This window comes from Geobacter sulfurreducens PCA (assembly GCF_000007985.2).
In the GTDB taxonomy this organism is placed as follows: domain Bacteria; phylum Desulfobacterota; class Desulfuromonadia; order Geobacterales; family Geobacteraceae; genus Geobacter; species Geobacter sulfurreducens.
The window spans coordinates 745,172-802,640 of sequence record NC_002939.5 but is presented as its reverse complement, the minus strand read 5'-3'; the positions used below and the strand labels follow the sequence as shown (position 1 = coordinate 802,640).

At 65.1% G+C, this 57,469-nt stretch carries 50 protein-coding genes (1 of these 50 only partly in view); 28 read left to right on the top strand and 22 right to left on the bottom strand.

Going from position 1 to position 57,469, the window contains the following annotated elements; all coding sequences use genetic code 11:
* The 3 genes from GS_RS17685 to GS_RS03740 form a co-directional block, all read left to right on the top strand.
* Positions 1-4,250 carry the 3' portion of a fibronectin type III domain-containing protein gene (locus tag GS_RS17685; protein WP_010941413.1) on the top strand. It extends 2,329 nt beyond the left edge of the window, so only the last 4,250 of its 6,579 coding nucleotides appear in the window; its start codon lies off the left edge, out of view; it ends in the stop codon at positions 4,248-4,250.
* A 34-nt stretch (positions 4,251-4,284) separates the two neighbouring features.
* Positions 4,285-4,830 (top strand): lipoprotein, encoded by a 546-nt coding sequence (locus tag GS_RS03745; protein WP_010941412.1) that lies wholly within the window; start codon positions 4,285-4,287, stop codon positions 4,828-4,830.
* Positions 4,831-5,103: 273 nt separating this feature from the next.
* Complete coding sequence (locus GS_RS03740; protein ID WP_010941411.1) at positions 5,104-6,444, top strand: MFS transporter; 1,341 nt, start codon at positions 5,104-5,106, stop codon at positions 6,442-6,444.
* Positions 6,445-6,492: 48 nt separating this feature from the next.
* Here the strand turns inward: GS_RS03740 and GS_RS03735 are convergent, their stop codons facing one another.
* Positions 6,493-6,801 carry a hypothetical protein gene (locus GS_RS03735; RefSeq protein WP_010941410.1) on the bottom strand — a complete coding sequence of 103 codons (309 nt, stop codon included), beginning with the start codon at positions 6,799-6,801 and terminating at the stop codon, positions 6,493-6,495.
* Between the two features lie 18 nt (positions 6,802-6,819).
* Entirely contained in the window at positions 6,820-7,359 is a 540-nt protein-coding gene (locus tag GS_RS03730; protein WP_010941409.1) for a DUF2284 domain-containing protein, read from the bottom strand.
* A 410-nt stretch (positions 7,360-7,769) separates the two neighbouring features.
* Between GS_RS03730 and GS_RS03725 the strand changes: the two genes are divergently transcribed.
* The 4 genes from GS_RS03725 to GS_RS03710 all read left to right on the top strand — a co-directional run bounded on the left by GS_RS03725 (position 7,770) and on the right by GS_RS03710 (position 11,036).
* The gene (locus tag GS_RS03725) at positions 7,770-9,389 is read left to right on the top strand and encodes a methyl-accepting chemotaxis protein (protein WP_010941408.1); all 1,620 of its coding nucleotides are present in this window, start codon (positions 7,770-7,772) and stop codon (positions 9,387-9,389) included.
* 312 nt (positions 9,390-9,701) lie between these two features.
* On the top strand, positions 9,702-10,040 hold the full coding sequence (locus tag GS_RS03720; protein WP_010941407.1) for a hypothetical protein: 339 nt from the start codon (positions 9,702-9,704) through the stop codon (positions 10,038-10,040).
* A gap of 149 nt (positions 10,041-10,189) precedes the next feature.
* Complete coding sequence (locus GS_RS03715; RefSeq protein WP_010941406.1) at positions 10,190-10,450, top strand: YdeI/OmpD-associated family protein; 261 nt, start codon at positions 10,190-10,192, stop codon at positions 10,448-10,450.
* 91 nt (positions 10,451-10,541) lie between these two features.
* Positions 10,542-11,036, top strand: a complete 495-nt coding sequence (locus GS_RS03710) for a cytochrome P460 family protein (RefSeq protein ID WP_010941405.1) — start codon at positions 10,542-10,544, stop codon at positions 11,034-11,036.
* A gap of 68 nt (positions 11,037-11,104) precedes the next feature.
* Here the strand turns inward: GS_RS03710 and GS_RS03705 are convergent, their stop codons facing one another.
* The 6 genes from GS_RS03705 to GS_RS03680 form a co-directional block, all read right to left on the bottom strand.
* Entirely contained in the window at positions 11,105-11,860 is a 756-nt protein-coding gene (locus GS_RS03705; protein ID WP_010941404.1) for a hydrogenase, read from the bottom strand.
* 241 nt (positions 11,861-12,101) lie between these two features.
* Positions 12,102-13,619, bottom strand: a complete 1,518-nt coding sequence (locus tag GS_RS03700) for an NADH-quinone oxidoreductase subunit C (protein WP_010941403.1) — start codon at positions 13,617-13,619, stop codon at positions 12,102-12,104.
* Positions 13,616-15,052 carry a proton-conducting transporter membrane subunit gene (locus GS_RS03695; RefSeq protein ID WP_010941402.1) on the bottom strand — a complete coding sequence of 479 codons (1,437 nt, stop codon included), beginning with the start codon at positions 15,050-15,052 and terminating at the stop codon, positions 13,616-13,618. Before GS_RS03695 ends, GS_RS03700 begins: the two co-directional genes overlap by 4 nt.
* Positions 15,053-15,056: 4 nt before the next feature.
* The gene (locus tag GS_RS03690) at positions 15,057-15,698 is read right to left on the bottom strand and encodes a hydrogenase (protein WP_010941401.1); all 642 of its coding nucleotides are present in this window, start codon (positions 15,696-15,698) and stop codon (positions 15,057-15,059) included.
* 3 nt (positions 15,699-15,701) lie between these two features.
* The gene (locus GS_RS03685) at positions 15,702-16,610 is read right to left on the bottom strand and encodes a respiratory chain complex I subunit 1 family protein (RefSeq protein ID WP_010941400.1); all 909 of its coding nucleotides are present in this window, start codon (positions 16,608-16,610) and stop codon (positions 15,702-15,704) included.
* Positions 16,611-16,625: 15 nt separating this feature from the next.
* On the bottom strand, positions 16,626-18,611 hold the full coding sequence (locus GS_RS03680) for a proton-conducting transporter membrane subunit (RefSeq protein WP_010941399.1): 1,986 nt from the start codon (positions 18,609-18,611) through the stop codon (positions 16,626-16,628).
* 143 nt (positions 18,612-18,754) lie between these two features.
* On the opposite strand from GS_RS03680, the gene GS_RS03675 reads away from it, so the two are divergent.
* From GS_RS03675 to GS_RS03660, 4 genes are all read left to right on the top strand, one after another.
* Positions 18,755-18,991 (top strand): antitoxin, encoded by a 237-nt coding sequence (locus tag GS_RS03675; RefSeq protein ID WP_010941398.1) that lies wholly within the window; start codon positions 18,755-18,757, stop codon positions 18,989-18,991.
* On the top strand, positions 18,984-19,322 hold the full coding sequence (locus GS_RS03670; RefSeq protein ID WP_010941397.1) for a type II toxin-antitoxin system PemK/MazF family toxin: 339 nt from the start codon (positions 18,984-18,986) through the stop codon (positions 19,320-19,322). Before GS_RS03675 ends, GS_RS03670 begins: the two co-directional genes overlap by 8 nt.
* Before the next feature lie 100 nt (positions 19,323-19,422).
* Complete coding sequence (locus GS_RS03665) at positions 19,423-20,100, top strand: PTS sugar transporter subunit IIA (RefSeq protein WP_010941396.1); 678 nt, start codon at positions 19,423-19,425, stop codon at positions 20,098-20,100.
* Positions 20,101-20,104: 4 nt separating this feature from the next.
* Positions 20,105-22,111 carry a proton-conducting transporter membrane subunit gene (locus GS_RS03660; RefSeq protein ID WP_010941395.1) on the top strand — a complete coding sequence of 669 codons (2,007 nt, stop codon included), beginning with the start codon at positions 20,105-20,107 and terminating at the stop codon, positions 22,109-22,111.
* Between the two features lie 8 nt (positions 22,112-22,119).
* Here GS_RS03660 and GS_RS03655 read toward each other — a convergent pair whose 3' ends face one another.
* Positions 22,120-23,157 (bottom strand): rod shape-determining protein, encoded by a 1,038-nt coding sequence (locus tag GS_RS03655; protein ID WP_010941394.1) that lies wholly within the window; start codon positions 23,155-23,157, stop codon positions 22,120-22,122.
* A 197-nt stretch (positions 23,158-23,354) separates the two neighbouring features.
* Between GS_RS03655 and rnk the strand changes: the two genes are divergently transcribed.
* Positions 23,355-23,783 (top strand): nucleoside diphosphate kinase regulator, encoded by a 429-nt coding sequence (gene rnk, locus GS_RS03650; protein WP_010941393.1) that lies wholly within the window; start codon positions 23,355-23,357, stop codon positions 23,781-23,783.
* Between the two features lie 83 nt (positions 23,784-23,866).
* Here rnk and lpxC read toward each other — a convergent pair whose 3' ends face one another.
* Positions 23,867-24,694 carry a UDP-3-O-acyl-N-acetylglucosamine deacetylase gene (lpxC, locus tag GS_RS03645; RefSeq protein ID WP_010941392.1) on the bottom strand — a complete coding sequence of 276 codons (828 nt, stop codon included), beginning with the start codon at positions 24,692-24,694 and terminating at the stop codon, positions 23,867-23,869.
* Positions 24,695-24,861: 167 nt separating this feature from the next.
* Here lpxC and GS_RS03640 point away from each other — a divergent pair, with 167 nt between their 5' ends.
* Positions 24,862-25,536 (top strand): 4Fe-4S binding protein, encoded by a 675-nt coding sequence (locus GS_RS03640; protein WP_010941391.1) that lies wholly within the window; start codon positions 24,862-24,864, stop codon positions 25,534-25,536.
* 14 nt (positions 25,537-25,550) lie between these two features.
* On the opposite strand, the gene pap is transcribed toward GS_RS03640, so the two are convergent.
* Positions 25,551-27,029: a polyphosphate:AMP phosphotransferase gene (gene pap, locus GS_RS03635; protein WP_010941390.1), complete on the bottom strand. Its 1,479-nt coding sequence runs from the start codon at positions 27,027-27,029 to the stop codon at positions 25,551-25,553.
* A 224-nt stretch (positions 27,030-27,253) separates the two neighbouring features.
* On the opposite strand from pap, the gene GS_RS03630 reads away from it, so the two are divergent.
* A complete protein-coding gene (locus GS_RS03630) occupies positions 27,254-27,685 on the top strand; it encodes a lipoprotein (protein ID WP_010941389.1) in 432 nt (143 codons plus the stop codon).
* A gap of 9 nt (positions 27,686-27,694) precedes the next feature.
* Here GS_RS03630 and GS_RS03625 read toward each other — a convergent pair whose 3' ends face one another.
* On the bottom strand, positions 27,695-28,300 hold the full coding sequence (locus GS_RS03625; protein ID WP_010941388.1) for a chemotaxis protein CheD: 606 nt from the start codon (positions 28,298-28,300) through the stop codon (positions 27,695-27,697).
* Between the two features lie 57 nt (positions 28,301-28,357).
* The gene (locus tag GS_RS03620) at positions 28,358-28,591 is read right to left on the bottom strand and encodes a hypothetical protein (protein ID WP_010941387.1); all 234 of its coding nucleotides are present in this window, start codon (positions 28,589-28,591) and stop codon (positions 28,358-28,360) included.
* Positions 28,592-28,836: 245 nt separating this feature from the next.
* Here GS_RS03620 and GS_RS03615 point away from each other — a divergent pair, with 245 nt between their 5' ends.
* Positions 28,837-29,532, top strand: a complete 696-nt coding sequence (locus GS_RS03615; protein WP_010941386.1) for a YkgJ family cysteine cluster protein — start codon at positions 28,837-28,839, stop codon at positions 29,530-29,532.
* Between the two features lie 371 nt (positions 29,533-29,903).
* On the opposite strand, the gene GS_RS03610 is transcribed toward GS_RS03615, so the two are convergent.
* Genes GS_RS03610 through GS_RS03600 form a run of 3 tightly spaced genes read right to left on the bottom strand, consistent with a single transcriptional unit; the run spans position 29,904 to position 31,365 of the window.
* Positions 29,904-30,422 (bottom strand): DUF3106 domain-containing protein, encoded by a 519-nt coding sequence (locus tag GS_RS03610; protein ID WP_235044963.1) that lies wholly within the window; start codon positions 30,420-30,422, stop codon positions 29,904-29,906.
* 35 nt (positions 30,423-30,457) lie between these two features.
* On the bottom strand, positions 30,458-30,823 hold the full coding sequence (locus GS_RS03605) for a DUF3619 family protein (RefSeq protein ID WP_010941383.1): 366 nt from the start codon (positions 30,821-30,823) through the stop codon (positions 30,458-30,460).
* Positions 30,820-31,365, bottom strand: a complete 546-nt coding sequence (locus GS_RS03600; protein WP_010941382.1) for an RNA polymerase sigma factor — start codon at positions 31,363-31,365, stop codon at positions 30,820-30,822. The genes GS_RS03605 and GS_RS03600 overlap by 4 nt, the downstream gene beginning before the upstream one ends.
* Before the next feature lie 176 nt (positions 31,366-31,541).
* Between GS_RS03600 and GS_RS03595 the strand changes: the two genes are divergently transcribed.
* Positions 31,542-32,024 (top strand): class II SORL domain-containing protein, encoded by a 483-nt coding sequence (locus tag GS_RS03595; protein WP_010941381.1) that lies wholly within the window; start codon positions 31,542-31,544, stop codon positions 32,022-32,024.
* An 11-nt stretch (positions 32,025-32,035) separates the two neighbouring features.
* The gene (locus tag GS_RS03590) at positions 32,036-33,148 is read left to right on the top strand and encodes an alpha/beta hydrolase (RefSeq protein WP_010941380.1); all 1,113 of its coding nucleotides are present in this window, start codon (positions 32,036-32,038) and stop codon (positions 33,146-33,148) included.
* Between the two features lie 9 nt (positions 33,149-33,157).
* Here the strand turns inward: GS_RS03590 and GS_RS03585 are convergent, their stop codons facing one another.
* Both GS_RS03585 and GS_RS03580 read right to left on the bottom strand, forming a co-directional pair.
* The gene (locus GS_RS03585; RefSeq protein ID WP_010941379.1) at positions 33,158-34,927 is read right to left on the bottom strand and encodes a PAS domain-containing hybrid sensor histidine kinase/response regulator; all 1,770 of its coding nucleotides are present in this window, start codon (positions 34,925-34,927) and stop codon (positions 33,158-33,160) included.
* Between the two features lie 75 nt (positions 34,928-35,002).
* A complete protein-coding gene (locus GS_RS03580) occupies positions 35,003-35,272 on the bottom strand; it encodes a hypothetical protein (RefSeq protein WP_010941378.1) in 270 nt (89 codons plus the stop codon).
* 466 nt (positions 35,273-35,738) lie between these two features.
* Here GS_RS03580 and GS_RS03575 point away from each other — a divergent pair, with 466 nt between their 5' ends.
* From GS_RS03575 to GS_RS03525, 11 genes are all read left to right on the top strand, one after another.
* A complete protein-coding gene (locus GS_RS03575; protein WP_010941377.1) occupies positions 35,739-36,572 on the top strand; it encodes a caspase family protein in 834 nt (277 codons plus the stop codon).
* 15 nt (positions 36,573-36,587) lie between these two features.
* The gene (locus tag GS_RS03570; protein WP_010941376.1) at positions 36,588-37,397 is read left to right on the top strand and encodes an amidase; all 810 of its coding nucleotides are present in this window, start codon (positions 36,588-36,590) and stop codon (positions 37,395-37,397) included.
* Between the two features lie 53 nt (positions 37,398-37,450).
* Complete coding sequence (locus GS_RS03565) at positions 37,451-39,727, top strand: hypothetical protein (protein ID WP_010941375.1); 2,277 nt, start codon at positions 37,451-37,453, stop codon at positions 39,725-39,727.
* Between the two features lie 67 nt (positions 39,728-39,794).
* The gene (locus GS_RS03560; RefSeq protein ID WP_010941374.1) at positions 39,795-41,390 is read left to right on the top strand and encodes a hypothetical protein; all 1,596 of its coding nucleotides are present in this window, start codon (positions 39,795-39,797) and stop codon (positions 41,388-41,390) included.
* 15 nt (positions 41,391-41,405) lie between these two features.
* The gene (locus GS_RS03555) at positions 41,406-41,909 is read left to right on the top strand and encodes a hypothetical protein (RefSeq protein WP_010941373.1); all 504 of its coding nucleotides are present in this window, start codon (positions 41,406-41,408) and stop codon (positions 41,907-41,909) included.
* A 73-nt stretch (positions 41,910-41,982) separates the two neighbouring features.
* Positions 41,983-42,990: an endonuclease/exonuclease/phosphatase family protein gene (locus GS_RS03550; RefSeq protein WP_010941372.1), complete on the top strand. Its 1,008-nt coding sequence runs from the start codon at positions 41,983-41,985 to the stop codon at positions 42,988-42,990.
* Positions 42,991-43,006: 16 nt separating this feature from the next.
* Positions 43,007-43,393 carry a hypothetical protein gene (locus tag GS_RS03545; RefSeq protein ID WP_010941371.1) on the top strand — a complete coding sequence of 129 codons (387 nt, stop codon included), beginning with the start codon at positions 43,007-43,009 and terminating at the stop codon, positions 43,391-43,393.
* 27 nt (positions 43,394-43,420) lie between these two features.
* Entirely contained in the window at positions 43,421-46,615 is a 3,195-nt protein-coding gene (locus GS_RS03540) for a P-loop NTPase fold protein (protein WP_010941370.1), read from the top strand.
* Positions 46,616-46,858: 243 nt separating this feature from the next.
* A complete protein-coding gene (locus GS_RS03535; RefSeq protein WP_010941369.1) occupies positions 46,859-47,191 on the top strand; it encodes a DMT family transporter in 333 nt (110 codons plus the stop codon).
* A gap of 75 nt (positions 47,192-47,266) precedes the next feature.
* Positions 47,267-47,587, top strand: a complete 321-nt coding sequence (sugE, locus tag GS_RS03530) for a quaternary ammonium compound efflux SMR transporter SugE (RefSeq protein WP_010941368.1) — start codon at positions 47,267-47,269, stop codon at positions 47,585-47,587.
* An 8-nt stretch (positions 47,588-47,595) separates the two neighbouring features.
* A complete protein-coding gene (locus tag GS_RS03525) occupies positions 47,596-48,882 on the top strand; it encodes a YbfB/YjiJ family MFS transporter (protein WP_010941367.1) in 1,287 nt (428 codons plus the stop codon).
* 64 nt (positions 48,883-48,946) lie between these two features.
* Here GS_RS03525 and GS_RS03520 read toward each other — a convergent pair whose 3' ends face one another.
* From GS_RS03520 to GS_RS03505, 4 genes are read right to left on the bottom strand one after another with little or no spacing between them, the layout of a single operon-like run.
* Positions 48,947-49,777: a cytochrome c biogenesis protein gene (locus GS_RS03520; protein ID WP_010941366.1), complete on the bottom strand. Its 831-nt coding sequence runs from the start codon at positions 49,775-49,777 to the stop codon at positions 48,947-48,949.
* The gene (locus GS_RS03515) at positions 49,770-51,098 is read right to left on the bottom strand and encodes a cytochrome c biogenesis protein ResB (RefSeq protein ID WP_010941365.1); all 1,329 of its coding nucleotides are present in this window, start codon (positions 51,096-51,098) and stop codon (positions 49,770-49,772) included. The genes GS_RS03520 and GS_RS03515 overlap by 8 nt, the downstream gene beginning before the upstream one ends.
* A 2-nt stretch (positions 51,099-51,100) precedes the next feature.
* The gene (locus tag GS_RS03510; RefSeq protein ID WP_235044962.1) at positions 51,101-51,715 is read right to left on the bottom strand and encodes a hypothetical protein; all 615 of its coding nucleotides are present in this window, start codon (positions 51,713-51,715) and stop codon (positions 51,101-51,103) included.
* Positions 51,715-57,396, bottom strand: coding sequence for a CxxxxCH/CxxCH domain c-type cytochrome (locus GS_RS03505; RefSeq protein ID WP_235044961.1), 5,682 nt, complete (start codon positions 57,394-57,396; stop codon positions 51,715-51,717). Before GS_RS03505 ends, GS_RS03510 begins: the two co-directional genes overlap by 1 nt.
* Positions 57,397-57,469 lie beyond the last annotated feature (73 nt).

Sequence of the window (57,469 nt, the reverse complement as noted above, 5' to 3'; positions counted from 1 at the left end):
TCACCGGTCTGACCAACGGCACCGCCTACACCTTCACCGTCACCGCCACCAACAGCGCCGGGACGAGTTCCGCCTCCGCCGCCTCCAACAGCGTTACCCCAACCCCTGGACCGGCGGTGATCAGCGTCGCCGTGCCGGCAAACGGCAGCTACGGCACCGGCAGCAGCCTCGACTTCACCGTCACCTGGGACAGCACCGCCACCATCACCGGCACGCCGCGCATTGCCCTGACAATCGGGGGCACCACCGTCTACGCCGATTACGCCAGCAGCCCCACCGCCACCACCAGCCTGTTCCGCTATGTTGTCACGGCAGGGAAAAACGACACCGACGGCATCACCATCGGTGCCCTCACCCTCAACGGCGGCTCGATCCGGAACAGCAGCGGCGTCGATGCCACCCTGACCCTCAACAGCGTCGCCTCGACAACCGGCGTCCTGGTCGATACCACCATACCCACGGTCAGTTCGGTCACCGTCCCCGGCAACGGCACCTACACCGCCGGCCAGAATCTGGACTTCACTGTCAGCTTCAGTGAGAACGTCACGGTCACCGGCACCGACTCCACCCTCGGGCTGACCGTCGGCGCTGCCGCGCGGACGGCCACCTACCTGGCGAAGACCGCCACCGCCATCACCTACCGCTACCCGGTGCAAAGCGGCGATCTCGACAGCGATGGCATCACCGTCGGCGGCCTGGCCTTGAACGGCAGCACGATCATCGATGTCGCCGGCAATGGCGCCAACCTGACCCTCAATGGCGTCGGCGCCACGGCCGGCGTGTTGGTGGATGCCGAGGCACCGGCTGTCACCGCTTTCACCGTTGCCGCCCGTGCCGCCGGTCTCACCGTGCCAATCGCATCGTTTACCGCTGCCGACGGCAGCGGCTCCGGGGTCGCCGGCTACCTGATCACCACCTCCGACACCCCTCCGCCGGCCGGAGATCCGGGCTGGTCCGCTCTCGCGCCGACAACCTATGCCGTCGCCACGGTCGGTACCTACACCCTCTATCCCTGGGTCAAGGACGCTGCGGGGAATGTGTCGGCCGTCCATGGCGCACCGGCAACAGTGGGGGTCTACCCGGTGCTGTACGCGGTGCCGGGCGGCCGGGAGAGCGGCTTCTGCGAAAGCTGGGCAAACGCCTGCGAACTGCGCTACGCCCTGGCCAACGCGGTGAACGGGCAGGATATCTGGGCGGCGGCCGGCACCTATACGCCAACCGCCGGCACCGACCGCAGCGCTACCTTCCAACTCGTATCGGGGGTGGCGCTGTATGGCGGCTTTGCCGGAACGGAAACCGCCCGTGCAGAACGTAATTTCAGGGCCAACGTAACGATCCTGAGCGGTGACCTGGGCGCCCAGGGCACCGCCGGCGACAACTCCTACCATGTGGTCACCGGCGCGGACAGCGCTACCCTGGACGGCTTTACCATCAGCGGCGGCAACGCCAGCGGGAATTTGCAGGACGGCTACGGTGGCGGAATGTACAACGACTACATCAACAGCCCGGCCGTCGCCAACTGCATCTTCACCGGAAACTATGCCAGCCTGGGCGGCGCGATGTTCAATCTCGGCTCCAGCCCGACCGTCACCAACTGTTCATTCAGCGGCAACACCGCCAGCTCCTACGGGGGCGGGATGTACAATACCGACGCCAACCCGGTGCTGACCAACTGCACCTTCAGCAACAATCTCTCCTACGGCTATGGTGGCGGGATGGTAAACGGCGCCCTCAGCAATCCGACGCTGACCAACTGCACCTTCAGCGGCAATGCAGCGAATATTTCGGGTGGCGGGATGTACAATACCCACGGGAACCCGTCAGTGAAGAACTGCACCTTCAGCGGCAATTCCGCCGGCACCTCGGGCGGCGGGATGTACAACGCCAACAATAGTCCGGTTGTTCGCAACAGTATTTTCTGGGGCAACAGCAACGGCGAAATCTCCGACAATGCCAGCACCCCCACCGTCTCGGACACTGTGGTGCAGGGCGGATATCCGGGTGGCAGCAACATCATGACCGCTGACCCGCTGCTCGCCCCGTTGGCCGACAATGGCGGTGTCACCCGGACCATGGCGCTTCTGTCCGGGAGTCCGGCCATTGATGCCGGCGATTGCAGCACCGGCCCGGCTGCCGACCAGCGCGGCATGAGCCGGCCCCAGGATGCCACCTGCGACATGGGTGCCTTTGAGCGGGGAGTGCCGGACGCCGTTGCCGTTGAGGGCGGAGCCGGCCAGTCAGCCGCGGTCAACGCCGCCTTTGCCGCGCCATTGCGGCTCAAGGTTACCGACTCCCTCGGCGCGGTCCTTGACGGGATCAACGTCGCTTTTGCCGGCCCGGGTTCCGGCGCCGGCATTGCGGCCGGCGGCCCGGCCACGACCGACTCCGCGGGAATCGCCTCCTTCACTGCCACGGCTAACGGCACCGTCGGTTCCTACTCGGTAACCGCCACGGTCGACAGTCTTAGCGCCGGTTTCCCGCTGACCAACATCAAGGGCGACCAGGCCATTTCCTTCAATCCCCCCGCCACTGCCACCTTCGGTGATGCGCCCATTACCCTCTCCGCCACCGGGGGGGCCTCGGGCAATCCGGTCACGTTCACCGTCGCCAGCGGCCCGGGCAGCCTCGCCGGCACCACCCTGACCATCACCGGCACCGGCAGCATTGTCGTCACCGCCTCCCAGGCGGGAAATGCCAACTACAACGCTGCCCCCGACGTCCAGCGGACCATCACCGTCGGCCAAGCCGGCCAGACCGTCGCCTTCGGCGCCGCGCCTACGGTCGTGGTTAACGGCAGCGGCACGGTCAGCGCCAGTGCCACCTCCGGCCTGACCGTGGCCTTCAGCTCCACCACCCCGGCGGTCTGCTCGGTCAGCGGCACGACCGTCACCGGCCTCACCGCCGGCAGCTGCACCATCGCCGCCAACCAGGCGGGCAACGCCAACTACAACGCGGCGCCCCAAATCACTCAGACCTTTGCCGTCGGCAAGGGAAGCCAGACCGTCTCCTTCGGTGCCGCGCCGTCCCTCACGGTCGGCGGCACCGCAACGCTCAGCGCCACCGCCACCTCTGGCCTGGCCGTAACCTTCGCCTCCGCCACCCCGACGGTCTGCTCGGTAGCAGGCTCCACCGTCACCGGCAAGGCTCTCGGTACCTGCTCCATCACCGCCAGCCAGCCGGGCAACGCCGACTACAACGCGGCGCCCCAGGCCATCCAGGGCATCACCGTGGTCTACGGCACCACCCCGCCGATGATGGCTCTTTCGATCCTGTCCGACAACGCCGTGACCACCGATACCACCCAGAATATCTGCGGCATAGCCACCGATCCGGCCGGCATCCGCTCGGTCACGGTCAATGACGAAGATGTCAGCGTCAATCCCGACGGCAGCTTCAGCTATCCGGTGCAACTGGTTGCCATGGCCAACTCGATCAGGATCGTGGTCACCAACAACGCCGGCATCAGCAGCGCAGTCACCAGGACCATCAACCTCGATGCCTCGGCACCTAGACTGACGGTCGCCTCCCCCGACGACAACGCCGTTATCTGGCAGCAACATATCACCGTGAGCGGCTCCGTCACCCCCCTCGACCCGACCACGGTCGTCAGCTGGTCGGTCAACGGTTCGGCGCCCCAGGTCGCCGCGCTCTCCGGCGTGGACTACTCCTTCACCACCAACCTGCAGGAGGGCATGAACACCATCCTGATCACCGCCTCCAATGCCGCCGGACAGACGGTCGAGACCAAGCGGACCGTCACCCGCGCCACGGTATTCTCCCTGGCCGTCACCGACCCGGCCGCAGACATCCGCACCGCGCTCGGCACCTATACCCTGACCGGAGAGGTGGCCGACAACACCAGCCCGGTTGCCGTCACCGTCGCCATGGACGGCCGGGTCTACACCCCGACGGTAGTCAATGGCGCCTTCCGGCAGCAGCTCACCTTCAGCGAGGCCAAGGTCTACCAGGTGGCGGTCACCGGGGTCGACCAGAACAGCAACACCCTGACCGTGCAACGCAACATCATCTACGCCCAGCCGTCGGCAACCGGGACCACCGGCGCCGGGGTCACCATCGTCGACGCCCTTCAGGCACTACGGATGACGGTGGGCATCATCAGACCGGACAGCAGCCAGATCGCCCGGCTGGACGTGGCGCCGATGGTCAACGGCGCCTCCGTGGGCGATGGCAGGATCGACATCACGGACGTCATCGTCATCCTGCGAATGGCTCTGGGCATGATTCACTGACACGCGATACGGCACACCACCGAAGGAGGATAGCATGAAGAGAACACGGTACCTGGTTGGCATAATCCTGACCGCAATCGCCCTGGCCGGCTGCGGCGACGACAAGAATGACACCGGCACGGCCGGCAGCGAGTACGTTTTCCCGGCCGGAACGGCGACCCTGGCCTTCACTGCCATGAGTACGGCCCAGCTTTCGGTCCCCGTCAGCGGCATTGAGCTTACCCTGGCCCTGCCGGCCGGCATGGGCGTCACCACGACCACCGGCGGCACGGGCCAGATCGTCAACTCCACGTTGACGCCGGGCAGCGCCCTGAGCGGGACCAACCTGGCCTACGGCAACTACTCGGCCTCCACGCGGAAGGCCTACCTCTCCATGGCCACCACCAGCTCCAGCTATCGTTCGGGCGAATTCCTGCGGCTGGCCTGCACCGTGGACACGGGGACAAGCATCACCCTGAGCGGGCTGCGGGCCCTCAACACGCCGGTAACCCTGGTCAGGGCGGTGGGCTACGATGCGCTCACCAACAGCACGGTGGACCTGACCGGCAAGCTCGCAGTGACCCTCGATGCCGTGAGGTAAGAGGCGGGAACCAGAGGGGCGCCCGCCGCCAGACAAAAAACGCCGCCTGCACGATGTTCGGCAGACGGCGTTTTTTTTTGCGCGGCTGATCTCGGCAGAGGTGAAAGCGGCGTGAAGTCCCGGCGCCGCTACGGCTCGATCTTCGTCCCCGGCAGTTTCAGGAAGCCCGCCCGCCGTACCGTCGTGGAAACGGGATGGTGACAGGCGGTCGTGCTGCTGCTAGCATAGAAGGGTACGGGTGCCGGGAGTGACCGGTAAAGGGGCGGGATGGCGATGGGAGCCAGTGCTCAGATGGAAAAGGTCGGGACGCGGCTACGGCTGATGCTGCGGGCGCTGAATTCGCGGAATTACCGGCTGTTTTTCGCCGGACAGAGCGTGTCGCTGGTGGGCACCTGGATGCAGCAGGTTGCCATGAGCTGGCTCGTCTACCGGCTGACCGGCTCGGCACTGTTGCTCGGGGTGGTCGGCTTCGTCAGCCAGATCCCGACCTTCCTCCTGGCGCCGGTGGCCGGGGTGCTGGCCGACCGCTGGAAACGCCGGCCGCTCCTCCTTGCCACCCAGACCCTGGCCATGGTCCAGGCGGCGGTGCTGGCGGTCTTCGTACTGACCGGGACCACCCCGGTCTGGCTCATCGTCGCGCTGAGCGCCCTGCTCGGGGTGGTCAACGCCTTCGACATCCCGATCCGCCAATCGTTCGTGGTGGAGCTGGTGGAGAAAAAAGAAGACCTGGGAAACGCCATCGCCCTCAACTCGTCCATGGTCAACGGTGCCCGGCTGATCGGCCCGTCCATTGCCGGAGTGCTGGTCGCCACCCTGGGCGAGGGGATCTGTTTCCTGATCAATGCAGCCAGCTACCTGGCGGTGATCATCGCCATAGCGGCGATGCGGCTCAAGCCGGTGCCGCAGCGGCCCGGCCGCAAGCATATCCTCCATGAACTGCGCGAAGGATTCGGCTACGCCTTCGACTTCAAGCCGATCCGCTACATCCTGATGCTCCTCGGCCTGGTCAGCCTGATGGGGATGCCCTACGTGGTGCTGATGCCGATCTTCGCCAAGGAGGTCCTGCACGGCGGGGCCCACACCTTCGGCTTCCTGATGGCCTCGGTCGGGATCGGCGCCTTCGGCAGCACCCTCTACCTCGCCTCCCGCACGAGCGTCCTCGGCCTCGGCCGGGTGATCGCGGTGGCCGCCTGCGTCTTCGGCTTCGGCATCGCCGGTTTCGCCCTGTCCAGCTCACTGGTCCTCTCGCCCCTGTTCCTCGCCCTGGCCGGCTTCGGCGCTATGGCCCAGGTTGCCTCCAGCAACACCATCCTCCAGACCATCGTCGACGACGACAAACGGGGCCGGGTGATGAGTTTCTTCACCATGTCGTTCATGGGAGCCACCCCCATCGGCAGCCTGATGGCCGGGGCCGTGGCCAACCGGATCGGCGCCCAGAACACCCTGCTGATCGGGGGTGCCGCCTGCCTGCTCGGCGGGGCGCTCTTCGGCCGGGAGCTGCGTAACCTCCGCCCCCTGGTCCGGCCCATCTACGCCCGGCTCGGCATCATTCCCGAAGTGGCGGCCGGCATGCAGGCCGCTGCTGATCTGACGTGTCCACCGGAAGATCCCTAACAGGCACCATGCCCCACCATCTTTTTTAAACAGTCTGGTGGGGTGGTTTCAGCGGGGGATGCCGTTGGTGGTGCTGAAAATCGTGGTGAACCCGCCGTGGAACTCGTGCTGTATGCTGCCGTTCACGGCCGGGGCCGGTGCGGGACGCGGGGCGGCGCCAGGTCGGGAGAGGTTCCGGTCGGTCGGGTCGGTGGCGGGAAGGAGGTTAACCGGCGACACCCTGTCGCTCTCGTCCCGTTCGGGTGAAGCGCTGGTGGCGACCGGGGCAGGCTGGCTCGGCGCGGGGGGGTCCGCGGCATGGACCGCGGAGACCGCGGCGAGCAGGATGATGGCGGCAAGGGCGACTTTTCCGGGCATGGCGGGCTCCTGTGAGAGCTACTCGATCAGCAGGAAGGCGTAGCGGTTCATTTCGTCGGTATATCTGCCGAGCACGTCGATCGGGTAGTCGAACTTGGCGACCGTGGCGAAGACGTCGACCCCCATCGCCTCGGCCGAGGGACGGGCGTGCTTCAGGTTGCGGCAACCGGCCCGGGTGCGGGCGCATTCCCGGCAGAGCTTGCAGTTGTCCATGAACATGAGAAAGGCCTTGGGGTAGCCGGCGAGGAAAACCGCCCGCTCCAGCTCCAGCAGCTTCTGATTCAGCTCCCGCGACCAGCCGTGCCGTTCCTCCGGGTCATCGAGCTGCTTGGTGAAACGAAAGATCGCGCCGAGTCGGTACTCGCGGAAAAAGTCGCGGCATTCGCCCACCGGAGGGGTGTTGGGCGGGCAGGACGCGTTCCGTCCGTAGTCGCTGCAGCCGAACATGCACTTCATCCGCACCCACTGGCCGACCACGATCTCCTCGGGGTCGATCCAGCGATAATCTCGCGCCCCTCCGTCCTGAAACAGCTTCTGCAGCACCGCCTGATCCGCCATGTCCCCTCTCCTTCGCGTCGATTGGGCCACCTGTTCCCCGGTTCCGATCCATTACATGGCAGAGATCGACGCGACATGCAAGCGAAAGGTTACCCTTCTATCCCCCCGGAGCAGCGGGGGATATGAGAATTGTCCATTACGGCACCTTGTGCGACACCCCATCCATGCCCTGTCAGCCGGATTCCATCCCCGGCTTTGGCTCAATACTTCCCCACCTCCCTGCACAGGTTACTCGTGAAATATCCCTAAAGTATCGCCCTGATTGCGCCGATAACTAGATATAAAGCATTTATTCATATATTTAGGCTATAAAATATCACTAGGATTGCCACCTGTCCCGGAGTCCACGTTCCGTGCCGCACGCCGGCATTCGGCAAGACGGGCGGCAGCATGAACAAAGGAGCGCATCGATGAGTGTAAGTATCGGCAGACGGCTAACCCTCAACATGGTCTGGGGGGTGTTTGTGGTTCTGGTGCTGGTGATCGGCAACTGGATCGGCATGGGCCATCTGGAGCAGCTGCAAGCGACCAGTCACGAGGCCATGGCGCGCAGCAGGTCCGCCCAGGAGACCAAGGTGATCGGCGAAAAACTGTACCGGTTCGTCCTGGAATCGGTCGCCAACCCCGACATGGCCGGCTCCTCGTCCAAGGGATGGCTGAACCGGAAGGCGGAGGGAATGGCCAAGCTGAAGCAGCTGGCCGAGCAGACCGGGGACGACGCTGCCCTGGGCGCCCTGGTAGCCTCGGCGGACAAGGCGTTCCGGGGCACGGTTACCCTCTATGAAACCAAATTGATCCCGGCGCTCGAACGAGGGGCGAACCACGAGGATATCATGGACATCGACGATGAGATCTCCATGGAGTCCGACAACCTGAGCATCAGCCTGCTCAAGGTCGCCGAAACGCTGGAAAAACGGGCCATTGCCGCAAGCGCCCAGTACGACTCCTTCAGCGCAAAACTCAAGACCTTCTCCCTTGCCCTGGGTGGCATCGGCATCGTGCTGCTGGTGGTGTTCTCCTCCTGGCTCAGCCGTTCGATCATGAGGCCGCTCCGTCAGGTCATCGCCATGATGGAAGACGTGGCCGAGGGCGAGGGGGATCTGACCAAGCGCCTCGAACACCGGAGCAACGACGAGTTGGGGAAACTCTGCACCGAGTTCAACTCCTTCGTGGGCAAAGTCCACGACACCATCTCCCGGACCTCCAGCGTGGCTCGGGACGTGACCGGATCGGTGGCAGAGATCAGCCGGACCGCCGAGCGGTTGGCCGAGGGCGCCGAAGAGGTCGCCTCCCAGGCGGTCATGGCGGCCACGGCGAGCGAGGAGATGGCCGCCACCTCCTGCGAGATTGCCGGCAACTGCCAGACCGCGGCCCAGTCGTCGAGCCGGGCGCGGGAAACGGCTGCCCGGGGCTTTGCCATGGTGGAAAACACCATTGCGGTCATGAACCAGATCGCCCGGCGGGTCAGGGTGTCGGCCGAATCGGTGCAGGGGCTCGGCGCCCGCTCCGACCAGATCGGCGAAATCGTCATGACCATTCAGGACATCGCGGACCAGACGAACCTGCTGGCGCTCAACGCTGCCATCGAGGCGGCCAGGGCCGGCGAACAGGGGCGCGGCTTCGCCGTGGTGGCCGACGAGGTGCGGGCACTGGCGGAGCGGACATCACGGGCTACCCGCGAGATCGGCGAGATGATCAAGGGCATCCAGGGCGAAACCCGGACTGCGGTGCTCACCATGGAAGAAGGCGTCAAGGAAGTCGAAGCGGGCACCCGGGAGGCCGCCAAGTCGGGCGAGGCGCTCAATGAGATCATGCAGGGGATCGAGCAGCTCAACCAGCAGATGGGCCAGATCGCCTGCGCCGCGGAGCAGCAGACCTCCACGACCATGGAAATCAGCGGCAGCATCCAGCGCATCAAGGACGTCGCCCAGGAGACCGCCGGCGGCGCCCACGACAGCGCCCGGACCTCCACCCGGCTCACGGACCTGTCCCACGACCTGGATCGCCTGGTGAGCCAGTTCAGGGTGTGACCGGTCGACGATGCATACGAAATGGAACGGGCGGTGCCACAACGGCATCGCCCGTTTTGTTTGCTCCTTCCCTGCCTCCCTTCTCCCCCGGCACAGATGGTTCAAAAGCCCCGGGATATCAGGTTTTCCCTACCTTGACAGTGCCTCACCGAGCTGAGATAGTCGCTGCATTGGCAACCATGACTACTTTAATGGAATCCGGCTGGACCCTCCCGCCATCACAGGATACGGATTGCCCCGGAGTATCGGGAGAAGACCGACTCGCGGATACGCGCGGCAACAACACGGTAATTGAATAGGGAGAATCAAACCATGCGAATCAAGGACCCGTTTTCCTACTCCGCCCGATGGGACTCGGTCGGCCTGGACTGCGCCTATTGCGTACACTTTGCCGGGCCGTCGTCATGGCCGGATACCGACCGGACATCCCGCTGCCGCCTCCATGCCATCCCCCTGGACATCGGGTTGGGGCGCTGCGGCTACAAGGAAGACGAATGGTTCTGCCGGGACTTCAGCGATGACGGCAGGGCACACGGCACGGCGGTCGAGGAGTTTGAAGCCCTAAAGGCGGGTCTTCAGTCTGAAACGCTGTACGGAGCCTACGGCCTGCGCGGATATTTGAAGGAAATCGAGTTCAAGAGACTGAGGTAGAAGGGAAAAGATGTTAATCTGAAAAAACTCGAAGAAAAAATGCCAGAGCCGAAATGAGAAACAAGAAGTATCAGACCTGCACACGTGACGAAATTTTATATGTACCGGTCTGACCATGAAAACAGACAGTCCCCCCCTACGGAGCCACCATGTCACCCCATGATCCCAACCCCAAACGCCCCCGCTACCCGATGCCGGATTTCTTCAGGCAGGCACTTGAAGAGCATGGCCTGATGGCTGATTACCTTGCGCGGCCGGCGTACCAGCGGAACGACTACATCGGCTGGGTTAACCGGGCAAAACGTTCTGAAACAAAAGAGAAACGGCTGCACCAGATGCTTGATGAGCTTGAAAAGGGAGGGGTCTACATGAACATGGCACATCCTCCCTCACGGAAAGACAAGGAGTGACAAAGCCGGGAACGACCACCGGCTCCCCTTTGCACGCCGTGACTGTGCGGTACAATTGATCAGGTACGGCAGTCCGCCAAAGGAGGCACCCATGAAATTCATGCTCGCAGTCCTTGCCCTGACCTTGGCCGGCGCGGCCGCTAGCGGCGCCGGGGAGCTTCCGGTGGCGCCCAACGGGATCGCCTGTCTCACCGACTACCGGGCCTGGGAAGCGGTGGCACCGTCCTGGCGCGACGACCGGGGACAGATCAGGGTAATCCTCGGCAACCCCACGGCCATGAAGGCCCTGCGGAGCGGAACCCGCCCCTTCCCTGACGGCTCAACCTTTGCCAAGCTGGCCTGGAGTGCGAAAAAGCACCCGAAGTTCCCGCTTGCCACGGTGCCGGACGCCTTCGCGCAGGTTGAATTCATGGTGAAGGACGGGGAGAAGTTCAAGCCCACCGGCGGCTGGGGCTTTGCCCGTTTCGTGGGGCAGGAGCTGAAACCCTACGGCAAGGATGCCTCCTTTGTCCTGGAGTGCTTCGGCTGCCACACCCCCGTGAAAGACAATGATTTCGTCTTCACCCACCTGGCTACCATCCCCTGAACGCACGACGGGGGAGCCACCGCAGCGGTTCCCCCGTCTCTCTTCCCTCTTGTTTCGAACTAGTGCCGTTACGTCCCCTCGATCCTGCCAATCAGCCGCAGCAGTCCGTCCAGGATGGTGGCCGGATGGGGTGGGCAGCCGGGGATGAAGAGGTCCACCGGCAGGATGTCGGCCACGCCGTTGTGGGTCTCGGGCGAGTCGGCGAACGGGCCGCCGCCGATGGCGCAGGCGCCGCAGGCCACGACGATCTTGGGCGCGGGGATCGCCTCCCAGGTCATGAGCAGGGCCTCGCGCATGTTTTCCGTAACCGGGCCGGTGACCCAGAGGCCGTCGGCGTGGCGGGGGGAGGCGACGAACTGGATGCCGAAGCGACCCAGGTCCCAGCCGATGGTGGAGAGGACGTTGGTGTCGGCCTCGCAGGCGTTGCAGCCACCGGCGCTCACCTCGCGGAATTTGAGGGAGCGGCCCAGCAGGGAGCGGAGCGACGGTTCCAGGGGCCGGGCCAGGTGGTGCTCACCGCCGGGACGGACGATCAGGTGCTCGCGTTTCGTGGCCGCCAGCCGGTGGTCGGTGGTAAAGCTGACGAGCCCGCCGGCGGCGCACTCGGGGCAGAAGAGGCAGCGGCCGGTGTCCAGGGCCATGCCGTTGTCGCAGGTTATGGCACCGTGGGGACAGGCCTCGGCGCAGGCCCGGGCGTCGGATCGCTCCACCGTGGCGGGGAATTCCGGGTACCCCCGGAACCGCTGGGGAAGGCTCACCGGCTCCTTCGGATAGGCCATGGTCCGGTGTCCCTGCTTCAGCCGTGCGATGATCTCTCTCAGCACTTCATCGTCCTTTCCAATTGAGCCGCATGCTCGCCGCGTCTCCCGCCGGTCCGGGGCGAGGCTCCCGCGGAGAAAAGATCCCGCGAAAACCACCAGTAGACCTCTCGGAGGGAAAACTCCGGCAGCTCCGGCTCAGGTGCCGTGAAATACGACAGGTGACGCTTGGATATTTTCGGAGCGGGAGCACCGCCCCGGACCTTCCCGCTTCCAGCCGTCCGCCTTCCGCAGGCCACCGCTCCCCCTACAGATCAAACCCGCAGTACGACAGATTGAAACTCTTGTTGCAGAGGGGGAAGTCGGAGATCTGCTCCCCCCGCAGCGCCATGGCGAGCCCCGGCCAGTTGTGGAACGAGGGGTCGGTCACCTTGTAGCGCAGGAAGCGACCGTCAGCGCCGGTGATCGCCACGTGACAGACCTCGCCCCGCCACCCTTCGGTGAGGGCCACGGCAATCCGGTCCGGCTGCAGGGAGCCCGCCTCGTTCCGGCAGCCGCCTCCTGGGAGTTGTTTGAGCTGCTCCCGGATGAAGTCGAGGGATTTCCCCGCCTCCAGCCAGCGCACCGTGGACCGGGCGCAGACGTCGCCGTGGTGGGCGGTGACCACCGGGATCTGGGCCATCCGATAGATGCCGTAGGGGTGGTCGCGCCGCACGTCGCGGTTGAGGCCGCAGGCCCTTGCCGCAGGTCCCACCAGGCCCAGTTCCCGGGCGGTGTCGGCCGGCACGGTGCCGGTGTTCTCCAGCCTGCTCATGACCGACGGCGCGTCCCAGAGGATTTCCACGGCACCCTGCAGGTCCGACTGGGCGGCGTCGAGGCGGGCCAGGAGGTCGTCGCGTTCGGCCGGCCCCAGGTCGAAGAGGACCCCGCCGGGACGCACCAGCCCCCGGCCGAAGCGGCTGCCGCAGAGGACCGCACTCATGTTGAGGAAATCGCCCCTGATCCGGCCGCAGAAGGAGGCGGTGGGGAGGTAGCCCACGTCGCCGGCAATGGCCCCCAGGTCGCCGGTGTGGTTCGCCAGCCGCTCCAGCTCCAGGGCAATGCCGCGCAGGGCCTCGGCCCGAGCCGGGACCCGGGTGCCCGCCAGGGCTTCCAGGGCCATGCAGTATGCCTGCATGTGGCCGATGGTGGTGTCACCGGCAATGGTCTCCATGCGGAAGGGGGTGCGAGGGTCGGGGCCGCCCATGAGCCCCTGCTCGATCCCCCGGTACTGGTAGCCCAGGGAGATCTCCAGGTGAAAGACCTCTTCCCCGTGGCACTGGAACCGGAAGTGGCCCGGCTCGATGATCCCGGCGTGGACCGGGCCCACCGCCACTTCGTGGACCTCATCCCCTTCCACCCGGTAGTAGTCCATGACCCCCACGGGGATCGGCTCACCGGCGGCGCGTCCCCAGGCATCCCGGCCGGGAACGAAGGCACGGTGGAACCGGACCGGCTTGAACCAGGGGTGATCCTCGGCGGGAAGGCCGCACTGCTCGGCGATCTCCCGCTCGAAGAGCTGCACCTGGGGGCAGAACCGGGCGATGGACGGGAACGACCCGGCCGCGTCTGCCGTTGCCAGGGCGATGCTGCCGTCGGACGTGGAGGAGAGGGCACAGCAGAGGGTGGCCCCGGCCTCCGTGGGGATGCCGAAGTAGGAGGAGACGCGCCAACCCCGGTCCACGGCGTCGATCATCTGCTGGAGGAAGGCGGTCAACTCCAGGCGCGGCACCTCGTGGAAGGGGACGGCTGAACCGTTGTGCAGGGTGAGGAACCGGGCGCTCATGGTTTGGCCTCCAGCAGAGCGGCCCCTTCGCCCAGGAGCCGCAGGAGCGGTTCAGGCAGCCAGACCCCCAGCATCAGGATCAGCCCCAGCAGGGCCAGGGGAGGCCCCACGGTCAGAAGCCGGTCGCGGTAGTCGGTCCGTTCCGCGTCGGCCGGGGGCACGCCCATGACCAGGGGCAGCACCGTGAGGGCCATGCCGATGAAGATCACGGCCAGGAAGAAAAGGAAGAGGCCCCCCACCAGGTAGCGCCCCTCCACGAAGGCGCTGCTCACGATGGAGAACTCGCTCACGAAGGGGGAGAACGGCGGCGACCCGGTTATGGCGATGAAACCGGCCAGGAAGAGGCCGGCGGACCAGGGGAGCCGGGCCAGGGCGCCGCGCACCACCTCGGTGCTCTTGCTGTTGAAACTGCGGTGGATGTTGCCCGATGAGAGAAAGAGGACCCCCTTGGTGAGGCCGTTGTTCAGCAGGTGGAAGAGCGCCCCGAACAGGGCCCCCTTGCCGAGCCCCAGGGCCACCGCAAGGATGCCCACGTGCTCCACACTGGAATAGGCCAGCATCCGCTTGAAATCGGCCTGGCGCGCCATAAAGACCGCTGCCAGCCCCATGGAGATGAGCCCCATGGTCAGGAGTGCCTTCTGGAAGAAAAGGTATTCCCCGCCGGAGGCGAGGCTGATCTGGTAGACCCGCAGGATGGCCAGAAACGCGCAGTTGACCAGTCCCCCGGCCAGGAGCGCCCCCACGAGCCCCGGCGCCTCGCCGTAGGCATCGGGCTTCCAGGAATGGAGCGGCGCGATCCCCATCTTGGAGCCGAATCCCACCAGCATGAAGATGAAGGAGGCGTGGAGCCAGCCCGGGTTCAGCTCCCGGGCCGAGGCAAGGATCGGCCCCAGGAGCAGGGTGGCGTCCCGGTGGGCGACAAGCGTCGCGTAGGCCAGGAAGAAAAGCCCCAGAAGCGCCAGGGCGATCCCCACGGAGCAAATCAGGAGGTACTTCCAGGTGGCCTCGATGGAGCGGGCGTTGCGGTTGAAGTAGATCAGGGGCGCCATGGTCACGGTGGTGGTCTCCACCGCCACCCAGAGGAGCCCCAGGTGCTGGGAGGCGGTCACCAGGGTCATGGCCGAGAGGCACGCCAGCAGCCCCATGCAGAGGACCCGGTTGGAGCGGTCCCGGCGGTAGGCCAGGTAGCCCACCGCGTAGACGGCGCAGATCAGGAACAGGGTACTGATGCAGAGGAGCACGATCTTGCCGAGGGGGTCCAGGAAGATCCACCCCTGGGGGGACGGCGGCGGGGTCCACGCCAGGAGCGCCAGGGTCAGGAGGAAATGCGGGACGGCCACAGCCGGCAGCACCAGGGGGCGGAGCCGGTTGTCCGGGACGATCCAGGCCACGAGGGCGCCTACGAGCGGCAGGAGAACGGCGGCGGTCAGCATGGGCCTACTCCTCCTTCAGGGCGCTCAGGCGCGAGGTGTCGACGGAGGAGAACTCGCGGCTGATGTGGTTAATGACGATTCCCATGACGAAGATCCCCACCAGAAGGTCCAGGAGCACTCCGGCCTCCACCATGACCGGCATGGCGGTGGTCAACAGCAGGCTGAAAATGAAGATGCCGTTTTCCAGAACCAGGTAGCCGATCACCTGGGAGATGGCCTTGCGTCGGGTGGTCAGCACCAGGAACCCGGTCATCAGGGTGGCGATGGCCGCCGGCACGAAGAGCAGGTCCTGGTGCTCCGGGGCCAGGGGGAGCCGCTCCGAGAAGACAAAGGCCAAGGCCGTGGCCACGGCGCCCAGGATCAGGGTCGGCACGTAGCCGATGAACGGCTCCACCTCCCGCTTGATCCGGGCCTTGCGCACGGCATCGCTGATCAGCCAGGGGATCACCAGTCCCTTGGCCAGGATGATCCCGCCGGAGATGGCCACCAGGTGCCAGGAGAAGGAGTGGATGATGCCGGGGAGCACCCCCAGGATCACCCCCTGCACGGCGGCGGCCCGGATGCAGAAGGCCATCCGGCTCGACCCCAGGACGACGAAGTTGATCAGCATGACCAGCACCAGCAGTTGGTCGGCAAGGGAAACCATGGGTTACCTCAGGATCAGGAGCATGGAAAAGGCGGAGAGGATTGTCGCCGCCACAAGCAGTTGCGGGATGCGGATCAGGCGCAGCCGGGCCATGACCGATTCCACCACCCCCACGGCCACCGCCAGCACCAGCATGGATGCCACGAAGATCCCCCAGTCGGCCAGGGTGTTGCCGGTCCGCACGGGAAGGGCCACGTTCATGAAGAAGGCCCCGAGCACGAAGAGCTTGAGGGCCGCGCCGTAGAGGATCAGGCCGAAGGCGGGGCCGCTGTGGTCCAGCACCATCACCTCGTGGATCATGGTCAGTTCCAGGTGGGTGGTGGGGTCGTCAAAGGGGATGCGGCAGTTCTCCACCAGGAGAACCAGAAACAGCGCCCCCACCAGCAGCAGCAGGGAGGCGCCGGCGGTGAGCCAATCCCCCACGGTGGCGTGGGTGAGCATGGGGGTAAGCGACAGGCTGCCGCTCATGCGGGCCAGGGTGATGAGGGCGAAGAAGAGGGTCGGCTCGGCCAGACAGGAAAAGGTCACCTCCCGGGCCGCCCCCATCCCCTCGAAGCTGGAGCCGGTGTCCAGGGCGGCCACGGTGGTGAAGAACCGGGCCAGACCGAAGAGGTAGGCAAAGAGGATCATGTCTCCGGCAAAGGAGACCGGCGCCGGATGGTTGCCCAAAGGGACCAGCAGCGCTGCCACGGCGGTGGCGGCCAGGGTCACCACCGGCCCGGCACGGAACACCCAGGTGGTGGTATCGCTGAACACGCTCCCCTTGCGCAGCAGCCGCGCAATGTCATAGTATGGCTGCAGAAGCGGCGCCCCGACCCGGCCCGCAAAGGCGGCCTTGGTCTTGACGATCACCCCCAGGAGCAGGGGGGGCATCAGGATCGCCAGCAGCAGATGGATGATGATGTCGAGCATGGCGCGCCCTCCCCGTCAGTGGGCCCAGACCATCAGCAGAAAGAGCGTGGTCAGGATGTAGAGCATGTAGAGGTGCAGCCGGCCGTGCTGCAGCCGCCGCAGGAAGGCGAAGGAAAACCCCGCGACCCTGAACAGCGGCATGATGACCCGCTCAAGGATCGTTTCAGTAGGCACGAACCGGAACAGAACCGGTGCCGGGAAGAATCCCGCCACGGCCGGACCTTCCCGGCGGGGGGCGACGACCCCTTCGAACTGCCTCACCAGGGAATCGGCAAAGGAAACTCCCGTGTACTGCATCCGCGGCGACGGGGCCGGGTAGCCGCACCCCCAGGTAGTACCCCGCGCGACCGGGGTCCGTTTCAGCCGGAACATCAGGAGCAGCCCCGAGAGGATCACCGCAGCGCCCAGCATGCCCGCCCCCAGGGTGAGCCACCCCAGGGGAACGAGGGTTTCGAGGGGGGCCGGGGGAACCATGCCGAAGGCCCCCACTGCCGGCTCCACCAGGCTCAGCACCGGCCCGGGCGCGATCCCCGCCGCGAGGCAGAGCAGGGCCAGCAGCCCCATGGGCGCGCCCATCCGCCAGTCGGGCAGGTGGGAGTGATGATGCGCGCCGCAGCGGGGAACCCCCAGAAAAATCACGCCGTAGAGCTTCACGAAGGAGACCGTCGCGATGCCCCCCACCACGGCCAGAAGCGGCGCCGACAGGGCCAGGAGCGGCACCGGGTCAGCCACGGCCTCGCCGAAGAAGCCGGCATAGAGCAGAAATTCCCCCACGAAGCCGTTCAGGGGAGGCAGCCCGCAGATGGCCACGGACCCCACCAGGAAGAAGAGCGCGCTCCGGGGCATGAGGCGGGCAAGCCCTCCCATTCGGTCCATCTCCCGGGTGCCGGTGGCATGGATCACCGCGCCGGCCCCGAAAAAGAGGAGCGGCTTGAACAGGCTGTGATTGAGCAGGTGGAGCAGTGCCCCGGTCATGCCGAGGGTATAGAGGGGGACGTTGCCAGTGGCTTCCCCCACCAGGGCCGTACCGATGCCCAAGGCGATGATGCCGATGTTCTCGATGCTGCTGCAGGCCAGCAGCCGTTTCAGATCGCGCTGGGACGCCGCCAGGACGATGCCGGCCAGGGCCGAAACCGCCCCCAGCACCAGAATGAGACCGCCCCACCAGAGGGGTACCGGCGCGAAAAACGAGATGGTCCGCACCAGCCCGTAGAGCCCCATCTTGAGCATGACCCCCGACATGAGGGCGGAGACGTGGCTCGGCGCGCTGGCATGGGCCGCGGGCAGCCAGATGTGGAGCGGCATGATCCCGGCCTTGGCGCCGAACCCGGCAAGGGCGGCCAGAAACAGGACCGTGGCCGGCACCAAGGCCGGGTCGAGGCTGTGTGGCGCGGGAAACACGAAGGATCCGGTGACGCCCCGCAGGACGCAGAAGAGCACGAAGAGCGCCGCGGTGCCGGCATGGGTCGCCGCCAGATAGACGATCCCCGCCTGGCGCACGGCCGGGTCACGGTGCTCGGTGGCGAGGAGGAACCAGGCCGACAGGGCCATAGCCTCCCACGCCATGAGGAAGAGAACCCCGTTGCGGGCCACCACCAGGCCCGCCATGGCCGCGGCCAGAATCCCGTAGAAGAACGTAAGGGCCGGCTCGGTGGAACGGTTCGCAGCGGCGGGCCAGTAGCCGAGAGCATAGAGGGAGCCGCAGCCGAAGACGAGAAAGACGGGAATCAGGAAGAGAGCCGACAGGGGATCGACGGCCAGGTCGGCGGGGCCGAAGGGGAGGGTCCAGGCAAGACTGAAGGCCGTTGTCCGGTGCTCCAGCAGCGTCCGAATCGTGCCGGTCAAGCCAAGCAGAGACGCAGCCACAGCCATGACGGCGGCCAGGATCTGGCCCGGCACGAATCGGCGCGCCAGCACGCCCGGAACGCCGGAAAGGGCCACCAGGACTATGGCGGCAAGAATCTGAGAGGCGGGGTCCGCCCCTTCTAACGCGGATTCCATGGATTTCCACCCACTAACGACACATAGAAACAGCAAAACACACAAAAAACGCTAACACCTTATAAAACTATATGGTACTATTTTTTATGCGTCAATAACATTTTATGACGCATAGAAGTCGAAAGACTTCTGAGGAGACGAAGATGCCGAGCACCCGACTGAACATCTCGCTGCCGACCCACATCGTGGACGACATCAAGGCGCTCTACGGCCCCCGGGGACTGAGCCAGTTCCTGGAGGAGGCGGCTCAGGAGAAGCTGGCCGCCGTGAAGCGGGAGGCCTACAAGGGACTCATCGAGGGATACCGCTCAACCGCGGACGAAACGGTGGAGGTCCTGAAAAAACTTGAAGCGGCAGTGACGGAGGAGCGGGATGTTTAAACGGGGGGGGATCTATTCGGTCAACCTGGCCCAGGAGGGGGACGGCACGCCGGAAACCTGTCCATGCGTAGTGGTGAGCAACAACATCAGCAATGAATTCTCGCCGGTGGTCACCATCATCCCCCTTTCCTTCCGGAACCTGGAGAAGATTTACGAGTTCGAAACGTTTCTGCCGGCCACCAAGACCGGCCTGGCCGCCGACTCCAAGCTCAGCTCCCACATTATCATCACCATCGACAAGGCCAAGGTGGTGGGGGAACGACTGGGGTTCCTGAGCAAGACGCTCATGGAGCAGGTGGAGAAGGCGCTCCGGTTCCAGTTGGAGCTCTAGGAGGGCGGGCTGGTGACGCGTGGAGATGTTCGGAGCGGGAGCCCCGCCCTCCGGAGGACCGGCGCCGAACTAGCGAACTGAACGCCCACGAGGTGAATCCATGTTGTTGAACGCCGCGGAAGCGGCCCGGCTACTTTCAACCGACGAAAAGACCGTCAAGCGCTGGATCAGGCGGGATGGGCTCCCGGCCACGCCGGTGGACGGCGAGCCGCGGATCAACCGCATCGACCTGCTGGAGTGGGCCACGGAGCGGGGGATCAAGGTCCTGCCCGAGGCCTATGCCGGCGCCGGAGACGAGCCGGGGCTCTTCCCGTCCCTCTCGTCGGCCCTGCAGGCGGGGGGCATCCACTGCAACGTGCCGGGGGACGACAAGCTGACCGTCCTGCGCAATGTGGTGGACCTCCTCCCCCTCCCGCAGCAGGTGGACCCCGAATTCGTACTCCAGGTGCTCCTGGCCCGGGAAGCCCTGGGCACCACCGCCATCGGCGACGGCATCGCCATCCCCCACATGCGCAACCCGATCCTGCTCCACGTGGCCGGATCGAGCATCACCCTCTGCCACTTGGCTACGCCCGTGGACTTCGGCGCCCTGGACGGCAAGCCGGTGCAGATCCTCTTCACCCTCACCAGTCCCACCGTGAAGGCCCACCTTCACCTGCTGTCGAGGCTGGCCCATGCCCTGCGCGACCCGCGGCTGCGGGAGGCCCTGAAACGACCCTGCGACCCGGCGGGCATCCTGGCCGCCGTGGCCGAAATCGAACGATCTCTGGGAGGATGAGCCGATGACTGATGGAGGGGGAATGGTCTCGCCCGGTATGCTCCTGCTCTGCGCCTCGGCCCTTGCCGCCCTGTCGGGGGTGCCGCTGCTCGTCAGAAGCCTTTCCCCTGCCGCCGGCCAGAAGGCGGCCACAGTGCTCATGCTCCTGGCCACCGTGATCGGCCTGGGCAGCGCCGTCGCCACCCTCGTCACCGGCCGGACCGAAACCTTTCTCCTCTCCTGGGGACTCCCCTTCGGTCCCGCCGAAATGGCCGTGGACCCCCTCTCCGCCTTTTTTGCCCTGCCGATCCTCCTGGTGGCCGCCTGCTGCGCGGTCTATGCCCTCGGCTACTGGCCGGCCCGGGACAATCCCCGCACGGTGCGCAGCCTGACCTTCTTCTTCGGCCTCCTCGTAGCAGCCCTGATCGGGGTGATCGTAGCGCGCAACGGGGTCCTCTTCCTCGTGGCGTGGGAGATCATGGCCGTTTCCGCCTGGTTCGTCCTCACCGCCGACCACGCGAAACCCGAGGTCCGGGATGCCGGCACCCTCTACCTGATCACCACCCACATCGGCACCCTGGCCCTGTTCGCCCTGTTTTCGCTCCTCAAGGGGACGGCGGGATCGTACCTCTTCCCGGCCCCGGCATCGCTGGCGGCCGGCGGAGGGATCGGCGCCGGCATCTTCCTGACCGCACTCCTGGGCTTCGGCATCAAGGCTGGGCTCATGCCGCTCCACGTCTGGCTCCCGTCGGCCCACGCCAACGCCCCGAGCCACATCTCGGCCATCATGTCCGGGGTAATCCTGAAGCTCGGCATCTACGGCATCGTCCGGACGGTTTCCTTCTTTGCCCAGATTCCGCTCTGGTGGGGGATCGTCCTGCTGGTGGCGGGAATGGCGTCGGGGATCGCCGGGGTCGCCTTCGCTCTGGGTCAGCATGACCTCAAGCGGTTGCTGGCCTACCACAGCATCGAGAACATCGGGATCATCGCCATGGGGATCGGCGTGGCCCTGGTGGGCGCGGCCACGGGGGTTCCCTCCCTGGCACTCCTCGGCATGGCAGGGGCACTGCTCCACGTACTGAACCACGCCACCTTCAAGGCGCTCCTTTTCCTCGGCGCCGGCTCGGTGATCCATGCCGTCGGCACCCGGAAAATCGACCGGATGGGGGGCATCGCCCGCGTCATGCCCCGGACCGCCCTTCTCTTCCTGACCGGGGCCGTGGCCATCTGCGGGCTGCCGCCCCTGAACGGCTTCGTGAGCGAGTTCCTCATCTACCTGGGGGTCTTCCGGGAGGCGGTCCACGGCACCGGCGCGGCCGCGGCCGTCACATCACTGGCCGGGCCGGCCCTTGCCCTGGTGGGGGGACTGGCGGTTGCCTGCTTCGTCAAGGTCTTCGGCGTGGTTTTCCTGGGGCTCCCCCGGAGCGAAGAGGCGGCCCGCGCCCACGAGGCGGGGCGCCCCATGCTCGCGCCCATGGCCGTGCTGGGCGCGGTCTGCGTCGTGGTCGGCCTGGCACCGGCGGCGGTGGCGCCGCTGCTTGACGCCGCGGTGCGCTCCTGGCGGCCGGAACTGGCTCTCACGGCCCCGGCCCTGGCCGATCTGGCGCCCCTGGGATGGCTCATGGCCGTTGCCGCCGGCACCCTTGCCACGGTGGCCGTTCTCGCTCTCCTCTACGCCCGGCGGTTGGCCGCCGTGCCCCGGGGAGCCTCGCCCACCTGGGGCTGCGGCTATCTGGCCCCCACCCCCCGGATGCAGTACACCGCGTCATCCTTCGCCGAGATGCTGGTCCGGCTCTTCGGCGGCATCCTGCGCCCCCACGGCACCCAGCCCGGCATCCGCTCCTGTGCGCCGGCGCCGTCGGAGCTCCATACCCATGTCCCCGAGACGGTGCTCGAACACCTCTACCTCCCGTTCATCACGTGGGCCAATGGTAAGCTCGCCCCGCTCCGGAGGCTCCAGCACGGCCAGTTGCACCTCTACATCCTCTACACCCTGATCACTCTGGTCACGCTCCTGCTGTTCGGCATGTGACCGCCCGGCTACCCCCGTTCGACCCGCCGGAGCACCCCCAGGTAGTCGAGCACCGCGGCCGAGCCTCGGGCCACGCAGGAAAAGGGATCGCTCACCCGCGTGACCGGCAGCAGCACCTCCCGCTCCAGGGCCCGGTCCAGGCCGTGCAGCAGGGACCCGCCGCCCCCCATCAGGATGCCCCGATCCAGGAGATCCAGGGACACGGCCGGCGGAATCCCGTCGAGGCATGATCGCACTGCCGCCACGATGGCGGCCACCGGCGCCCTCAGGGCAGCGCACACCTCGCGGCTGCTTACCGAAATCTCAACCGGCAACCCTCGCGCCACGCCGCGCCCACGCACCCGGGCCCGTTCGGCAGGGCTGTCGGCCGTGGCCGCGCCGAGCCGGATCTTGAGTTCCTCGGCCGTCCGTTCCCCCACGAGCACTCCACGCTCCCGCTCCAGGTAGCCGACAATGGCCGCATCCATGGCATCTCCCCCCACGGGCACCGAACGGAGGCACTGGATGCCTCCCGAGGCCACCAGGGCCACTTCGGTGGTCCCCCCTCCCACGTCCACCACGAGGGTTCCCCACAGGTCTGCGGCATCGGCGCCGGCACCGATGGCCAGGGCCAGTGGCTCTTCCATCAGGTACACCTCGCCGGCACCGGCCATACGGGCCACGGCGCGGGCGTTGTCCCGATCGCGACCGCTGCCCCCAGCCGGGACCCCTATGATAATCCGCAGGGATCTGTGGGCGCAGCCGGGAATGCTGTCGAAAAACGAACGCAGCATGTGCGCCCCGGCCGCCGGATCCACGACCACCCCCTCGCGCAGGGGCCTTACCACGTCGATGCCCGCCGGGGTCCGGCCGAACATCCGGCGGGCGCCGCTCCCCGCGTCCAGCAGCCGTGCCGGACCGCCGTCGCCGCGCCGGAACGCCACCATGGACGGCTGGGACAGCACGATGCCCGCCCCCCTCCGGTAGACCCGGGTGGTGGTCGTTCCCAGATCAACGGCAAAGTCCCCGGAAGCCTGCCCGAACATATCCTCTCGCAACGATGCCATCCTCTCCTCCCCGGTCGGAACGCCGGGCTCCTCGAATCGAGCCGCGGATCACTGGCAGCCAGTGTACACGAAACGATTTTTTATACAACATTACGTGTGGTTAAGTCGCGACCGTTGAATACTTGCCGACGTTGTGTATCATTGAAGCTTTATCCGGAGGGGGACCGAACGTGCCCCTCCTCAACGGGAGCGACGTCATGAAAAAGAAAGCTGAAGAACGATCGATCTACATCACCGAATTCGATCTGACGCGGCTCGAAGAGCTGCTGGACAAGATTGACACGGAGGGTTCCCGGGACAGCCGGCACCTGCAGGAGCTGGAGGATGAGCTGCTGCGCGCCGAGGTGGTTGAGCCGCAGCAGATTCCGGCCGACGTGGTCACCATGAATTCGCGGGTTGCCCTGAAAGACCTGGCCACGGGAGAGGAGATGGTGTACGAGCTCGTCTTCCCCTCCGACGCGCGGCTTGAGGAAAACCGGATATCCATCCTGGCCCCCGTCGGCACAGCCCTGCTCGGCTACCGGGCCGGTGACACCATCACCTGGAAGGTTCCCGGGGGCACGAGAAAGATCAAAATCACCAAGATTCTCTACCAGCCGGAAGCGGCGGGGGATTTTCATCGGTAGCCGGCACGCGCCTGGTTCCCGGTACGAAAAAAGCCCGCATTCGGCGGGCTTTTTCATTTTCCGGGCCGCGCAAACCGGCGCCGTCAGTAGATGGCGTAATTGTCGGGATCGGCAAATATCTCGCGCAGCAGCCGGTTGTTCAGGTAGTGGCCGGTCTTGTTTGCCTCCACCTTGCCCAGCATGCGGTAGCCGCAGGTAAAGAGGTCGCCGATGAGGTCGAGTATCTTGTGGTTCACCAACTCCTTTTTGTAGCGGAGACCGTTGGGGTTCAGGATCTCCTCTCCGCCGATGACAACGGCGTTGTCCAGGGACCCGCCCTTGGCGAGGCCCGCCTTGCGGATCGCCTCGATCTCCTCGTGGAGGACGAAGGTGCGCGAGTTAATGATGGAGACGGCGTTCTCCACGTCCATGAGCCGCTTCCTCTGCTTCCCGACCGGGGGACGGAACTCGATGGTCATGGTGATGTCGAGGGTGTTAAGGGGCTTTACCCGCACCCAGGCATCATTGTGGCTCACCTCGACGGGGCGGAGCACCTTCAGGTAGACCCCCGTCTCCGGAAACTCGTAGACCCCGGCCCGCCAGATCTCGTGGTAGAACTCCCAGGCCGAGCCGTCCATGATCGGCACCTCGGGGCCGTCGATGTAGACGAGACAGTTGGTGATCCCCGAGTAGTAGAAGGCCGCCATCAGGTGCTCGATGGTGGAGACCGATTTCCCGTCCGCCGCGATCTGGGTCGAAAGCCGGGTGTCCGCCACCATGTCGTAGCGGGCAGGGATGAGCTGTCCCTGATAGACGAAGGCGATGCCGAACTCCCGGCGGGGGATGAACTCCAGGGTCACTTCCCGGCCGGTATGGAGACCGATGCCGCTCAGCTTGAAAATCCGGTTGATGGTTGTTTGTCGTTTGTTCATGGTCCCTTGTGCGTATCACAAATCCTGCGCCGGAAAAAGAAAAAAGAACTCCTGCAAAACAACTGCAGTCTTAAAATATATTATTTTGAATATATATTATTGACAGAATACCGCGGAATCCCTATGATGGCACTTACTTTCACGCAGGCACGGAGGACGACTCTCTCATGGAGCACATGGACGGCGCCATCTCCCTTCCCTTCCAGAAACCGGTTGCGGCCACCCATCGCTGGGCGCTGGCCCTGATCATGATCCTCACCATCGCTGTCGGCTGGCGCTACCCCCTCGTGGGATTCGTCGTGCCCGCAGCCATGGCGGCCTCCATCGCCGGCAGCTTCTTCAGGGGGCGGTACGTGTGCGGCAATTTCTGCCCGCGGGGAAGCTTCTTCGATACCCTGTTCCGGCTGGTGGGGGGCCCCCGCGACGTCCCCGCGTTCCTGCGCGGCTCAGCCTTCCGCTGGACCTTTCTCGCGCTCCTCATGGGATTTCTGGGGTGGCAGATCTCCCGCGACCCCGCCGACCCGGCCCACTGGGGCTTCGTCTTCTGGATGGCCTGCGCCCTGACCACCGGCATCGGCATCGTCCTGGGCCTCGCCTTCCGGGCCCGCACCTGGTGCCTGGTCTGCCCGGTGGGGACCATGTCGAACGCCATCGGCGGCGGAAATTGGCAGATGACCATCGCGGAATCGTGCGTCGGCTGCGGCTCCTGCGAGCGTCACTGTCCCATGGGGCTTACCATCGCGGCCCACCGGCAGGATGGAACTCTCCCCCACCGGGACTGCCTCAAGTGCTCGTCCTGCGTGGACGCCTGCCCCAAGGATGCCCTCGGCTGGCCGTCCTGAAAAGAGGTTGGCAGCTATAAAACTGCCTCGATCCGCTCGCAGAGCGTCCGCAGCACCTTGATCCGGGCATACTGCTTGTTCTCGGCTTCCACAAGGGTCCAGGGGGCGATCTCCGTGCTCGTTCGGTCGATCATGTCGCAGACGGCGGTCTCGTACTCCCCCCACTTTTCCCGGTTACGCCAGTCATCCTCCGTTATCTTGAACCGCTTGAAACCGGTCTCCTCGCGCTCCCGGAAACGCCGCAACTGTTCCTCCGGGCTGATGGCCAGCCAGAACTTGGCCACCACGATCCTGCTCTCCACCAGTTGCTCCTCGAAATCGTTGATCTCGCTGTAGGCCCGCATCCAATCCCCACGGGAACAGAATCCCTCCACCCGCTCCACGAGCACCCGGCCGTACCAGGAACGGTCAAAGATCGCGAAGCGCCCCAGGCGCGGGATAGTGCGCCAGAAGCGCCACAGGTAGGGCTGGGCCAACTCGTCCTCTGTAGGGGCGGCAATGGGCACCACCCGGTAAATCTTGGCGTCGAGGGCCTGAGTGACCCGACGAATGGCGCCACCCTTGCCGGCCGCGTCGCTCCCTTCGAACACCGCCACTACCGCCCGCTTGCGGAACCGGGGCTCGCGGGTCAGCAGGCTGAGCCGTCCCTGGAGTTCCTCCAGTTCTTCTTCGTAGCGCTTCTTCGTTATCGTTCGGGAAAGATTCAGGGACCGAAGCAGCATAACCGCGTCTGTTGCCGGGGACACGGGGAGCGCCGTGCGCGGTGGATGGGGGTTTTCGGGGGTGGCGAGCCGGGCGCGCAGAGCAGAGAGAATCGCGTTCCCCACCGTCAGGGAACGATAGCGGGGATCGACGCCGGACACAACGGTCCAGGGTGCCTCGGCAGTGCTCGTTGCCCGCAGGACATGGGTGGCCAGATCACGGAACCGCTCGTATACCTTGAAGTTTTTCCAGTCCCGGGCCGTGACCCGCCAGCGGGTCCGGGGGTTTTTCTCCAGCGCCTTGAGACGCCGCTCCTGCTGGTCCCGGGACAGATGGAGCCAGAACTTGAGGACCAGAGCCCCCTCGTCCGCCAGCATCCGCTCGAAGCGCCTGATCCGTTCCAGGGCCTGGTCGAGCTTTGCCTGTTTGCTCCGACCCTCCATGTGGTCCGAGATCGCCCCGCTGTACCAGGATCCGAAAAAAATACCGATCTTCCCTCTCGGCGGGAGGGAGCGCCAGAACCGCCACATGGGGGGCCGCTCCCGCTCCTCGTCCGAGGCGTCCCCCGGCGCGTTGGTCTCCACATGGCGCGGGTCGAGCCACTCGTTGAGGATGTTGACCGTCTCCCCCTTGCCGGCACCGTCCACGCCGCTGATGAGGATCACGACCGGAAAGCCGCGGGCTTCGAGCAAATCGTACTGGGCATCGAGCAGTGCCTCCCGCAGAGGAGGAACCCGGGCCTTCCAGGTTTTCTTGTCCACAGCATGGTCCAGTTCGGCCGATTCGAACATTATCGTTCCTCCTGCGGCAAGTATCTTCCGGGAAAAGGATACCACAGGAAAGACGGGACCGGAACGGCAGCATCGCCGGCCCCGCTCTTCGGGCAACGGCCCCGTTGCGCCCCGAAAACGACCCGACATCGGGTCGCATGCCCTGCGATGTCGATGGTTTCGCGGCCGGATTCCCCCTAGAGTGGAGTCATGCGGAACATTTCGGGATGCAACGGGAGGGAACCATGAAACGGATGAAACGGACGGCGGGAGCGCTGCTTCTCGGTCTGGCACTGCTGCTCGGGGGATGTGGCGGGGGAGAGGTCCGCATCTCGGCGGAAATCCCCGTGGTGTACCCGGTCGACTACGCCCCTGCCATCACCTGGCTCAGCTTCTGGAAGGATGCGGACCGGTACTTCGTGCCGGGGTCCATCGACTTCACCGACCCGGACGCGGACACAGATATCATGACCATCGTTGTGAGCGACAGCCTCGGCCGGGTCATGGCGCGGACGGTTGCCGACCTGGATGACTATGTGGGCTATACCGGCGGCACGGTCTCGTTCTCGATCGACTACCTTACCTATCCGCCGGGAACCTATACCTTCACCATCTACCTCACCGACCGCGGCGGCAACCTGTCGAACCCGGTCTACGGCACGTTCCAGGTCTGGTGAGATCTCGGCCTACCCCGGCAGCCAGAGGTCGACCGAGTCCGGTTCCACATCATGGGCCTGGACCCCGTGTTCCCACACGTTCCGGTCGCGCTTGGCCACCACGAGGCTCCGCTGGAGCCGGATCTTGCGGACGAATACGGAAAAGTCCGTTGTATCGAAATAGATCACGCGGCCCCGCTCCCCCTCCAGGTCGGCGGAGAGGAGCGGAATCCCTTCATTGGCGAGAAACTCCCGGACAAACCGGGCATTGACGCTGCCGACACAGGAAAAGTTGCCGACCTCGGCGCGATTGACCAGAATCGAGGCACCGCCGAAGGCCTTGGCGCGGAGGTTCTCCCGCCGCGCACCGTGGCGCATGAGAGAGTTGATAAGCAGTTCCATGGAGTGGATGCCGTAGCGCCCCGCCTCGGTGAAGCAGAAGGGCATGGTGCGGGAGTAGCGGTGATTGCTGAGCAGAAAATGATTCATCCCGGCCACGCCGCTTTCCGAGTCGAACAGGCAGGCGGCCACGCACGAACCGAGAAGCGTCGAAATGACGCCCCCGCCTGTAGTGACGTGGTATTCGCCGGGAGCGATACGGATAATGTGACGGCCTTCGAGGCGTTGATGACGCATTGTTACAGTATAGCAGAATCGGCGTATCCCGCATGCCTGTAAAATGTGCCTCCGCAACTACCCTTTGCAGCCGCAGGAGGGGGCCTTGCACGTAGCCCGGCAGGCCAGGTCTGCCCGGCTGTCGCCGCCGAAGGCGCGGAATTGCTCCACCGCGTGGCGGGGCAAGAACCACTCTCCGTCGCACAGTTCACCAGCCAGGGTACCCTGCTTCACCAGCATCAGAAGGCGCAGGTGGGTGGTGCCGAGTTCGCGGGCCGCATCGTGGATCGGCACCAAGTCGTTCGTTTTCATGGCATGACCTCCCGTTTGGTATCTCTGCTGCTGCGACTTCATGTCCCGTGCCAACACGCAGACCGGTCGAAACTCCTTTCCATATCGAGGGTTGCGCGCATCTCTCATCCACGTGCCCCGCACCTGTGCCGAATAAATGGGCACCGCCCGTCCCCACGCCCACCCTTTGACACCTTTTTGTTCTCGTTTAGAATTAGAGCCTGATGACAGGGGGCCTGTCGCGGTCGAACGGGAGGTTTCGGACCATGGTGGACAACGTTCTGGCAATCCTGCGCATGGGTGACGAGCTGGCCGACCTGGCAGTCGACCTGTTCGACGGGGTCACGGACCCGACCGGCATCGCCCCGGCCACAACCCGCATCGTGGCCCGCGCCGAAGAACTCCTCTCGGCCCGGGGAAACGGGCGTGACGATATCCGGATCGCCTGCGGCCCCGGTTGCATGACCTGTTGCACCGTGAACGTGTCGGTTCTCGTGCCCGAGGCATGGACCATCGCAGTCTGGCTTCGGCAGCACCACGACGCAGGGGAGGTGGACCGCTTGGCAGTGCGGCTCACTGCTGCTGCCCGCGCCATCCGCTGGCTCGACGATGCCGACCGGATCAGGAGCGGGGTGACGTGCCCCTTTCTCGACGAACGGGGCTGGTGCTCCATCCACCCGGTCCGGCCCCTCATGTGCCGCGCCCTCACCTCCACCGACCCGGCCCAGTGTCGCCGCGCCCTGGAGTCGCGCACCTCTGACGAAGAGGTGCCGCTGGAGTGCAATCTGCTCCAGAAATACCTCATGGAACAGGCTTACCGATCCCTCGCCGCGGCCCTTGAACGTCGAGGGATCGACTCGGCGGGGCGTGAGCTGGTGGGCACGGTTGCCCGCTTCCTGAACGAGCCGTGGCTCGCGGACAAATTCCTGGTCGGCAGATTGATCACCCTCCCGGAATCCTGAAGCGCCCCCCGTAACGTCGCGCTCGCCGTGGCAGATTACTTTTCGGATCTCACGGGGCCGGAGAAGCCGTTGCCGCTTCCTGCCCTTCACGTGACCGCGGAAGAGCCTGTCCAGACGGACACAAGAACAAGAAAGAAGAAAGGGGCGGGAAACGACAAGCCCCGGAGGGACGCTCCGGGGCTCTGGTCGGCAGGAAGGGAACCGCGGCGCTACTGCACGCGCCGGTTGTGTTTTTTGCGATAGATGTCGCGGCTGGCATTGTCCTGCAGGCGGTGGAGCCGCGCACGCTCTTTCCCGGTCAGCGCCACCCGCAAAACCATCTGCCTCATATCGACCTCCAACCCTGTGACATAACTGCAATCATGGGGAGTTTAGCGCGCGCCGGAATCATCAGTTGACCTGTCCCGCAAAAACTCCCGTCGCTGTTCGTCCGTCATGGAGCGCCACTTCTCCTTGAACTGCCGCTTTTCCTCCGGCGACAACGAACGCCATTTTCCTTTGAGAACCTCCCGTTCCTGGGGGGGAAGATTCTGGAAGCGCTGGTACGAACGCTTGATGCGCTCCTGATCGGCAGGGGCAAGCTTGTGGAACTCCTTGATCCGCTTCCGGATCAGATCGCGCTGTTCCTGAGTCAGATCATGCCAGTGACGGTATCGCTCCAGGGCGTTCCGACGCGCCTCGGGCGCCATTGCTCGCCAGCGCTCGGCGCTGTCCAGCAGGCGCTCCTGGCGCTCGGGAGGAAAACTGTTCCAGCGTTCGGCAAAATGCTGAAGAACCTCACGCTGCTCGGGGGTCAACCGTTCCCACGACACCCCGCCCCCATCGCCCCAGGCAGGCGAAACCGCCATGCCCAGCATCATGCAGACCAGAATCACACGCCAGCTACCCATCACTTCCCCCACATTCGGCCCCCGGGCATACGACCTCATTGATTCTCCTGGGCCGCCAGCCAATGATAGAATTCGATGTCCTCGTACAGTTGGATATGGTCATTGGCTGCAATCAACTCGATCTGCTCCGGGTCGTCCTGGACTGCCACGGGCACCGGCTCGACCGACGGGGAGGAAAACCAGATGATGCCGGCCACCGCGGCAGCTGTCAGGGTGGCGACCCCGCCCACCGTCACCCAGCGGGGGAGGAACGGGAAGTGACGGCGTCCTGCCTCCGCCACGGCCTTGGCCCGGATCTCCGCCAGCCGTCCCGCAATGGCGCCGTCCAGGTCGCTGGTGCTCCGGTCGAGTTCGCGCCTGACCGTTTGAATCATCCGCTCGTCACGCTCGTCATGTTTCATGGTCCGTACTCCTCAAGCATGCCGCGAAGCGCATGAACCGCCCGCGAAAGATGGGTCTTGACGCTCCCCTCGGAGCATCCCATGGCAAAGGCGGTTTCCGACGTATCGAGCCCTTCCCAGTTGCGCAGGAGAAACGCCTGCCGCTGCCGCGTGGGCAACTTGCGCAGAGCCGCTTCGATTGCCTGCCCCAGGTCCCGGTCCAGGAGCTGTCGCGCCGGATCAGGCGAATTCACGTCCGGGATCCCGTCCAAGGGATCGCCGCCATCTTCGTCGTCGTTTTTGCCGAACCACGCCCGGAACCTGTTCCGCAGGGTCGAGCGCCGGTGCCAGTCCACGATCCGGCTCTGGAGCGTCCGGTGGAACAACGGCGGCCACTCCGCCTCGGGTTTCCGCGCATAGTTTCTGACAAAGCCGAGCATGGCGTCCTGGACCACGTCCAGGGCCTCGTCATCGTCGGACGTGGCGAGCCGCGCCATGCGGAACGCCCTGCGCTCCACGCCGGCCAGGAACCGGTTCAATTCGTCTGTTGTATCCAGCGTCACTTCTCCTTGCCCGCGACATTTGTAGTTTATAACGTCCGGGCTGCTGTCCGGTTGACAGAGAATGGTTCCGTTGGTCGCGTTGACATTCACGGCACCGGTTTTACACTTGAGAACACGCATTTCTCTCACCCGCTTCCGTTCCCCAGGAACAGAGCTATGGTACCACAGGAGGAGCCATGGATCGAAGAACCTTTCTGAAGACTGCCGCACTTGGCGCCATGGCGGCCGGCATCGCCCGCGAGGCGGCCGCGGCCGGCAGATACTACCCGGTCAAGGCGGACCAATCTCTTTTCGAAACCATCAACCGAGCCAAAGATCCGGCCAAGAAGAGTCCCCTGGAGCAGAAGCACGTTCCGGTCATCACCGCGCCCAAGGCGGTCAAGGCAGGGGAACCGTTCACTGTGGAGGTGGCAGTGGGCGAGGTGGTCCACCCCATGGGGCCGACCCACTGGATTCAGTTCATCGAGCTCAACGTGGGCAACGAGCCGGCAGGCAGGGTGGATATGCAGCCGCGCGGGTTCCTGTCGCCCAAGGCGACCTTCACCGTGACCATTCCCAAGGAGGCGGCGCCGGAGGGGAAAATCACCCTGGTGGTCAATGAACGGTGCAATCTTCATGGTTACTGGGAGGGAAGCATCGACATCGCCGTGACCGGGTGAGGTGCGGCCCCATGGCGCGGATGGCGGTGCTGTCGGCCCTCATCCTCTGCCTCTGGGGATGCTCGATGCCGCGCGGCTGGGAAGCGATTCTGGTCCTGACCGACCTGTCCGCGGGCCGTGGCCCATCCGGCCTCAAGGAACGCACCCCGCCCCCCCGACGGCTGACGGTTCCCTACGCGGTGGAGGGGCGGAACTACCAGGGCGATCTCTATTTACCCTGCGAACGGATCAGGGCGGGGCTTGTCCTCCTGCCGGGAGCAGCCGAGGAGGGTAAGGACGATCCGCGGCTGCAGGCCTTCGCCGAAACCCTGGCCCGGGCACGCTTCGCCGTTCTCGTCCCCGATCTGGGGGGCTTCCGGAGCCTGCGGGCGGGAAGTCGCGACATCGGAGAAACCGCCGATGCCATCCTCTGGCTTTCTTCGCGCCCCGGACTTTCGCCCGGCGGGAAATGCGGGGTGGCGGCCCTGAGCTATGCCGGCGGCCCGGCACTGTTGGCGGCGCTGGAGCCGAGGGCCGGGCAGCGGGTCCGGTTCCTGGTTACGGTGGGGGGATACTATGATCTGCGGAACGTCCTGACCTTCTTCACCACCGGCTGGTACCGGGACGGAGACCGGTGGCGGCGGGGCACGCCAAACAACTACGGCAAATGGGTGTTCGTCCTGGCCAACACGGACCGGATCAAAAACGTCCGGGATCGGACGGCCCTCGAAAAACTGGCGCGGCGCAAAATGGATAACCCCGCCGCCCGGACCGACGATCTGGTCCGGGGGCTCGGCCCTGAAGGGAAAAGCCTTTACGATTTCTTCGCCAACACCGATCCGCGGCAGGTCCCGGCGCTCGTGGAGAGGCTGCCGACACCGATCCGCCGGGACCTGGCGGCCCTCGACCCCTCACGGCGCGACCTGCGCGGACTCACAGCCCGGCTGATCATCATCCACGGCCGGGATGACGACATCATTCCCGCCGCCGAGAGCGAGGCCCTGGCCCGGGCAGTGCCCCGCGACCGGCGGGGGCTTTTTGTTCTGGACGGGCTCATGCACGTGGAGCTGAAGCCGAAGTTGACGGACGCCTTCCGGCTCTGGCGGGCGGTGTCGGCCATCCTGAGGGAACGCGACCGGGCCTGAGGGACGGTGTTACCCCCGTCCCCGCCGGGCCAGGATTTCGCCGATGCACTCCATGAGCTTCGTGAAATCGATGGGCTTTGAGAGATAGCCGTCCATGCCGGCGTCGAGGCACCGGTCCTCGTCCTTGCGCATGGCATGGGCGGTAAGGGCGATGATGGGAGTGCGCCGCCCCCGGTCGCGCTCCCTCTCGCGGATCAGGCCGGTGGCCTCGTAGCCGTCGAGACGGGGCATCTGCACATCCATGAGCACCACGTCGAACTCCCCCGCCTCCCATTTTTCAACCGCTTCATGGCCGTCGCTCGCGGACTCGAATTCGAAATTGCGACGCTCCAGCATGATCTCCATGAACTTGCGGGTAATGGGGTCGTCCTCGGCAAGAAGAATCTTCACTTTCCGTGCCTCCTCGTATTGAATAGAAATTGGGGGGGTGACCGGCGCACCGGTGCCCCCTCCGGCCGAAGCCTCGGCTATGCGAAGCGTATCGGCGGGGAGAAAGGGCGAGGACGCAGTCACTGCCAACAGGAGCGGGATCGTGATGGTAAAGGTGCTCCCCTGGCCCGACTGGCTCTCGACATCGATGGCCCCGCCCATGGCTTCCACGATGTCGCGGGTCAGCGCCAGACCGAGGCCCGTGCCGCCGAACCGGCGGTTACAGGCCCCGTCTACCTGGCTGAAGACCCTGAAAAGACGCTCCCGCTCCTGCGGAGCAATGCCGATACCGGTGTCGCGTACCGATATCCGGATCGCGGTGCGAAGGGGATCGGACTGCCTCTCGGCCCGAGCCGCCGTTACCTCCACCTTCCCTCTGTCGGTGAACTTGACGGCGTTCCCGATCAGGTTCACCAGCACCTGTCTCAACCGGGCCTCATCCCCCACGACTGCCGCGGGGACGTCGGGCCCCATGCGGACCATGACGGCAAGCCCCTTCCGCCGCGCCTCGAAGGCCAGGATTTCCACGGCGCTGTTAACGCATGCCGTCAGGTCGAAGGGACGGCTTTCGAAGACCATCTTCCGCGCCTCGATGCGGGAGAAGTCGAGGATGTCGTTCACCAGGCGCAGGAGGGCGTCGGCGGAGCGCTTGGCCATTTCCAGACAGTGACGCTGCTCGTCCCCCAGCTCCGTGTCGAGAACCAGCTGGAGCATGCCGAGCACACCGTTGATGGGGGTGCGGATCTCGTGGCTCATGTTGGCCAGGAACTCGCTCTTGGCACGGCTGGCATCCTCGGCCGCCTCCTTGGCCCAGCACAGTTCCTCGCGGCTCTCGTTCAGCTCCCGCTCCTTGCGCTTAATCATGGTGATGTCGGTTATTGCCGTGCGGCACGAGACCCGGCCGCCGGGGGGCGTGAGAGGCATGCTCGACAGCTGAACGTCCACGGATATGCCGTTCCTGCCGCTGAGGCGGAACTCGCCGGTGACCCCCTCCCGCTGTCCGGTACAGCGGGCCAGATGGGATACGAAGGACGTGACGTCATCCTTGTGCACAAAGTCGCTGAAGAGGAGCCCCACCATCTCCCGGCAATCGGCCCCGATCATCCCCGCCAGGGTCCGGTTGGCGTCGGCGATCACCCCGACGGCGTCGATGGTGGCATAGCCGACGGGGGCGAAGTGGTAGAGGTTGGCGTAACGTTCGAGGGAGAGCTCCAGTTGCGCCCGGATATCCCGCAGCTCCTGACTCGGAGCATCAGACGCGGGCTGCTGCTTCTCGGTATCCGCTTCCGGCATTTCCGCTGCCCCGATCCGGCTATTGCCGGAGCCGTCTTCTGGGCCGGACTGGGTCATGAAGAATTCTCCTCAGCGCGCGTTGGCTGGAGGCCGTCAGTGGAAACAGCCGCGCGCTTCAGTGCACTGGATGGCTCAGGGGTGTGTAGGCTGCTCCCGGCCGCAGTATCTGCAGGCCGTCTCGCGCCAGGGGATGAACTCGCCGCAGCCGCCACAGCGCCGGAATTTCCCCTCCACCTCCCGCAGGGGCTTATGGAAATAAATGACCAGCAGAAAGATGGGGAAGACGGCGCTCAGCAGGCTCCAGACAAAGACGTTCCGTGCCCGGTTCGCGGCGAGAATCCCCCCCGTCACCCCTGGAACGACGAACACCAGGAGAAAAAAGAGGTAGACCGGCTTCATCATCAACAAGCTCCTTTTGCGGGCGGACCATCCCGGCGATGTACTTCATTATACCAGAAACGGGGAGCGTCTCACCCGGCCGGTTATGCACTTCCTGCCGGCACGAACCGCGTCGGCGACTCCAGGAGTAAAATCGAATCATTCCATACCGTTACACAAAGCGTTTTTTTTGCTCACCCCTTGCATCCGGCAGCCGACGGGATATACTTACGCATAGTTAAGCGACACCAATCAACCGTTCCACGTTCACAGGCGAAAAGCCGCGGCAGGCGGTACCGCCAATCGGCGACAACCTCACGAAGAACAGCGCTGCGCAGGGACGCGCCACGCGAGCCAGGGAGGGCTCCATGTCACCGCCTCCGGCACCCCCGTGTTCTCCCCTCACCGGCACCCTTTCCGGCATCACCGCGCCCCCCCTGCCAATGCTCCGCACCCACACTATCAGCCGGTCAAAAAGGAGAATGAAATCATGCCAAAGGGAATAGCACTCGCACTCGGTCTTAACGCCGTTGACCCGAAACATTACGGAGGCTGGGCCGGCAAACTCAACGCCTGCGAAGCCGACGCCGAGGACATGGCGGCCATCGCAGCGGAGAGGGGCTTTGCCGTCACCACGCTCATGACCAAGGCGGCCACCCGGGCCAAGGTCATCGATGCCATCGGCAAGGCCGCCAAGGCCCTCGGCAAGGGCGACATCTTTATGCTCAGCTACTCCGGCCACGGGGGGCAGGTACCGGACACGTCCAACGACGAGCCGGACGGCGTCGACGAGACCTGGTGCCTCTTCGACGGCGAACTGATCGACGACGAACTCTACGCCCTGCTCGGGAAATTCGCCGCCGGGGTCCGGGTGCTGGTCTTCTCCGACAGCTGCCACAGCGGCACCGTGGTGAAGATGGCCTACTACAACGGTACCACCGCGGCCCGCTCCGCCGGTCCGGACGAGGGGGAAATCCGGTACCGGGCCATGCCCCAGAGCGTGGCCATGCGGACCTACCGGGCCAACAGAGAGTTCTACGACACGATCCAGCAAAAAACGAAAAAAGTGGACCTGGCCGACGTGAAGGCCTCCATCCTCCTCATCTCCGGCTGCCAGGACAACCAACTCTCCCAGGATGGTGCTTTCAACGGCGCGTTCACGGGGCAGTTGCTCCGGGTATGGAAGAACGGCCTCTACAAAGGGAGCTACCGCTCCTTCCACAAGGCCATAGTCAGGCGGATGCCGCCGGACCAAACCCCTAATTTCTTCACCGCGGGGACGCCCGACCCGGCATTCCTGAAACAAAGGCCGTTCACCGTCTGAGGAGGAGAGACCACCATGAAGAAAAAGGGCAAATTCCTCCTCTTCACCATGGACGAGTTCGACCAGTGGCTGCTGGAGACCAGGTTCAGCCGCTCCGTCAAGCTCGTTCAGAACCATCATACCTACCTGCCCGGCTACGTCCAGTTCACAGGGAGCAACCACTTCGGCCTGCTGGAGGGGATGGAGCATTTCCACATGGCCGAGCGGGGGTTCTCGGAGATCGCCCAGAACCTGACATCGTTCCCCGACGGAACCGTGGCGGTCTGCCGCTCCATCGACAAGGTCCCCTGCGGCATCAAGGGGGCCAACCAAGAGGGTATCTGCCTGGAAAACCTGGGCAACTTCGATGCGGGCGGCGACACCATGACCCCGGCTCACCGGGACGCCATCGTAAAGATCAACGCCCTGCTCTGCCGGGAGTTCAACCTGACGCCCAACACCGACTCCATAGTGTATCACCACTGGTACGACCTGAACTCCGGCAAGCGCACGGGCGGATCCGGCACCACCAAGACCTGCCCAGGCACCGCATTCTTCGGCGGCAACTCCATGGATGCGGCTGCGGCAACGTTCATCCCCCTGGTGGCCCAGACCCTGGCCCAGCTCACGGGGGGGACCGCACCCAGTGCGCCGGTTCCGCTCAAGAGCGGCGAGGTTGTGGCCTCGAGCCTCAACGTCCGGGCAGGCAGGGGAACTGAGTTCCCGGTGGTTAAAGGGCTCAAGCGGGGGGTCCGGGTCAACGTATTCGAAACGGCTGACGGCTGGGTCCGTATCCACCCAACCGAGCAGCAATGGGTGGCAGAGCGGTACCTGCGGTACGCCTGACGCGCCGGATGCGCGTATGTCCGCACGGATGCGGATGAAAGGAGAGTCCACGGATGGAAAAGGAAACGAAACTGTCGGCGGAGACCGTCAAGGCGCTTCTGAACGAGGACATTAACCGGGAGGACTTCCAGTTCGTCCTCCAACAGCTCCTGGACGCTTGGCGCCCCATTCTCGAAGAAGAACTCAAACTGAGCGAGTCCGCCGAGCGGCTCGTGGCCGTGGCGGAAAAGCAACCCCACAGCTGCGAGGACGAGCAGCTTCTCGCCGACCGGCTTTTCGCCCCCCTGGCCACCGCCGACGTGGCCCTGCGAACCCTCACCCCCCAGGCCCGGGAAGCCCTGGGCCCCATCGACCAGTGGCAGTGGTGCCTGCGCAAAATCCTCTGCTGCCTCCGCTTCGGCTGGCTCCTCTCCCGCTCCCGCACCTTCCCGGTTTCGGTCTATTACCTCTACCGCTACTGGCTCTGCATCCGCCGCCTCTTCCAGAACGATCCCACCGGCCGCCAGCCCACGCCGGAGGAGCGGGCCGACTTCCGCAAGCTCACGGCAGGCTTTGCCGAGGTCTTCAGGCCCTGGTTGGTGCAGGAGGCCAAGGCCATGGATCACTCCATGGAACTGGCCGACGGGGCCGTGTCGGGCCAGGTGGACTGCCACTCGGGGGGCGACGCGGCCGAGGCCCTGTTCGAGAAGTTCCTCACGGTGGACAACGCCCGGCTCCTCATGGGGGCCGAGATATTCGAGAAACTGAGCAAGGACCCGCGCTTCTGGCTCTGCCGCTGCTGGTGCATCTGCGCATTCCGCTTCGGCTGGTGCCTGGGGCGTTCCCGCTCGCTCATCGATCTGGTTCGCTGCCTGGTGGCCTACTTCCGCTGCCTGCGCCGCTGCTTCCAGCCCCTGGTCTGCGAACTGACCGACCCCATCGGCTGCGTGGCCGAAGAGGTCAACACGGACCTGAAGGCCCTGGTGGTGGCCGTGAAGGGGACGGCCACAGGGGGCGGCTTCCTCCGCTACGTGCTGGAATGGTCCCGCGACGGCATTGCCTGGCACGCTTCGGACTTCCACTATCCACCCATCCCGCCGGGCGGCGGCACCCAGGGAAACTCCCCCGTGGCGGGCGGACTCCTGGCCTACTTCGACACCACGGCCCGGGACGAAGGGGCCTACACCATCCGCCTCACCGTATACGGGGTCCAGGGAACCACCTGCGTCAGGACCATCACTTTCTCCCTCTTCAAGCAGGATGTCCGCATCCTGGGCTTTGACGGAGCCTTCACCCTGGATACCACCGCCTACGACCCGGCGGCCATGTTCGTGGAGACCGTGCCGGCCCTCTGCACGCGACCCTCGGGGATCCACGAGATATCCTTCGGCGAATGCCTCTCCATCTGGGGAAGCGCCTTCGTGGGGGGGTGCGAAGGGCGGAAGATCAAGCGTTACCTCATCGACTACAAGCCCGGCTTCGAGACCGACCCCACCACCGGCGGCTGGATCAACATCTGGAAGGTTGAGTACAACACGGTCTGGCAGTACCGGGACATGAACATGCGCAAGGACACGTCGGTGCTGACCGCCTCCTGGGTCACCGACTGCGTGGTGCCGGTCCCCTTCCCCCCCTACTGCCTGATGAACGTTCCCGAGGCCCGGCTCTCACCCTCCTGCTGGCAGACCCACGTCTCCACCTGCGGTCTGAGTGGCTTGGTCACCCTGCGCCTGGTGGTGGAGGACACGGGGGGCACCCTCTACTACGACACCCAGAAGGTCTGGATCGACAACAAGCCCATCTGTGCCATGATCCGGATCGATGCGGTGCCCCGCTGCGCCGACATCCGCGTCAGCGCCTTCGCAACCCCGCCCGACTGCGCTGTACCCTGGAACCTGCCGCTTTCGGGCATCGCCTGGGACGAGTACATCGACCCGGCCCTCCCACTCACCCGCCCCAACGACAACTTCGACTTCTACTGGGTCAAGGTGAGCAAGCAGGGGGGGACCGAAGTCCAGATCCCCGTTTCCTGGAGCATGGGGACTCCCTGCTTCTTCGGCACGAACCGCGTGGGCGATCCGGGCACCTCCTGCACCCCCTGCGACCCGGCCAACCCGCTTCCTGCCGCGGTCTTCGGCACCCTGGCCCAGTTCGACCTGCGGGCCATTGATCCGCTTTGCAGCGCATCGGTGGGCTACCCGGTCCCGGCCGACCTGCTCCTGCCCCGAGGCGAATGCTGCGTGTACGTCTTCAAGCTCCGCGTCCAGGACCGTACCTACACGCCGGGCGGCCCCCACTGGCGCGAGGCCTTGTGGCCGGTGCGGATCTGCAATGACCTGAAACCGGCATAGACTGCCGGGCGCCCCTCCGGCAATGCGGTGGGGGCGCCCGACACCCTGTTGCACTGCGAGCGTGCCCATGCACGGGAAGACGCAACAGCCAAACCAAACCTCCCCACGGGTCGACCTGACCGCCATTCTTGAAGTACTGAAGAGCGTCGGCCTTGTTGTTGGGGGCATCGGCGGCGGCGCCATCCTCTTTTTCTGGATCGGCAATGCCATCATCGTGGCACGCCTGCGGGCCTACAACCTCTACGGCGTCGTCCACTACACCGACGAGTACGTTACCGAGGCGGGTTTTCAGTTCTTTCAGGACATCTTCACCTTTTTTCAGGATTGGCGGCTGATCCCCTTCTTTGTCATCCTCATGGCCCTGCTTTTGTTGACGGTTCCCGTCGGTGGGGGCAAAGCCGCTAATGAACGTCCCGCCGGCAAGGGGCGGATCACCCGCTCCGTCTCCCTGATCCTCCGGTATCGGATCAACTATATTATTTTCCTGACGCTGGCTCTCTCGGCAGCCTTCATCCTCACCTCGGGCTGGTTCGTCAGGAAGCTTTCTTCCGACATCGTGTGCCAGGAACGCGTGCTGGCCGACCTTTCCAAGGACCTGGGAGGGATGGTTCTCATCCTGCTGCCCCGCAAGGGTGCCCTCGAACGGGCCGACGAGTTCCAGCAGCGCTTTTACGAGGAACTGACCTTCGGGGTGGAGCCGACCCTACACTGGATGAACTATGCCCTGGCCGAAATCTCACGACGGGAAGGTACGCCGCTTTCTCTGGAGGTGTTCCAGAAGCGGTTCTCCATCCGCGAACCGTCGCCATTCCGCTCAGACGCTGACTTCGAAAAATCGGAGACCTATGTGGCGTTGCGCAACGTCTGGCTGAGCCATGCCCTGCAGCAGCGGCTGAGGGAGCGGGTCAACCTCACCCTCCAGGATTTCCGCAGCCTGCTGAGTGGTCACCTCACGAGCGAGGGGGACACCTCTTCGCTGGTCCTCATTCCCGCGAACTACGAGCTTGCCGGCGAATCCATGAGACGCCTGACGCGACTGCGGGAGAATATCTCTGCCTTCTTCGTCCCCGGTGATGAGGATACCAGCCGGATATGCACATCCCTCGGCAGCCTGAAACCCATTGCCTTCGGCCAGTTCATGATCTCGTACTCCTTCTGGGTGCTCATCGGCATCCTCGTCTATCTGTTGCTGAACAGTACACGCCTGATCCGTCTCCCCCTCTGGGAGGGGGGCTACTTTGTCGTCATCTTCCTCCTCTTTCTGACTGTGCTCATCACGCTCCCCACCGCCTACGGCCGGTTCAAGTTCGAATTCAAAGTCCAGCGCTTGAAAGACATCGTCTTTACGGGGGAGGACAAGGGAGTCCACCCCTTGAGGAAAAAACTCGACGAGGCCCGGCAGCGGGGGGCGGAACTCTACATCCTCGGACCGACCAAGGGACGGGAAATCATCATCGGGGCCTTCGAACACCCGGAAGAGGCGGATGCCGGCAGCACCAGGATTATCATGCTGGAACGCAGCGCCTATAGCTATATGAGCGTGGAACCGGTCAGGCCGGAAAAAATCCCCGGCATCATACGTCTGCTTCGTCAGCAAGCAGGTACGACGAAACATGAGAATGTGGCCCTGGCTGCGGAAAGAGGAGGGGACGGCCCACCATAGGCCTGAGGAGAAATCATGCGCAAGGGATTGTCTGCCATCGTCGTAGGGATCGCCCTCCTCGGCCTGGACCCGTGCCTTCCGTCCGACGGGGTGCGCGGCGAATCAGGCGGAGGAATCATTGTCCCGGGCCAGAGAATCGAACGTTTCAGCATCGGCGATCCGGCACCGGACAACCGCACGCTTCGCACTATCCGAAAAAGCAAGGGAATCGGCATCACCACGGCGGGCGGCATCATCGGCAGGATCACCGTCTCATCGCCCCGATATGAAGTAGAGCGTAACCGCTTGAAGGCCGGCGCCACCCTGGCCGAGGTACTGCGATTCTACGGCAGGGGAGAAAAGACCATGAAAGGGAGCGTCATCGTTCTCACCTATGCGGACCAGGGGGTCGAATTCGTCATCGACCCGGCCGACGAGCGGGTCAGGTCCATCACGGTCTTTAGGCCGGTCGTCCAGAAACCGTCGGCAGAACAGTATCGCAAGCTGTACGAACATCGAGAGAAACTGAAGGCCAAGTGACGCAGGCAGCCGCAAGGGGGACCACTTCCCGGCATTCCGCCGACAGGGTGGCCGCGCGGCACGGAAGGATCCCATGGGCACAGTCAAAATTACCTCCTGGAACGTGGCGCATCTGGAACGCTTGACCAGAGCGCATCCCACCGCCAAAGAACGCCGTCGACGGGATGCCGTGGTGCGGGAGATCAGGGAGTTGGCGCCCGACATTCTCTGTCTGCTTGAGGGTCCAGCCGGCGAAGCGGGGATCGATCTTGTTGCCAACGACTTGCTGGACGGCGAGTGGGTGGCGGTGAAGGCGGCCGACGGCAACTATGCCACGAGGGGTGACCAGTGGATATGGTTCCTCGTCCGACAGGATCTGGCGGCCCGGGCATCGCTTCTTCCCGTCGGCACATGGGATGCCTTTGCCGGGGTATCATGGACATGCCATCTGTGGGGCGAATTCACGGAGGGGACACACCGCCACTATCGGCATCCCCAAGTGTTGATTCTGGACTGGAACGGTCTGCGCGTGGAGTTTATCGGCCTGCACCTGAAGAGCAAGTTCATCAACCAGGGAGAGCGGCTCTGGCGCGACGAACGGGAGCGATTCATCCGCGAGGCCCTCACGGCCCGGATCAAGATGGCCACCGAGGCCGCCAACGTCCGCGCGTACATCGACGCCAAATTCCGGCAAGTGGGCAACCCCGCCCTGTTCGTGCTGGGCGACTTCAACGACGGGCCGGGCAAGGAGTACTTCGAGGAGCAATACCTCTTCTTCGATCTCATCGCCAATATCCAGGGCAACGTCTTTGCCACGAGCCGGTTCCTTAACCATGGTCTCTTCGACATCCCCGACGAACTCTGCTGGACTGTCCGGTTCAGGGACTTCGTCCAGCCGGACCGGCGCCCCGAGATTCTTCTGGATCACATTCTCTTCACCCAGGGGCTCGTGAACGGCTCTCTGCCGTGGCAGGTGAAGCCCCATGCAGGCAAGGTGGAACACGAGGTGCACGAACTGGCCAACGCCGGGCTCCCCAAGGACAGCCAGACCAGCGATCACCGGCCGGTCTCGCTCCTGGTGACCACCGGGCCGAACCCATGAACGAAAGGAGGCAGCCATGAAGAAGCAGGCACTCATCGCAACCGTCGCGGCGGGGATACTCTCCCTGGTCGCCGGAGTCGCGCCGGCAACGGACCAGGAGCGCGTCAGGGAGAACGTCCGGGAAAAAGTCCGGACCGAGGCCAAGGAGCAGGAACGGGTCTACGGCAGCCAGCTCATGACCAGGAAGGAACGGGCCGAATACCGGGCCAGGATGCGGGCCGCCAAGACCGTGCAGGAACGGGAGCAGATCAGGAAAGAGCACCACGAGCGGATGAAAGAGAGGGCCAGGGAGCGGGGAGTGACCCTTCCCGACGAACCGCCGGTGCCGGGCGGCGGCATGGGTCCGGCCGGAATGGGTGCCCCCGGCAAGGGGATGGGGCCCGGCGGCGGCAGGAACCGGTAACCGTAACTGACAACCCGGGAGAACCCCATGGACAAGCCCGAAACCGCCCCCCTGGCGCCGTTTCCCCCCGAAGCGGCCTACGAACCGTCCCTCGACCGGCTCATGCGCCTTGCCGCATGGGCCGGCGCCATCCGGGGGGACGGCACGCCGGTGAACTTCACCTCCATCCTCGTGGGGGCAATTCTCGTGGAGGACGAGACCGGCGCCTGGTTTACCCGCTACGCCCGGGAAACGGGAGAACGGGCCGAGGCTATCGCCGACCTGGTGCAGACATCCGAGGCGATGCGCCCAAGGGTTGAGGAGCAGGCAGCCGCCGGCACCCTCCCCGATGCCAGGGAGTTCTACTCCTCGTCGGTGCGCGACATCCTCGGGTCGGCGCTGCGGCTCGCCACCCGCGACGGTGCCGAGCCCCGCCCCCTGGGGACGCGCCACCTGCTGGCGGCCCTCGCCTTCCGCCTCTCCGACTACCACCGGCGCCAGCTCATCGGCTGGGGGGTCGACATCGCCGCCTGGCAGCGCAGCACCCTCGACTTCCTCCAGCGGGCCTTCCCGTCGGAGGATTCCACCTGGGTCTCCCTGGCCCTGGAGCAGGCCGAGGCGCCGCCCCCGGAACCTCCTCCCGCCGACACCATCTTCAAGAGTTTTGCCGCCGAGGCCCCCGTCCCGCCCGTCAGTGCCGGCCCCGACGTCCTCATTGCCCGGTTCACCGCCGACGATCCCACCTCGGCCACGGACCTCATGGACGTCCGGCAGGAGGCCCGGGCCTTTGCCCGCCTCGCCGCGGGCCGCGCCATCCGCCCGCCCCTCTCCATCGGGGTATTCGGCGAATGGGGGTCGGGCAAGACCTTCTTCATGAAGCTGATGCACGAGCATGTGGCCCGGATTTCCCGGGATGCGGACAGTGACGGCCCCTTCCACGGCAACATCGTCCAGATCCGCTTCAATGCCTGGCACTACGTGGAATCCAACCTGTGGGCCAGCCTGGTGGATTACATCTTCACCGAACTGGACCGCTGGCTCAAGGAGCGCCCCGAAAACCCCAACGAGACCGTGGATCTTCTCTTCGACCACCTCTCCACCTCCCGCACCCTCAGGCTGGAGGCCATGGACGAACTGGTGCTCCGCCGCCGCCAGCGCCAGGAGGCCGAAGAAAACCTGAAAACCGTCCGGGCCCGGTTCGAGACGGCTCTGGCCCGCCAGGCCGTGGCAACGGCAGGCGAATTCTGGACCGCCGTGGGCACGACCCTGGGCAAGGACCGGGAGACGCGCGAGACCATCGACCGCGCCGGCCGGGTCCTGGGAGTTCCGGAACTCTCCGCCTCGGCCCGCCAGTTGAGCGAAGTGCTCCAGGAAACCACCACCCAGGCCGGACGGGCCCGGACCCTCGGGCGGAGCGCCATGGCCACGCTCGGCCGCCCCCGGTGGCTGGCGGCCCTGGCCCTGATCCTCGTGGCGGCGCCGGTCGCCGTGGTCTGGTTCCGGGACATCCTGGGTCGGACAGAGGTGCTCTCCTGGCTGAAGGAGGTGAACGCCGCCGTTCTGGGACTCTCCTCGGTCATGGCCTCCGTGGCCGGGTTCGCGGGTACGGCCCTCAAGCGGACCGCCACCGCCCTGGACACCCTCGAAGGCTTCCGCGCCAACCTGGAAACGGCCATTGCCGAGCGGACCGAGGAATTCAGAAAGAACAGCAATGAAGCGGCCCTGCTCACCGATGCCGAGCGCGAGGCGACGCGGCTCAGGAGCGACGTGGAGCAGGCCGAGCGCCGCCTGGCCGATGCCGACCGCCGCGCCGCCGACGCGGCCCGTGACTTCCAGGGGGCCACGGCCCGGGGGCGGCTCAATGCCTTCATCCGCGACAAGGTCGTCAGCGGGGACTACGCCAAGCACCTGGGTATCATCGCCACCATCCGCAAGGATTTCGGCCAGCTGGCCCAGCTCATGGCCGACGCCGATCGCGACCGGGAGCTGGCCGAGGAATATGAGCGGGCCCGGCTCGACTACGTCCGCAGGGTGGAAGAACTCATCGCCCGCTCCGGCGACGTGCTGACCGACGAGGAGGTCGCCGCCCTCCGGGCCTCCACCACCTTCGACGCCGAATCCCTGCGCCTGTTCGAGCGGATCATCCTCTACATCGACGACTTGGACCGCTGCCCGCCCGAAAAGGTCGTGGAGGTCCTCCAGGCCATCCACCTGCTCCTCTGCTTCCCCCTCTTCGTGGTCGTCGTGGCCGTGGACGCCCGCTGGGTCTCCCGCTCCCTCAAGGAGGTCTACCCGGAGCTCCTGGCCGAAACCGTCATCATCCCCGGAACCGGCGCCACGGCACCCGCCCGCCCCGGCGCCCCCGCCGGCGAAGCACGGCATGATGCCACCGACCGGCGCACCGCTCCCAACAACTCAGACCGGGAGCGGGCCGCCTCGTCCCAGGATTACCTGGAGAAGATCTTCCAGCTTCCCTACTGGGTGCGCGCCATGGATGCCGACGCCTGCCGGAACTATATCAAGGGGATCGTGGCAGCCGAGTCGACAGTCCAGGCCGACCAAGCACCCCTGTCGCCCGAACCGGCTCCGAACGCCGCCCCGCCGGCGCCTTCGCTCCAACCGCCGACAGAGCGGGCGGGCGGAGCGACTGAAGTAGCGCCCTCAGAGGCACCGGTCGCGTCCCCGCCCCCCGCTGCGCCGTCTCAGCCCGACAGCGGCGGGGAGTCCTTCCGCGAGCACGAGGCCCGCACCATGACCCTCACCCCCCATGAAACCGCCTTCATGGCCGAACTTGCCCCCCATGCCGGGGGCACCCCGCGTCGGGGACTGCGCTTCGTCAACGTCTACCGGTTGATCCGCACCAGCCTGCCGCTCCACGAGCACGAGACCCTGGTGGGCGACAAGGGGGAACAGACAGCCTACCGGGCTCTCCTGACCCAGTTGGCCATTGTCACCGGGGCGCCGGACATCGCCCCCGTCTACTTCGACCACTTGGCCATCCTCGCTGCCGGCAACCTCGCCGAACCCAAGGAGCGCAAGGGGCTGGTCGACCTGATTGCCGCCCTGGGCGAAGACGCCCGCGTCACCGCTAGCACCGAAGCCGCACCACTCCTGGGTGCGCTCAAGGCCTTGCACAACAGCGTCGCGCCCCAGGGGCTCGGCAACGAGCCAACGCTCCTGGCCACTCTCCACGACACCTCCTCCGTGGCCCGGCGTTATTCCTTCACCGCACGACCCCACTGAAGGGAGCGGCGGGGAGTCTCACACCGCAGAGCAATAAGACCTCCCAGCCTCCGCGGGGACCGGAGCCTTGCGGCACACCGGAGGGTGTGCTACAAGGTGTTCAGCGTGAGAGGAACGCCGGCTCATATTATTAGTATCGATATGGCAGGTGGCCGTAATGAGCGGAACTTCAGTGCGGAGGGATCTGTCGTCGTCGCACCCTGACGGCCCTCCATCAATTGTGAGAATCGAGGTCCCGACCAAATGCACAAATGGCTGTATCTTCTGGTGGCGATCATCAGTGAGGTTGCCGGGACAACCGCGCTCAAGTCGGCCGAAGGGTTCACCCGGCTCTGGCCATCATGCGTGGTTGTCGCCGGATATGCCTCCGCCTTCTACTTCCTGTCATTGACCCTGAAAGCGATCCCGGTCGGCATTGCCTATGCGATCTGGTCCGGCCTGGGAACGGCGCTGGTCGCGGTGGTTGCCTGGGTTTTCATGGGGCAGCGGCTCGATCTGCCGGCGGTCTTCGGTATTCTGCTGATCATTGCCGGCGTACTGGTTCTCAATCTCTGCTCCACATCGGCGACGCACTGACCGACCGACGGCGGGGACGACTCCGCCGCCCGAACATCCACGGGGACGACCCCACGAATCGGAAAGGACGACATCATGACGTGGGGAATTCTTGTTCTCGCAGGGCTGTTCGAGGTGGGCTGGGCCATCGGCTTGAAATTCACGGAAGGGTTCACCCGGCTCTGGCCGACGGTCCTGACGGTACTGGCAATGATCGCCAGTTTCTGGCTGCTGGAGATCGCCATGAGGACGCTGCCGGTGGGCACGGCGTACAGCGTCTGGGTGGGGGTGGGTGCCGTTGGCACCGTGCTCCTGGGGATCGTGCTGTTCGGGGAACCGGCCAACCCGGCCCGGCTGATCAGTGTTGCGCTGATCGTCGCCGGCATCATCGGGCTCAAGCTCTCTTCGCCAGCCTGAGGACTCAGGTGACGACGCCCACCGACCGACATGCCGACCGACCCGGCACTGTCCCGGCGGCCGGCCGGCGATTCCACTACGCCTGGGTCATCGTGGCCGTAGGCTTCCTGATCATCTTCGCCTGCATCGGCCTGGCCCGCTACGCCTACACCATGCTCCTCCCCTCCATGCAGGCGGGGCTGGGGCTCTCCTACGACCGCATGGGATTCATCGGGACCGGCAATTTCTGCGGCTACCTCCTTTCCGTAATCCTGGCGCCCCGGCTCATCCGGCGTTTCCAGCCAAGGGCGGTGATCAGCGGCGGACTGGCACTGATCACCCTGGCCATGCCGGCCATGGGGCTTTCCAGCGGCTTTGCGGCCCCCTTTGCACTCTATGCCCTGGTGGGCATGGGGACCGGGTTCGCCAACATCCCCACCATGGTGCTGATCGGCCACTGGTTCCGCAGCGACCGGCGCGGCACGGCGGCAGGGCTGATGATCGCCGGCAACGGGGCGGCCATCGTACTGGCCGGAGTGTTGGTACCCAGGCTGAACGGCATCTTCGGGGCCAACGGCTGGCGGGCCGGCTGGCTGCTGCTGGGATGCGTCGCCCTGGGGGTCGCGGTCCTGTCGGCATGGCTGGTGCGCAATCATCCCTCGGACGTGGGGCATGAACCGCTCGGCCGGAGCGCGGCCCTGGCGCCGGAGGATCTCGTGCCCCACGAGCGGCCCGGCGACGGCATGCTGCTGATGCGGCTGGGACTCCTCTACCTGGCCTTCGGCGCAACCTTCATGATCTATGGCACGTTCATCGTCACCACCATGGTGCGGGAGTTCGGCTTCAGCGAGGCCCGGGCCGGCCTCTACTGGTCGTGGGCGGGTTTTTTCAGCTGCTTCTCGGGGGTGGTGTTCGGGGCGCTTTCAGACCGCATCGGCCGCCGCCACGGGCTGGCGCTGGTGTTCGCCGTGCAGAGCACGGCCTACCTGATCGCGGGTACGAAACCGGGAGGGGTGGGTCTGGTGGTCTCCATCGTGCTGTACGGGCTTGCGGTCTTTGCCATTCCGGCCATCATGGCGGCCGCCGTGGGGGATTACCTGGGCGCGCCCCGCGCCGCCGGGGCCTTCGCCACGATCACCATCTTCTTTGCCGTGGGCCAGACCTTGGGCCCTGCCCTGGCGGGGATGATCGGCAAGGCAGCCGGCAGCTTCTCCGGTGCCTACCTGCTGGCTGCGTCGATCACGGTCTGCGCCCTGCTGTTCACCCTCTTCCTTCCCCGGCCCGAAGACACGACCACGCCACACCGGGCCCAATAGTCCCCTGCGGCCGGGATTGCTCCCATAGCCGGAGCATCATTCCCGCCGGCCGCCTGTTGTTCCTCTACTGGAAATACTCCGAGTGGATGGAGGTCCCCATGTGGGACGACGCAAACAGGGCGACAAGGGCCACGATAAAGCCGAAGATGAAGAACCAGGCGGCCGCCCGCCCCCCCATGCGGAAAAAGCGCCGCAGGTGCAGATAGGTCCCGAATATCAGCCAGGTGATGAGGGACCACGTCTCTACCGGATCCCACCCCCAGTACCGCCCCCATGATTTGTAAGCCCAGATGGAGCCGGCCAGCATGCCGATCGCCCAGAAGATGAAGCCGAACCCGGCAAAACGGTAGGCGTGGAGGTCGAGATCTTCCAGGTCAGGCAGGCGCCTGAGCCAGTCCGGGGGGGCAGGCCGGGCCTTCAGCAGGTAGAATATGGAAAATGCCAGGGCGATGATCAGGGCGCCGAGGGCGATCTTGTAGAACGAAATGTGCAGCACGAGCCAGATGCTGCTGAAGGTGGGCGGCAGCGAACGGATGCCGGGGTTGTAGAAGTTGGCCAGCGCCACCATCAGGAACACCAGCGGCACGACGATGAGACTGGTCGGCCGGATGCGTGGGAATACCCGCTGGAAGCCCAGGAAGAGCACCATGGCGATCCATGCGTCCGACAGCAGCACCTCGCTAGGGGCCATGTAGGGACCGTGACCGACAACCCGCCACCAGTAGACCAGGGAGACCGAGTGTACGGCCAGCCCCAGCCATAAGGGCCAGTAGCTGCGTTGCTCCACCACGGCCTTCCGAAAGATGATACCGCTGGCATTGAGGACGGTCGCCACCACATAGCAGCAGACCGCCAGCCAGTTCATTGCCACGTATACCGACGCCTGATCAGTCATGCACTCCCTCGCGTTCCACCATCCGTTTCAACGAATCCGGCTCATCCCGGTAGAATCCGGAGAATCTCGCCGCCCGCCAGGACACCGTCGTGCCGCCGCCCGCCCCTTCAGCCAGTGACACCTGACGGGGCGGGGTGAAATAGTGAAGGACACCGCCCAGGCAGATGACAAAGAAACCCGCAAATATCAGCGGCATTCCGGTTACGTTCACCATGATCAGCCGCGACCAGGGGGCGAAGCCCAGCAGCCGGAAGCGATACTGCCCGATGGCCCCCTCCCCTCCCGGCTGCAGAGGGAGCCGCCCCACCTCCTGTCCGTCACGATCCAGGCGCAGGGTGAGCAGAGGGCTTGCCCGATCGAAGGTCTTTCCCTCCCCATCCACCAGGTACTTGGCCCGCACCAGGGAGCCGTCGCCCAGCAGGTTCGGGAAATCATTATAGCTCGGCAGGTCGGGTCTGTCGGGGTGCATGAACTGGAGCTGGAACACCTTCGGCTCCCCCGTCGGCCCGGTCGCCTCCACGAAAAAGGCGTGACCGAACTCCACGCCCTGGTAGAAGCGGAGGCCCCGGTGGTTGAGAATGCGGTTGATGGCAACGGTCCTTGTTTCGGCAATGCCGGCATCGGACAGAAACGTAAGGGTCGAGGCCAGTTCCCGCACGGCGAGGTCCGCCCCGAAGCGGTACGAGACCCGGTTGAGCCGTACGGCGTCCGGCAGGTGCAGCGGACCGGCCAGAAGACCGTGCTCCTCTCGCAGCAGGGGATGAGACGGATGCTGGATGGCGCCCTCGGCCAGATGTATCACCCCCTGCTGCTGGGTCAGGGCGATACAGAGCGATGCGACAATGGTGAGCACCATGCCGAAATGGAGCAGAGTATTGCCCCAGTACCCCCAGGGGTGGCGCACCAGCCGGATTTCCCCATCGAATATGCCCTGACCGATGAACCCGTTGGTCATCAGGAGGCGGGAAACCTCCGCCGGCGCTCGGGCGACGGAAAAGCGCCGGTCCCCGGCTGTACCGCCGGCGGGGCGCACGGTGCGCTGCCACGCGGTAAGCGCCTGATTCCTGGTCGAAAAGGCAAGGGAAATCGTCCCCCCGGCAAGGATAAGGGCAAAGCCGGGATGTGTATAGATGTGATGGAGGCCCAGCAGGCTACTCCAGCGGGCGAACAGCGGGTAGGCCGACTGCCACGCCAGCATCTCTTCGGGCGAGGTCAGGAAGCGCTGGGGAATGAACGCTGCCAGGGTGATGGCACAGAGTGCCAGGAGAATGAAACTGATGACCGTGCCGCGTGCCAGGAAAAACCGCTTGATCCGCTCCATGGTCAGGGGTGCCGTCCCTGGGCGCCGCCGGGCGCCTGATTGACGACCCTCCCCTTGCGGTCCAGCACCGGCCAGGGGACCACGTTATTGGTGCTGGTGCCGCTGATGGTGTTCACCCCGGTGATGAGCCAGCGGCCGTTTTCTTTGTTCAGGACATACCCCATCCGGTAAATGAAGTCTTTTTCCTCGGCGTATTTTTCGTTAGTGGCCATCCGGTAATGGGTGAAGTCCCAGGTTTCCTCCGTTTCCACCGTCGCCTCGGAATTGCCGCGCCGTTCGATATTCAGGAACCTGATCCTCTTGAGCTTCGACTCCATCCGCAGCTGGCCCTCGCCGAGGGCGGCCATGTGGTGATAGAGTTTCAGCGCGTGCTCATGGGTGGTGACTTCCACGAGGGGATTCATGTTCTGGGCCCGGTAGCCCTGGACCAGCAGGTCATTGTAGCGGCGAATGGTCGCCTCGACCTCGCCGGTATCGCCCCCGGCGCAGGCAGAGCAAACTGCCAGCACAACCGCCAGCAGGATCATGCCGACACGCACCCCCCCGGAGGTGCCGGCACTCCTCCCGCCTCCCCCGGGCATCGCCCGGTCGGGATATCCACCGTACCCGTACCCCATCACCAGGAATAGGCCTTTATGCTGTTGTCCGTGTGCCTTGCCCCACAGATGGAGGAACAGCTGACATTGTTGGCCCCCATATAGCCGCTGGCCGGCAGGATGGCGCTGGTCAGGTAGGAACCGGAAAAGGCGCCGCCGTTGCCGTCGGGCTTGTAACGGGATGGGGCATTGGCCCCGGTCAGGAGGCGCGGCACCTTGCCCCCGTGGGGAACCCGAATGTGGCAGTTGACGCAGGGCCTGCTGTGCCCGCCCGACGACTTGACGTGACCGTTGCCGCCGGCGGCCCAGGTGTGGCAGTTGAAGCAGAAGTTGTTGGCCGGAGGCGTCGCGGTGCCCGTTCCGGTCAGCAGGGTCCCGCCGGATGAGGTACCGTTGGCCGCCGCTGAAGTGAAGGGCCAGTTCTGATACATGCCCGTCAGCAGCCATTTGACGGTCGAACCATGGGGGCCCTGGGCCGTGGCGGAGGTGCTGGTATCCCTGCCGTGGCAGTCGGAGCAGGTCATCACCTCGCCCGGCTGCCAGCCGCCGGTCAGGGCGGTCGCCTGCAGCCGCCGGTTGCCGGTGGATGGCAATGGCTGGATCACCGGGTGGTATGAGGCATTGTTGGGGTTGAACTCCAGGCCGATGTTGGTCCAACGGGCCGCCCCCAACGACGGCGAGGTTACGTTCCAGTAGCGTAGCGTATTGGTGGTCGGATTGGTGGCGGCATGGCACTTGAAGCAGATCTGGTACTCGTAGGCGGCCTCGCTTACCATGGTATAGGTGCCGTTGGTCCAGGCCCCGGAATAGCTTACACTGGCGCCGGACACGCCGCGCTGGCTCCGGGACACCGCATTATTGTTGGCGATGATCCGGTAAACGCTGCCGCTGGCCGGCGCAGTCCACCCGGCCACGGTAACGGTGGTCGCGTTATTGCCGCTGATGGTGGCCGTCTGGCCGGCGCCGGTGCCTGAAATGATGTTGATATAATCGCCGACCCACTGGTTGGGCACCCAGTTCTTGTTGCTGTTGACCAGGGTGGTGGAACTTCCGCCGGTGGCGATTCCGTAGTCGCCGTGGAGCCCGTTGCGGGTCGCATGGGGGTTGTGGCAGTCCACGCACTCGATGTGCCTGTTTTGGGCGATATAGGCCAGGGTTTCATTCTGACGCGAGGGGAGATGGATCCCTGAATAGTGCTGGGTTGCGTGGCCGTAACCTGGGGCGCCCGGGTCGGCGTAGGTCCAGGCCACGCTGCCGGGGAGCGTCAGCTCGCTGGGTGCGCGGCTGCCGAAGTAAAATGACGCGGTATAGCCGTTGGTGCTCGTGGTGGTCGTCTCCAGCGAAAGATCGACCACGATCTTCTCCCCCGCGTTGAGGGTGAGGGTACCCACGCTCACCGGTATCTGGCGTACGGTACCGGGGGCTCCCGCAGTGGAAAGCTCGGTGGCATAGGTCCCCTTGGCGATGATGGTGGCTCCCATGGTATCGGCGGGGTTGTTCCACTTGTAGACCATGTACCTGACCCTGGCGTTCTGGGCGGTGGACGACTCGCGGCAGTAGAGGTTGATGATCCAGTTGCCGGCGGGGACGGTAGTGGTGCTGTAGACCGCGGGCGAGGTAAAGGTGACCATGCGCCAGTAGCTGGTGCCCTCCAGGTTGGTGCCCTGGCTCTTTGTTTCATAGGTAACCGTGGTCTCCCAGGGGGACATGACGCGGCCGACCCACGTGCCGCCGCTGAAGGAATCGCCGGTGTTGTGCTGATTCGGCATGGCCTCAGCAGGTGTCTCGGCCGCGGCCGGCTTGAAATACAGCTTGTTGGTGAGGCTGTACGTCGGGTTCGCGGCCCGGAAGTCACGGTTGGCAGCAAAGATGTCCTGGGACGCCAGGCTCATGGGTGCCACCCCGTAGTAATCCTTGTTGGCGACCGCCTTGGGCGGGCCGCCCCCCGGGTCGGCATCGCTGGACAGGCTATGGCAACGGTAGCAGATCTGCTCTTCAGCCACCTCGCCGCCTGTTGCGCCGAGGGAGCCCTGAAGCCGCCTGATGCCGCTGTTGTGATTGCCGAACGAGTCGCCGGAGCCGGTATAGCTCATGAATACCGACGTCTCGTTGACCAGGGCGTTGTGACACTTGGAGCAGTTGCCCTGGAACCGGCTGCCATCGCTGAAGAAGCTGGCCGGCACATTGTACTGATGGGCGGAACCGGAGTAGTTGGCCAAGGTGACAGGCGGTGTTTTGGTGGCGTTGGTTTCCTGTTTGCGCCGTACCGTGGATTTGGTTCGCTCCGTGGAATGGCAGCTGATGCAGATACCGCCGCCGGATGCGCTGTAGTCGGAATTGGTGAAGTTTGCCGTCGTGGTGGGCGTTGAGCCGATGGCGGTCCTCAGGTTGTAGGACCGGCCGGCACTGTTGACGTTGAGATCGGGGCTGAAGATCGTGTGGTCCACATGGCACATGGTGCAGGTCCGGCTGGTGTAATTGGTGCCGCTGGTGGCGCTGCCGTCGGGGATTGTGGTCGGATACGTCCGGCCGTAGTCATACATGGCATGATGGTAGGTATCGGTATCCTGCATCGGGATGCGGTGGCAGTCGGTGCATTTGTAGGAGCTGTTCCACGCAGCCGTGCTGGTGGACCGCGTCAGCGGCGTGGACGGCGTGGTGGTCACGTCGAGGCCCACCGGATGGCAGGAGACGTTGGAGCAGCTGCTCCCTGCAACGTTGTAGCTGTAAGCGATAGTGACCGCCGTCGAGTTGGCGGTGTTGTCCCCGTCCCGGAAGGTGCCGCCGGCGGAGACATCGTAGGATTTGTTCAGGTGCTTGCGCTTGTCGCTGATGGCGGTGCTTGTGGCGGTCGTGGCTCCGTGACAGTGGGCGCACTGCATGTAGACGGCAGAGAGGCTGGTCTGTGCGCTTATGTGAGCACCATGGGCGTTCCCCTTCGCCTGGCCCTTGTAGGTGATGGAGCCGGAGGCATAGAGGGGGGCGCCACGCCGCCAGTCGTTGTTGGGTGCAGCGGCATTACCGTGGCACAGGTTGCAGTTGTAGGAGGTTTTGGCGCTGGTGCTCCAGGCAACGGCCGAACGACCGGCCTGACCGGCGCCGCCGGAGTGACAGTACGTGGCGGTACAGCCGGAGGATCCGGCGGTCCAGTTGAATCCGTTGTCATTGCTGTAGGCCGTGCCGGTTCCCGTGTAGCTGCCGCGCACGCCTGCCGCGGAGTAACCGAAATAGACCTGGGCCGCCTGGCTTGCCGCCAAGGCGCCGCCGGCATGGGCTGAGCCTCCGGAGGGGGAATGGCAGGACGAGCAGGCAAACCGGTAGGTGGCCGCATCGCCGGTGCCATTGCCCGGGGTCATGGCATACGAAGAGGGCAGGACGGATCCCTCCCAGTGGATCTTATGGGCGGAGTTGGCTGCCCAGTGGGCATCGGTGGCCCGGGCGCTGTGACACGAGTTGCAGGCGGTAGATCCGCCCCAGGCCGGTGACGGTGAGGTGCCGTGACAGTAGGTGGCCGAACACGTCTTGGCATTGCTGTCGTAGGTTCCGGACTTGCCGTTGATGGCCTTCATGGCCACGTTGCGCGCCTGGTTCAGGTGCAGGGTCGAGTAGTTACGCAGCTTGTTGGTAACGGTTGCGTCAACGGTCCGGCAGTGGCAGGCGGCGCAGCCGGTGGTGGCAGTAATGCCGAGGCTTGCTACGTGGCGCTGGTGACTGTTGGCCGTGGCCGTTCCGGCGCCGCCGTTGGCATAGTTGGGCTCGCCGGCCGCTGCCGTGAAGGCGCTGTCGGCCCCGTGGCAACTGTTGCAGCCGTAGCCGGTGGCGCTGGTCCAGGCGGCCACGGTCCGGTAGACCGGTGTGGCCTGGCCCGAACTGTGGCAGTACACGTTACTGCAGACCTTGGTGCCGGAGTTGTAGCTGCCGGCCATGGTCCCATAGTAGTCGCGGGTCTTGTTGACATGGTACTGGGTGCCGGTGGTCCCAAGGAGCGTACTGTTGTCGCTGACGGTTCTGTTGTGGCACTGGACGCACCCCAGGCTGTTATTGGTGCCGAAGATCGCCGCATTATTCACGTGGACGGCATGCTTGCCCGACAGGGTGGTGCCGCCGCTGCCGTTTTGAGGCGCCGTGGCACTCCCGTGGCAGCCGGTGCAGCCCAGGGACGCGCCGCCCCAAGTCAGGGGGGTCTGGGCGTAGTGGAGGGTGTCCCGGCCATCGCTGTGACAGTAGATATTCGTGCACGAGCCGTAGCCGTCACCCGGCTTCGGTGTGCCGCCGTAGGCAGCGGTGGCGCCGTAGTAGTCGGGGAATCCCACATTGACTTCATAATTGGCGTGCTTCTGGCTGATCTGGTTATGACAGACCGAGGAGCTGCAGACCGTGGGGGTGAATCCGGTCAGGGTGGTGGCGTGGCAGGTCGCGCAGCGGGTTTCGTCGCTGGTAATACCGAAGGAATAGGCCAGGTGCCTGGTGTGGCTGCCCGAAGTCATGATGGTCGGTGTGCCGTAACCGCTGTGGGTATCGCCGTTGATGCCGTGGCAGGTGCCGCACTGCCCCGTTGCGGCGGAGCCCCAGGTGGGAGTCGTATAGGTCGGCGGCCAGCTGCCGCTGTTCCCCTGGCCGCTGGAGTGGCAGTAGACGTTGGTGCAGCTGCCGTAGGCACTCCCCGGCGCTTTGGTCATGGGAGACGACACCCCGCCGTACGTGCCGTTCTTCGCCGTGGTGGTGCTGTCGAACGCCACGTTGACCAGCTTGTTAACATGATTGCCGTAGGTGCCGATGGCCATGGCCGAGGTTACGGTGGCACCGTGACACCTGACGCACCTGACCGTGGCATAGCCCAGCCCAAAGCCGTCCACATGGGCGCGGTGGCTGCCGCTGGTCATGGCCGTGCCCGAGGAACGGTCGGACTTGTGGCATCCGTTGCAGGCCAGGCTCCCCCCCCAGGCTGCGGACTGGTTCGGGGCGTCGAATGCCGACGACTTGGTGCCGGGGCTGTGACAGTATGTGCCGGAACAGGTGCCGAAGACATTGCTCTGACTCGGCAGGTAATCGTTTACCGGCCCGGAATAGCTGCCGCTGCCGCTGTTCGGCGCGGCAGCGAAGCTGACCTGCAAGTCCCGACCGACACTGGTGGCATGGGCAAAACGGGCTGTACCCTCCTTGGCCCCATGGTCGGGATGGCATGTGCCACACGAAGAGGTTCCGGTCCCGTAATAGGCGCCGTGCTTGCTCCCCCCGACGGGATGGCTGCCGGTGGCCGGCGCGCTGCCATGGCACGTACCGCAATCGGCGGTGGAGGCAAGGGGCGTGCTGCCCCAGGCCGGCGTCACGGTTTCAAAGTGGCAGTTGACGTTGCTGCAGGTACCCGGCACCACCGAGGCGCTCTGGGCGAAGGACGTGCCGCGACTGTAGGTTCCGACGGCCGGTGACGCATTAATGTTGGAAGCTATGGCAATGGTACCGTCGCGATGGCTTGCCTGGTAGCCGCTCGTGCCGTGGCAGATCGTGCAGCTGTTTGCCGTGGCGCTGCTTGCCATGTGAGTCCGGTGATTTCCCTTGAATCCTCCGGTGGAGATAGCGCGGAACGCGCTGTCTTCCGGGCGATAGTCACTGGTTGCCGCGGTTCCGTGGCACTGATAGCACTGGATGGCTGCCCGGACTTCGTCCACGCCGGTCAGGACCGGCGAAATACCCACAAACATCACGGAGCACCACATCATCAGCATTTTCCAAGATCGCGTATTCACAGTAACCTCACTACCCACAACCACAGTG

Excerpts from the sequence above, each read along its gene's own strand:
- GS_RS03745 (WP_010941412.1), top strand. The coding sequence starts at position 4,285 with ATGAAGAGAACACGGTACCTGGTTGGCATAATCCTGACCGCAATCGCC.
- GS_RS03740 (WP_010941411.1), top strand. The coding sequence starts at position 5,104 with ATGGGAGCCAGTGCTCAGATGGAAAAGGTCGGGACGCGGCTACGGCTG.
- GS_RS03735 (WP_010941410.1), bottom strand. The coding sequence starts at position 6,801 with ATGCCCGGAAAAGTCGCCCTTGCCGCCATCATCCTGCTCGCCGCGGTC.
- GS_RS03730 (WP_010941409.1), bottom strand. The coding sequence starts at position 7,359 with ATGGCGGATCAGGCGGTGCTGCAGAAGCTGTTTCAGGACGGAGGGGCG.
- GS_RS03725 (WP_010941408.1), top strand. The coding sequence starts at position 7,770 with ATGAGTGTAAGTATCGGCAGACGGCTAACCCTCAACATGGTCTGGGGG.
- GS_RS03720 (WP_010941407.1), top strand. The coding sequence starts at position 9,702 with ATGCGAATCAAGGACCCGTTTTCCTACTCCGCCCGATGGGACTCGGTC.
- GS_RS03715 (WP_010941406.1), top strand. The coding sequence starts at position 10,190 with ATGTCACCCCATGATCCCAACCCCAAACGCCCCCGCTACCCGATGCCG.
- GS_RS03710 (WP_010941405.1), top strand. The coding sequence starts at position 10,542 with ATGAAATTCATGCTCGCAGTCCTTGCCCTGACCTTGGCCGGCGCGGCC.
- GS_RS03700 (WP_010941403.1), bottom strand. The coding sequence starts at position 13,619 with ATGAGCGCCCGGTTCCTCACCCTGCACAACGGTTCAGCCGTCCCCTTC.
- GS_RS03695 (WP_010941402.1), bottom strand. The coding sequence starts at position 15,052 with ATGCTGACCGCCGCCGTTCTCCTGCCGCTCGTAGGCGCCCTCGTGGCC.
- GS_RS03690 (WP_010941401.1), bottom strand. The coding sequence starts at position 15,698 with ATGGTTTCCCTTGCCGACCAACTGCTGGTGCTGGTCATGCTGATCAAC.
- GS_RS03685 (WP_010941400.1), bottom strand. The coding sequence starts at position 16,610 with ATGCTCGACATCATCATCCATCTGCTGCTGGCGATCCTGATGCCCCCC.
- GS_RS03680 (WP_010941399.1), bottom strand. The coding sequence starts at position 18,611 with ATGGAATCCGCGTTAGAAGGGGCGGACCCCGCCTCTCAGATTCTTGCC.
- GS_RS03675 (WP_010941398.1), top strand. The coding sequence starts at position 18,755 with ATGCCGAGCACCCGACTGAACATCTCGCTGCCGACCCACATCGTGGAC.
- GS_RS03670 (WP_010941397.1), top strand. The coding sequence starts at position 18,984 with ATGTTTAAACGGGGGGGGATCTATTCGGTCAACCTGGCCCAGGAGGGG.
- GS_RS03665 (WP_010941396.1), top strand. The coding sequence starts at position 19,423 with ATGTTGTTGAACGCCGCGGAAGCGGCCCGGCTACTTTCAACCGACGAA.
- GS_RS03660 (WP_010941395.1), top strand. The coding sequence starts at position 20,105 with ATGACTGATGGAGGGGGAATGGTCTCGCCCGGTATGCTCCTGCTCTGC.
- GS_RS03655 (WP_010941394.1), bottom strand. The coding sequence starts at position 23,157 with ATGGCATCGTTGCGAGAGGATATGTTCGGGCAGGCTTCCGGGGACTTT.
- rnk (WP_010941393.1), top strand. The coding sequence starts at position 23,355 with ATGAAAAAGAAAGCTGAAGAACGATCGATCTACATCACCGAATTCGAT.
- lpxC (WP_010941392.1), bottom strand. The coding sequence starts at position 24,694 with ATGAACAAACGACAAACAACCATCAACCGGATTTTCAAGCTGAGCGGC.
- GS_RS03640 (WP_010941391.1), top strand. The coding sequence starts at position 24,862 with ATGGAGCACATGGACGGCGCCATCTCCCTTCCCTTCCAGAAACCGGTT.
- pap (WP_010941390.1), bottom strand. The coding sequence starts at position 27,029 with ATGTTCGAATCGGCCGAACTGGACCATGCTGTGGACAAGAAAACCTGG.
- GS_RS03630 (WP_010941389.1), top strand. The coding sequence starts at position 27,254 with ATGAAACGGATGAAACGGACGGCGGGAGCGCTGCTTCTCGGTCTGGCA.
- GS_RS03625 (WP_010941388.1), bottom strand. The coding sequence starts at position 28,300 with ATGCGTCATCAACGCCTCGAAGGCCGTCACATTATCCGTATCGCTCCC.
- GS_RS03620 (WP_010941387.1), bottom strand. The coding sequence starts at position 28,591 with ATGAAAACGAACGACTTGGTGCCGATCCACGATGCGGCCCGCGAACTC.
- GS_RS03615 (WP_010941386.1), top strand. The coding sequence starts at position 28,837 with ATGGTGGACAACGTTCTGGCAATCCTGCGCATGGGTGACGAGCTGGCC.
- GS_RS03610 (WP_235044963.1), bottom strand. The coding sequence starts at position 30,422 with ATGGGTAGCTGGCGTGTGATTCTGGTCTGCATGATGCTGGGCATGGCG.
- GS_RS03605 (WP_010941383.1), bottom strand. The coding sequence starts at position 30,823 with ATGAAACATGACGAGCGTGACGAGCGGATGATTCAAACGGTCAGGCGC.
- GS_RS03595 (WP_010941381.1), top strand. The coding sequence starts at position 31,542 with ATGGATCGAAGAACCTTTCTGAAGACTGCCGCACTTGGCGCCATGGCG.
- GS_RS03590 (WP_010941380.1), top strand. The coding sequence starts at position 32,036 with ATGGCGCGGATGGCGGTGCTGTCGGCCCTCATCCTCTGCCTCTGGGGA.
- GS_RS03585 (WP_010941379.1), bottom strand. The coding sequence starts at position 34,927 with ATGACCCAGTCCGGCCCAGAAGACGGCTCCGGCAATAGCCGGATCGGG.
- GS_RS03580 (WP_010941378.1), bottom strand. The coding sequence starts at position 35,272 with ATGATGAAGCCGGTCTACCTCTTTTTTCTCCTGGTGTTCGTCGTTCCA.
- GS_RS03575 (WP_010941377.1), top strand. The coding sequence starts at position 35,739 with ATGCCAAAGGGAATAGCACTCGCACTCGGTCTTAACGCCGTTGACCCG.
- GS_RS03570 (WP_010941376.1), top strand. The coding sequence starts at position 36,588 with ATGAAGAAAAAGGGCAAATTCCTCCTCTTCACCATGGACGAGTTCGAC.
- GS_RS03565 (WP_010941375.1), top strand. The coding sequence starts at position 37,451 with ATGGAAAAGGAAACGAAACTGTCGGCGGAGACCGTCAAGGCGCTTCTG.
- GS_RS03560 (WP_010941374.1), top strand. The coding sequence starts at position 39,795 with ATGCACGGGAAGACGCAACAGCCAAACCAAACCTCCCCACGGGTCGAC.
- GS_RS03555 (WP_010941373.1), top strand. The coding sequence starts at position 41,406 with ATGCGCAAGGGATTGTCTGCCATCGTCGTAGGGATCGCCCTCCTCGGC.
- GS_RS03550 (WP_010941372.1), top strand. The coding sequence starts at position 41,983 with ATGGGCACAGTCAAAATTACCTCCTGGAACGTGGCGCATCTGGAACGC.
- GS_RS03545 (WP_010941371.1), top strand. The coding sequence starts at position 43,007 with ATGAAGAAGCAGGCACTCATCGCAACCGTCGCGGCGGGGATACTCTCC.
- GS_RS03540 (WP_010941370.1), top strand. The coding sequence starts at position 43,421 with ATGGACAAGCCCGAAACCGCCCCCCTGGCGCCGTTTCCCCCCGAAGCG.
- GS_RS03535 (WP_010941369.1), top strand. The coding sequence starts at position 46,859 with ATGCACAAATGGCTGTATCTTCTGGTGGCGATCATCAGTGAGGTTGCC.
- sugE (WP_010941368.1), top strand. The coding sequence starts at position 47,267 with ATGACGTGGGGAATTCTTGTTCTCGCAGGGCTGTTCGAGGTGGGCTGG.
- GS_RS03520 (WP_010941366.1), bottom strand. The coding sequence starts at position 49,777 with ATGACTGATCAGGCGTCGGTATACGTGGCAATGAACTGGCTGGCGGTC.
- GS_RS03515 (WP_010941365.1), bottom strand. The coding sequence starts at position 51,098 with ATGGAGCGGATCAAGCGGTTTTTCCTGGCACGCGGCACGGTCATCAGT.
- GS_RS03510 (WP_235044962.1), bottom strand. The coding sequence starts at position 51,715 with ATGGGGTACGGGTACGGTGGATATCCCGACCGGGCGATGCCCGGGGGA.
- GS_RS03505 (WP_235044961.1), bottom strand. The coding sequence starts at position 57,396 with ATGTTTGTGGGTATTTCGCCGGTCCTGACCGGCGTGGACGAAGTCCGG.